This window comes from Paenibacillus taiwanensis DSM 18679, assembly GCF_000425125.1.
Taxonomy (GTDB): domain Bacteria; phylum Bacillota; class Bacilli; order Paenibacillales; family Paenibacillaceae; genus Paenibacillus_B; species Paenibacillus_B taiwanensis.
On sequence record NZ_KE384307.1, the window covers coordinates 404,179 to 461,726 of the forward strand.

A 57,548-nucleotide genomic window follows, 5' to 3' on the forward strand; every position below is an offset into this window, starting at 1 on the left:
ACAGCGATTAGCGGCAAACTGCCTGACAATTGGGATGCTGCATTGCCGGTGTATGCTTCCACAGACAAAGCACTATCAACACGGGTTGCGTCTGGCAACGCGCTGAATGGTCTGGCGAAGAACATTCCGTTTTTGACGGGGGGTTCAGCGGATTTGGAAAGCTCGACGATGACACACTTAAACGATCTTCCATCCTTCCGTCCTGGCCAATACGAAGGACGTAACTTGTACTTTGGTGTGCGTGAATTTGCAATGGCTGCGGCGATGAACGGCATGGCTTTACATGGCGGTGTGAAAGTATTTGGAGGTACGTTCTTTGTATTTACGGATTACTTGCGTCCAGCCGTACGTTTGTCTGCTTTAATGGGATTACCAGTTACTTACGTCTTGACCCATGATAGTATTGCAGTTGGTGAAGACGGACCGACACACGAGCCGATCGAGCAGCTTGCTTCGGTACGAATTATTCCGGGCTTAACGGTTATTCGTCCTGCTGATGGAAATGAAACGTCTGCTGCGTGGGCATATGCAATGGAGAATACAAACAGTCCGGTCGTGCTTGTGCTGACCCGTCAAAACTTGCCGATTCTCGAAGCAACCCCAGAAGGTGCGCGTGCTGGTATTACCCGCGGGGCGTATGTTGTGGCTGACGCGGCTAACGGTAAGCCGCAAGCACAAATTATTGCAACAGGCTCCGAAGTACAACTGGCCGTACGCGCACAGCAGGCTCTTGCTGAGGAAGGTATACAAGTACGTGTTATTAGTATGCCGAGCTGGAATCTGTTCGAGCAGCAATCACAGGCGTATAAGGATTCCGTTCTGTTGCCAGATGTGAAAGCGCGCCTTGCTGTTGAGATGGCGTCTCCATTTGGATGGGAGCGTTATGTCGGTGATCAGGGTGATATTTTGGCTATCTCGACATTTGGTGCTTCGGCCCCGGGTGATCGTGTTATGAGTGAATATGGGTTCACGGTTGAAAATGTAGTCGCACGTGTTAAGGCGCTTTTGTAATTTTAACAAAATCTCAAATTGGATAACGGGGAGTAGGAGAAACGATGTCACAAGCCCAAAATTTTGCAATCGCTCAATTTGAGCAGGTTACGGTCCTAAAGGCGGCAAACATTTATTTTGAGGGTAAAGTTACTAGTCGTACAGTGATATTCCCAGACGGCACCAAAAAGACATTAGGTATTATGATGCCAGGTGAGTACGAATTTGGTACGGACAATGCAGAAATTATGGACATTACAGCGGGCAAACTGGATGTGCTGCTGTCAGGGCACACCGAATGGCTTCACATTGACGGCCAAGGTGAATTTACAGTACCGGCTCGTTCGAGCTTCAAGTTAGTTGTGCATGCCGTAACGGATTATTGCTGTTCCTACATCCCAGAATAAACCTCTTCACATGAAATTTGAAAGTCCCCGCCTGGCTGATAGACAGGACGGGGGCTTTTTGCATGAAGCATAATTAATTGTGCATACCCTAATATAGGAGAGGTGATGACAGGCATGCTTCAGCAGGTGGCGATGACAACGAGTCGCCTCACGATAAGACCGTTTAGAAGGGAAGATTATACAGACTGGCTTGAGCAACATAACAATCGATTGCCATCGCAGCACAAGTACGACGAGGGAAAACTAGATATGAATGCCTGTACGCAAGAGTGGTTCGATTCGTGGATTAAGAGACATGAGCAACTGGCGGCAGAAGATAACGAATATTTGTTTGGTGTGTTTCGGCAAAAAGATCAGGCGCATCTTGGTGATATCGATATTTCGACGTTGTTAAGAGGCGATTTTCAATGGGGGCGTATCGGGTATATGCTGCACAATCAGCACTGGAATCAGGGCTACGGCAAAGAGGCGGTACAGGCAGCTCTCCAGATAGCAATGGGCCCCTTACAATTTCGGCGAATAGAAGCACATATTAATACCGACAATGTTGTCTCTATTAAATTAGCGGAACATGTAGGTATGAAATTTGAATGTATTCGTGAATCGTTTATTTACGAACATGGCAAGTGGACGGATCAAATGATCTATTTCATACATTCCAGTTAGCAAGGAGCTGTCCCATATCCCAATTCTAAAGTGTTCGTCTCGGGTATATGACACAACTCCCGCATAGTGAAATATTTACCATTTATCGAATGCCCGATTAACTGTCCCTCGGTTAGTTACTAGTTTGGGTATTAGCTTGGCTAATAGATTGGCCAATCCATTGCTCGTATACTTTTACTACCGCACATAAATCTTCTTCGCCGTAACCAGAAGTTTGTCCCATTTGGAAAATGCTCTTGGCTAGCTCAAGCAGCGGTGTAGGGGATTGCATCGTATCTGTAAGTACAGAGGCAAGTTTTAAGTCTTTCAGCATGAGCTGCAATGAAAATTGGTTGTCGAAGTTGCTGGTGATTATTTTCTCGCCTTTTAAATCTGCTGCTTTACTGCCCGCGCTGCCATTACGGACAACCTCTAGGAATGCCGTTGGATTAACGCCTGCTTTTGAAACAATCGAGAAGCCTTCTGCTAAAGCAACGTTATTAATACCAACGATCGTATTATGCGCCAACTTCGTAATGGCACCGCTTCCTGTAGGCCCCATGTGCACCATACGGCTGCCCATCGCCTCAAAAACAGGCATGGCGCTTGCGAGTGTATCAGCCGCGCCGCCAATCATAAACAACAGCGTACCAGCTTCAGCCGCAGGCTTGCTTCCAGTGACCGGCGCATCAAGAAACTTGGCGCCGCGCGCTTCGCAATCCATTGCAAGGCGCTTGACAAGCGAAGGCGAGATCGTGCTGCTGTCGATCACGATGGCGCCCGCCTGAACGCCGGCCAAAATGCCTTCCTCGCCGTCATAAATATTCATAATCGATGTGTCATCACTGACCATCGTAAGGACTACTTGTGCTTGCGAGACAGCTTCACGCGGTGTAGCCGCAACGGTAGCGCCTTGCTGCTGCAAAGGAACTGCCTTTTCCGCTGTCCGGTTGTATACAGTCACATCAAATCCTTTGCTAAGCAAATTAAGCGCCATCGGAGCGCCCATTGTGCCTAGGCCAAGGACAGCAACTTTCTTCATATCGGTTCACCTCTACGTATGATATTGTGCATTTCAGAGCATACAAATCATGTCCCTTCATATTGTAGCATATTCCAACGGCTTAGCGGGGTGATAGCGTATTCATATAGGTAGAGGGACGAGGCAATAAATATGTTTTATCATGTAAACCTTTACAATGGAAGGTGTTCCCTTGTGTTTCCTGTCGAAATCCAGTATCCTAAAATTATATCGATTTTCGCGGGTTAAAGTGGCAAAGTCAACCAATTATATAGGAGGGTGAACAATGTCTAAGAAAGTACATTTTGACTACAGTAAAGCATTGTCATTCGTCGGGCAACATGAAGTCGACTATTTTGCGGAGCCTATTCGTCTCGCTCATGAGCAGTTACATAACAAGACGGGTACAGGTTCTGATTACTTAGGCTGGATCGACCTGCCTTTTAATTACGATAAAGAAGAATTTGCTCGTATTAAACAAGCGGCTAAGCGGATTCAGGACAATTCCGAAGTGCTGATTGTTATCGGCATCGGCGGTTCCTACCTTGGTGCCCGCGCTGCTATTGAGATGCTTGGTCATTCGTTCTATAACATGCTGCCGAAGGACAAGCGTAATACACCTGAAATTTACTTTGCTGGTAATAACATCAGCTCCACATATGTAACACACTTGCTTCAATTGATTGAAGGCAAAGATTTCTCCATCAACGTGATCTCCAAGTCGGGAACGACTACAGAGCCCGCTATTGCGTTCCGTATTTTCAAGGATGCATTGGAGAAGAAATACGGTAAGGAAGAGGCGAAGACTCGTATCTTTGCGACTACTGACCGTGAGAAGGGTGCTCTTAAGAAGCTGTCTACAGAAGAAGGATACGAGACGTTTATTATTCCTGACGACGTAGGCGGACGTTATTCCGTATTAACACCGGTAGGTTTGCTGCCGATTGCGGTTGCAGGAATTGATATCGATGACATGATGAAAGGGGCTCAAGAAGCCGCTACGGAGTATAACAATCCGAATGTGGCCGAGAACTTGAGCTACCAGTACGCTGCTGTTCGTAACGCACTCTATCGTAAAGGCAAAGCTATCGAGATATTGGTGAATTACGAGCCTTCGTTGCACTTTGTATCCGAGTGGTGGAAGCAGCTGTATGGAGAAAGTGAAGGCAAGGATTACAAAGGTATTTATCCTGCCGCAGTAGACTTTTCGACAGATTTACATTCCATGGGTCAATTTATCCAAGAAGGCGCACGCAACTTGTTCGAGACGATAATTCAAGTGGATCAAGTGAAAGAACACATTACGATTAATGAAGATCCAGCAGACTTGGATGGCTTGAACTTCCTGGCAGGGAAGACGATGGACTTTGTGAACAAGAAGGCCTTTCAAGGAACGATGCTCGCCCATACAGACGGGCAGGTGCCGAACTTGATCGTGACGATCCCGGACATGACACCTTATTCCTTTGGTTACCTGGTAACCTTCTTCGAGAAAGCTTGTGGTATCAGTGGATACTTGCTTGGCGTTAATCCGTTTGATCAGCCAGGTGTAGAAGCCTATAAGAAGAATATGTTTGCATTGCTTGGCAAACCGGGCTATGAAGCAGAGAAAGCTGAGCTAGAATCACGATTAGCTGAATAAACTTATTCTGAACGTAGCCATACGACGGTTGAACCGGCATAAGCGCGTACAGCCTAGATATACATTCTGCCGATGGAAGCAGTTCACCGAATATGGGGAACTGCTTTCTTGGCAATAAGTGGATGGTGAATGTTGTTGTTGGAACGCTACAAGACGGTGCGACAATTTGGCAGCAAAGAGATTGTAATCAAAAAGTCGCGCTTTATCGGCTATGCCAAGCCGGTAAAAACCGAAGCAGAAGCGCTTGAATTTATAGAAGAGATCAAGAAGAAGCATTGGAATGCCACTCATAACTGTTCGGCTTACATGATCGGAGAGCGTGATGAGATTCAGAAGGCATCCGATGATGGAGAACCGAGCGGGACGGCCGGCAAGCCTATTTTAGAAGTAATGAAGAATCAGGGCTTAAAGGATGTGGCAATCGTCGTTACTCGTTACTTTGGCGGCATTATGCTCGGTGCAGGGGGACTTATTCGCGCTTACACGGATGGTGCCGTGGCTGCAATTGAGGGTGCAGAAGCAATCGTGAATGTGTTGCATCAGCAAGTGTTTGTCGAAGTCGATTATACATGGTTAGGCAAGCTAGAAAATGAACTTAGAAATAGAGATACACGGATGGGAGATACGACATTTACGGATAAAGTGACTTTGGTATGTTTACCGGTCGCGTCGCAAAGCGAGTCCTTTATGGCGTGGATGACTGACTTGACGCAAGGTCAAGCGGCTATCAGGAAGGGAGACCTTGTATATTATATTGAGGGACAATAAGGAGAACCGCCATGCCAAGAAAAGCAGTAGATCAGGAGTTGTCGCGTGAGCGTATATTAGAGGTAGCCAGACATCTTTTCGTAACAAAGGGGTATCGAGCTATTTCGATGCGCAGTATAGGTCAGCAGCTTGGGTACAGTCACGGTTCACTCTACTATCATTTTAAAGATAAAGCAGAGCTCTTTTATGCGTTAGTTCAAGAAGATTTTAGACGTCTTGGTCGTTTGTTTGAGCGTGTTCTCAATCAAGCGCCAAATGATGGCATGTCAAAGCTTGAACAGGTAATGCTTGAGTTTATGAGCTATGGGCTTAATCATCCTCATCATTATGAGATTATGTTTATGACACGGGATGAGGAATTGCTCGCATATGCTCGTACGGAGCAAAGTCGTTGCTTTGAGATGTTCTCTACAATTGTTCGTCAATCCCTAAGTTCGCATAGGTTGTCGGAGCATGACCGACACAACATCCCACGAAGTTTGTTTTTAGCAATGCATGGATTTATTTCTTATTACATTCAAGATCAGGTCACTTTTGAAGATGTTAAGCCAGCCGCAACTGCACACGTTCGTTTCCTCTGTATGAAAGCGGTCGAAGAAGCAGCACAATCTGCATAAGGAACTTCTCCCGTGTTCCTTACAAATAGGCAATGGTAGCGTACACGTTTAGCTATCAGACCACATATGCTGGCATTAGCCCAGTGCAATTAGCGACACTAGAGCTGCACCGAATTGCGGATGATACAGCAGGTCATGTTGTATGCTCGTACTTTACTATGGTCAAAGTTTAGTGTGATACCGCAATGCTATTGTGAAGCGACTGGGTACAGCGTGAGTGGGGAGGACAGCTAATATGATTGAATATGTAGTGCGACCAGGGGATTCCATATATACGATTGCCAGTCGTTATGGTGTTTCTCCAGCCTATTTGGCGCAGGTGAATGGTTTAACTTTAAATGATATTGTGTACCCCGGACAGGTCGTTAGAGTACCTACAGGCAGTGCTATACCGATTCCGGTAAGTCCCGTTCCACCGTTTATTCCTGGCGGGGGGCAGCCTGTTCCACCTCCATTACCAGATGGTTTTTCTTTGGAACGAAGAGTGTCGGTACTGGAGCGACAAGTACATCAGCTTCAACGAGAAGTAGCTCAACTCAAAAGCCAACACGTGTGACCCTTACACATGAAGAGACGTTGGCAGCCAGTCTTCTATATACAATATGAAGCATGTGTTTACGTACAGTTATTGTGCGTAAGCAGATGCTTTTTTGCTGTGCAGGAAGCCAAATCGTGTGACAGCAGTTCAGATCGTCACAGCGGCAAGTCGTTAATCTTGCAATAATGTAAGTTGAATGTACATGCGATGTAGGTCAGAATTAAGGGAACAGCTTGCCCTATTTTAATATAGTAGGAGTGGGTCATAGGAGGAGCAGCCATGCAGTATACACATAACTGGAAAAACATACTGCGTGGCATCCTAGCGGTCAGTTTCATGTTTGTACTGCTTGGCTGTGGGCGGCAGACAGAGGAGAAGCTGCTGGAAGTTAAGAGGCTTATTGCGGACGTTCAAAAGGAACATAGTCTGGATAAAGCTCAGCTTAAACATGTAGTTGTGGAAGGCATGGAACAATATTTACATATTTCTATGGCACAAGACCAGCTACATTTGTCTTATGGTTTAAGTAAGAATTTAAAGCCTTATGGACTGCTCGGTCAAACAGCAGACGATATGGTTACGATTATCGGCCGTGTAACACCTCAAGCAGCAACAGTAGGGCAGGATGTAAACGGTATATTTGCTGAAATTGATTGCAGTACCAACAAAGTGTACGCGTTAGGTGTTATCCGAAAGGATAGTGTTAGGCATTACAGGTGGAAAAGTCCATCCCCCACCTTAGCAGACGCCTTAGCAGAGCAAAAGGCGCGTTTGTTTCTATTTAAGCATTTTAAGGTGAAGGACGAGTCTTTAGTGCGAATTAACCGCCGTGAGTGGATAAGAGGACGCTTTATGTTTTGGGACAAGGCGACTAATACGAGCTATGTAGTTGCCATTGATGAGGCGAACCGCATTACGGGTTTTCATCGTATGGCGGATGATTCACATGCAATCCTGATTGGCCAAGCCCCCTTTCTATAATACATGAACACATGAAATGCACCTGTCTTTGGCAGGTGCATTTATATTTTTAACTGTGTCTAGCTAGTTGATTGCATCAGGGATTAAACGAACGATACATTGTCGTTCACGAGGTCCGTCAAATTCGCAGAAGTAGATGCCTTGCCAAGTTCCGAGCAGCAGCTCGCCCTCGTGGATGATAATAGTTTGGGAGCTGCCTACCGTGATGGCTTTTAAGTGTGCGGCAGAATTACCTTCAGCGTGCCTGTACTTCGCGTGTTTCCAAGGGTAGCATTCGTCAAGTCGCATCAGAACGTCGTGTTTAACGTCAGGATCTGCATTTTCATTAATCGTAATGCCTGCTGTTGTATGTGGGCAGTACACTATAGCTATACCGCTAACCATACCTGCGCTGCGCACAATGGTCGATATTTGCTTTGTTAATTCGATCATATCATCTCGCTGTAAAGTGCGAAGCTTTATCGTATGAAGCATGTTGATTCCCCTCCCTCCTATGTTAGACGTGTCATTAAATGCAAAGTTGCTCTTATAGCCAGCATGACATATACGGGTGAAAGAACCCATAATAAGGATGTCGGATAACGTACAGAACGTTAAATTAAAGTATTGACGGACGTACTAACATTTGGTAAAGTATTTTAAAATAAACACCAAGTAAACAAGTAGGAATTATTAAAATTTATTTGGCAGAGAGTACAAGGATGGGGGAGTTGTCTTGAACGCGGTATTGCATCATAAAGGGGTGCTATGGGGATTTAGAACGACGCTGCTCTTGTATATGTTGTTGCTAATCATTTTACCGATCGCAGGCATATATGTTCAGTCCTTGTCTGGAGGGCTAGGCGTCTTGGTAGAGAGTCTAACGGAGCCGCTTGCATGGCAGTCCGTCTGGTTGACTATCCGTTTGGCTTTCATGGCTGCCGTTATTAACGTTGCAGTTGGAACCGTATCCGCCTGGGTATTGCACCGTTATTCATTTCCTGGTCGAACTTTACTTAACAGTCTCGTGGATTTACCGTTTGCGCTGCCTACAGCGGTAGGCGGATTAATGATATTACTTCTTCTGGGTCCGAACAGTTGGGTGGGGCAACTGGCTGACTCAATGGGCCTGCGAATTGTATTTGCAGAGCCTGCGATTGTTGTTGCCATGGTGTTTGTGACGTTCCCATTTGTCATCCGTGCCGTACAGCCGCTTCTCGAAGAAGCTGATCGATCGCAAGAAGAAGCTGCCCACACGCTAGGGGCCTCGAAATGGAGAACCTTCTTTCAAGTTCTACTTCCTCAGATGAGGCCTGGCATTATCAGTGGCGGCATGCTCGCCTTTTCTCGGGCGCTTGCTGAATTTGGAGCCGTTGTGCTGGTGGCTGGCAACATTCCGGGCAAGACATTAATCGCTTCAGTCTACATTTTTGGAGAAATCGAGAGCGATAATCCACAAGGAGCCGCCGCAGTTTCTGTAATCCTTCTAACTTTGTCTTTCCTTATTTTGTGGCTAATTAATACGCTGCAAGCTCGGGAGGGAAGATCATGACATCACGACCACCCCGCATTTCTCGTACAGGTAAGTCCCTAATTGGATTTACGTATATGCTATTTATTGTCCTTTTACTTGTTCCGTTGTTGCAGATTGTATTTGGTGCCGGTAAGCAGGGGATGGGCTCCTTTACACAATCCTTGCTTCGCCCAGAGGCACTGCATGCCATGTGGATGACCTTCAGTGTTGTTGTTGTGGTGACGTTGCTTAATACCTTCTTTGGAATTTTAACGGCAATCGTTATTGTCCGCGGGGATTGGCTTGGCAGACGTGTGCGTCAATTGATGAATAGCATCATTGATTTACCATTCGCTGTTTCGCCAGTCATAGGCGGTTTTATGATTGTGCTGTTGCTTGGTCCGCATACGGTGTTGGGTGCTTTTCTTGCGAAAGTTGGTATGCCGGTCGTATATGCTTTTCCGGGCATGGTTCTAGCTACGTTATTTGTTACTTTTCCGCTTATGGTGCGTGAAGTAGTACCGGTGTTACAGGAAATTGGAACACAGCAGGAAGAGGCGGCATCCTTGTTGGGTGCTTATAGCTGGACGACGTTTTGGAAAGTGACCTGGCCCTCTATTCGCTGGGGTGTCACTTATGGTGTAGTCTTAACGATTGCGCGCTCTCTAGGTGAATTTGGTGCGGTCCTAGTTGTGTCAGGCAACATTATTAATAAGACGCAGACGATGACTACACTCGTGTATCAAGACGTTGATAATTTTAATATTGCTGCGGCGAACAGTGTGTCACTTGTACTTGCGGTTGGCTCTGTTACACTTTTGCTGCTAATGGAGTGGGCCAAAAAAAGAAAAGGGGTGCAGGCAGATGCACATTGAGGTCAGAGATTTAAACAAATGGTTTGGTCAATATCATGCTGTCCGCAATGTGAATTTTTCGATTGAACCGGGTCAGCTTATTGGCTTGCTTGGTCCGAGCGGTGGCGGCAAAACGTCTGTCCTGCGGATGCTGGCTGGATTGGAACGGCCAGACAGTGGAGAGATTCGTTTCTACGATAAGGTTGTAAACGATGTTCCCCCTCAGGAGCGCGGGATTGGATTTGTGTTTCAACATTATGCCTTGTTTAAGCACATGACTGTGTTTGATAATATCGCATTTGGCTTAACGATTCAGAAGTGGCCAAAAGATCGAATTCGTGCCAGAGTGGCCGAATTGTTGGAGCTTACAGGTTTAAGCGGGATTGAGAAGCGCTACCCACATCAATTGTCAGGCGGTCAGCGTCAGAGGGTAGCTTTTGCGCGGGCGTTAGCGCCTGAACCGCAGCTGCTGCTGTTAGATGAGCCATTTGCAGCCATTGATGCAAAGATTCGTAAAGAGCTGCGGAGCTGGCTGAAATCACTGATTGATCGTGTCGGTATTACGTCCATATTTGTCACGCATGATCAAGATGAGGCAATCGAGGTAGCTGACGAGATTATGATTATTCAGCAAGGCTCCGTTGAACAGAAGGGAACACCTTGGGATATATACAAGACACCACAAACTCCGTTTGTAGCTGAATTTATCGGGGAATCTACGATCTTAACTAATGTGCACACGTTAAAAGGGTTTGATTCCACCTCCGCTTGGCCCAATAGCAAAGCGCTTATACGCCCAGAGTATATTGAAGTGGGCAGAGTTGGCGAGCTGCGGCTAGCATCTGCAAGTGAGCGTGGCATTGTGAAGGCGTTACATTTTCGAGGAAGTGAGTGGTTAGTGGAGGTAGCAGTAGGAGAACTGACGCTCAAGACTTACCGCACGCTGGAAAATCCGGTACTACAGATTGGTGAAGAGGTGCAGGTGCTTGTGCATCGTATATATTTATTTAATGAGGATGACCACTGGGTGATGGAGAATCCATTAAAAGAAGATCCTATGCCTGTTCACATTTAACGGAAGGAGAATGCTTCATGATACGTCCGTATACTCAGAAGCCGAGGTATAAATCGGTAAGTATGCTACTGCTTCTGCTTATGTTTACTACGGTCAGCCTCACTGGCTGTGTACAGCAAGAAGCATCCCCGCGTGCGAGTCTGCCTGCCAAGGAGAGCAAGAAGAAGGATTCCGTTACGTTAGTGATCGGAGCTTATTCCGTTGCAAAGGATGCGTTGCAGCTTATTATTCCAGCCTTTCAGCAAGAGTGGAAGCAGCAGACGGGGCAGAGCGTCGAAGTACAGCAATCGTACGAGGCTTCTGGCACGCAAGCGCGTTCAATTGCAGGGGGCATGGAGGCAGACGTTGCTTTGTTTGCCATGTCAGGGGACGTAGATAAGCTTGTTAAGGCTAAGTTAGTATCCCCACAATGGCAGGAGCAAGATCGTTATGGCGGCATGGTAACGAACTCAATCGTTGTGATTGGAACTCGCGAGCATAATCCGCATCAAATAAAGGACTGGACAGATCTTACACGCGCAGATGTTGATGTGTTATATCCTAATCCGAAGACTTCGGGTGGTGCGCAGTGGGATATTAATGCAATCTATGGCTCAGGTTTGCAATTAGCCAAAAAGCAGGGTGTAGATGCATCAGATGCGCCTGCGTATGCTAAAAAGCTACTGGCTGATATTCACAGCCGTGTCATCTCAATGGATAAAAGCGGCCGTGCCTCTATGGCAGCATTCGAGTACGGGGTAGGAGATGCGATCGTTACCTATGAAAATGAATTGCTCGCTCGCCAGAAACAAGGCATACACTATGAAATCGTCGTGCCGAAGCATACGATTCGCATTGATAATCCAATTGTGGTGGTCGATCACTATGCAGATAAGCATGGGACACGTGAAGTGGCAGAAGCATTTGTTGCTTTTGCCAGAAGCGAGAAGGCACAGCAAATTTGGGTGGAAGCGGGCTTTCGTGCCGTCAACGAGCAGGTAGCCAAAGCCCATGCCGGACAACTCGTTAATCCTGAAGAGTTATTTACGATTGAGGATATGGGCGGCTGGGAACATGTTCGAGAGACGTTGTACAGTAAACGAGGAATATGGTATCAAGTGCTGGCAGGCTTGTAGTTCGGCGTGGCTTGTCCCGTTAGGCTCGACTTATAACATGTAACAGAGCATCTTCGATTAGGAGGATGCTTTTTTGATGCTTGAATATAAAATGAATAACACGTTGGCATCGTTGTAGGCTAGGAGCGTAGAGTGTGGTGGCGAGTGAGGTAAGGAATATTTCAGATTATCTTCGGGAAATAAACGAAACCTCACTCTGGTTGCTGACAGTCAATTTGCTTCTATTTCATCACACGATATCAGATTTGAGCAACGGAATATCAGTCGTTATTCTTCTAATACCAAGAGCATATAACTGCTTGGCAATTTCTAAGGAGCGCACCGTCCATACCGCAAGATCAAGTTCTAATTCAACCGCTTCTTTAACGAGTTTAGGATTGCCAAGCACCAGTTCAAATTGCAGGCAGCAAGCAGCGTGGCCAAGTCCTTTCAATGATTCCAATGCTATCTCGTTGTCTGTCAAAAAGCCAAGCTCAATAGTCGGGTGCAGCTTGCGTATAAGCATCAAATTGTTAGGATGGAATGAGATGATGATCGTCTGCTCGATTAGATTATATATATTTAGCATTTGCAGTAGAGCGCGTCCTTCTTCCTCAGTAATCGATTCCTTGAGCTCAAGTTGAAGTCCGGCCTGACGCTCAGCACAAAGCTCTAAAGCTTCTTCTAGCAGTGGAACTTTACAACCCGCAAATTCAGGCTTGAACTTGATGCCAGCGTCCGCCTCCCAGATTTCAGCGATCGTTAAGTCCCGAATGCGGCCAGTGCCTGTTGTTGTACGATTCAATGTATCATCGTGTATGATGACCGGAATACCTTCCTTTGAATGATGAATATCTAATTCAATGCTGTCAGCGCCCAAATCTAATGATCGGCGGAACGCCTCCATTGTATTTTCTGGAAAGATTGCGGCATAGCCTCGATGTGCCACAATTTCCAGGTTAGTCTTATCCAATTGGCCTTTCATATTCGAGTCCTCCTTAATAAAAGTGGGTTTTAGTCATATTTTACGCTCATATCAGCGGATTCACATAACAAAAACTCACATCTTGCAGCTGAAACCGATTATACTGAAAAAGAAAAACATCGTAAATGAACAAGTATGTAATGTTCTTGTAAAGATTAGCAGGGAGAGAGACCATTTATGCCTCGAAATGTGAAAAGCATCCAATTGAATCGAGACAAGCTGGAATGGCAGTGCGTATTTCTGGGCAACAGCGACTCGCTTGGTGTACCTCGTGTATATTGTAATTGTCCAGTGTGTGAAGAGGCAAGATCAACTGGTCATAATCGACGTTATCGTTCATCCGTCTTGGTATATCAAGCTGACCGCCAGTTGCTTGTTGATTGTGGTCCAGATTGGCCATTGCAAATGGAATTGACAGGCATTCGTTTTATTGCCGATATATTGATTACGCATGCGCATCAGGATCATATCGCTGGCTTACCCGCCTATGCGGATGTGTGTCGATGGCTAGAACGGCGAGGTCGTGTCATTGCACCGCAAGAGGTCATTGATACGATTAAACAGATGTATGGCTGGCTGGATCGTTATATTGATTTTATTCCAATTACACAAGAGTGGATATGGGAGGCGTGGCGAATACGTCCAATTCGAGTGAATCATGGTAAAAATGGCTATTCGTACGCGTATCGTTTTGAGCGGGAGCATTCCGTAGAGTTAACTGCTGGGACTTCGGAGAGTGCTAAGAAGCGTATCGACGCATGGGTGTATGCTTCAGATGCGATCGGACTTGGCGAGGGTGAAAAGTCGCAGCTACAGCAATTGGATTTGCTTGTGATCGGTACTAACTTCTATTACGAATCATTTGCTTACGAGACACGTTCTGTATACGACATGGTGGAAGCGGTAGAACTGGTGCAGGAAATTACGCCTACACATACGATTTTTACACACATGTCGCATGGAGTTGACGTACGTGAGTCTTATCCGCTCCCGAAAACGGTCAAATTAGCGCATACAGGGCAGACGATCACGCTTTAATGTCAATTCATTTCGGAAATGAACGAAAGATGTGAATAGCTGTAAACAGAAAACCGACCACAATCCTTATCAAATAAAGGAGACTGTGGTCGGTTTTATTTAACGAGGTTACACCGTGCTCGTTTGAAGTACAAACTTCTCTATAACATGGCGAACACCTTCATCGTTGTTGGACAACGTTACGTAGTTTGCGACACGTTTTAACGAGTCCACTGCATTTTCCATCGCCACCCCAAGCCCGGCAACCTCGATGAGATCATGATCATTCCAGGAGTCGCCAATACCGATCGTTTCTTCAATCGCGCAGCCAAAATGGTCGGCCAGAAAACGAAGTGCATTGCCTTTAGTGCCTTCATGGTGGGTTACTTCCAAGAAGTGCGGCTTGGATTTAGTGATGTGCACCTCGGAACCGAGCAATTCGCGAAGTTCAGGTGCGACTTCGTCCAAGCGTGCTGGCTCATCAATCATAAGCATTTTAGTTGACGGAGAAGCTAACAGCTTGTCAAAGTCAGGTTCAATCACGTATGGAATGTTGTTTAATTGAGAATAGCCTATCAATTTATCGTTTTCTTCACGGGCGTACAGCAGGTCGTTTACATACAACTGCAGGTGAAGATGATGCTCGGTGCAGTATTGGAGCAATTTTTGGGCAGCAGTATTAGGCACAGCGCGTTCATAAAGGACTTCGCCGTCCATAATATTTTTGATCAAGGAGCCCTGATACGTAATAAGCGGTACGTTTAAACCGGTTTGCATTGCAATCTTACGTGCAGATGCATACATACGTCCAGTTGCAAGTGTGACGTGCACGCCTTGTGCGACTGCTTGTTCTAATGCTCGTTTTGTGCCTTCTGTTACGAGCTTTTCGTCCGTAATCAGTGTATCATCAACGTCTATTGCGATTAATTTGTACATGGTTTCTCTCCTTGGATTTGTATATTTATATATTTGGATAAACGGTTGCTTATTCTATTGTACCTGATGCGAGCAAGTCGCAGTGAGTATTATATGAGACGGTTACGATCGGCTATTTAAAATGGGTTCAGTTATTGTTGGAGCAACAACAGCTGCACAAAATCTTCCTTCTCGATATTGCCGAAATAATGTACCATATCCAGATCAGCTAATGCAGCTCGTACAGCTTGTTCCTCGAACTTGACGTCAGCGAGCAAAGCTTCTACATCATTTACTTCGCCGATGCCAAAGAAGTCTCCAAATATTTTCACGGCTTGAATATGGCCGTCCTTGACATCAAGTCGAACATCGATAATACCTGCTGGATATTTTTTAGCGTTCTGTACGTTAAATTTAGGTGAGTAGCCATAGTTCCAGTCCCAGTTCTGGTAACGTTCTTCTGAAATAGCGTATATTTTCTTCCAGTCTTCTTCAGTAAGTTTGTACTGTGGCACTTGATCTGGCTCCATGCCAAAAATATGGCGCAAAATAGCAGCACGGAATTCCTCGACTGACATGGACTTGTCCAAAAATTCAGTAATGTTGGCGACGCGGGAGCGCACTGACTTCGTGCTCTTCGATTCAATTTTCATCTGTTTCACTTTAAGAGCAGAAGCGACATGCTCCATTTGGGAGTCAAACAGCAGTGTGCCGTGACTGAACATGCGGCCACGAGTAGCGAATTGTGCGTTGCCGGATATTTTGCGCTCACCTACTTGAATATCGTTACGTCCTGTCAAATCCGCATCTACGCCAAGCGAGCGAAGCATATCGATAACAGGCTGCGTAAACTTGCGGAAATTGCTGAACGATTCGCCATCATCCTTGGTCAGAAAGCTAAAGTTCAGGTTGCCAAGATCATGATAGACAGCACCGCCGCCAGACAAACGGCGTACGACATGAAGATTTTGTGCTTTAACGTAATCAGCATTGATCTCTTCGATCGTATTTTGATTACGGCCGATAATGATAGATGGCTCATTTATGTAAAATAACAAATAGCTATCCTCGTCCATCGGAAGATGCTTAAGTACGAATTCCTCAATCGCCAAGTTAATACGTGGGTCTGTAATGCCTTGGTTGTCTATAAATTTCATCTACTTGTCCTCCTCTTATCTTAGGTGCAACTGTACACCTACATTGTAATCGATTCCCTGGCAAATATAAAATGATGTTTGAAATTGATAATCGTTATCAAATATAATAAAGTAGGTAACTTGATCATACAATTTTTATATAAATGGGGAGGCATTCATATGTCTATATCTGAAACGATTCGTAATCGCCGTACGACAAACCAATTTAAAGAACAAAAATTACCGCAAGAGACGGTACTTCGTCTGCTTAACGATGCAGTTTGGGCACCTAATCATGGCTTGCGCGAACCTTGGAGATTTATTTTTGCAGCCGAAGAGGGCAAGAGCCAACTTGTCAATAGCCTCTACAACATTTTGTTAAAAGGAAAGTTCAAAGGTGCAGACGAAGAGCAGAAAGCCAAATGGCTTAAATATGCCAACTCTGTCCCGGCTTACTTGGTTGTTGTGATGCCAGAGGCTGCACATCCACACATTCGGGACGAGGATATGATGGCCGCAGCTAGTCTAGTCCAGAATTTCCAGTTAGCTGCATGGGATGAAGGCATTGGTATGCTTTGGCATACGGGCGAGTATATTTACAACAAAGATTTCCGTAATACCCTCGGTGTTCAACCTGGTGAGAAGATCATCGCGGTATTACACATGGGCTTCGTCGAGAAGGCTGGCGCGGCACGGCCACGCACACCTGCTGAAGAGCGCTTCACGGTGTTGTAGATTATTAGCATCAGCCTGCTAACAGCGTATTAACAGCAGAATAGAAATGACAAAAGACTGCCCTACACGTGAACTGATACACGAGAGGGCAGTCTTTGTTAGCATACACAGGCCAGGCGAGTTCGTGAGTAATATGACAAGAAATCGTTTACATTTAGCGTCAGGAAAGCTCGCTGTCTAGCGGATCCGCTCGGAACGTACGCCGATAGAAAATAAGCTCCGATAAATATTTGACGATCCAGGCAGCCAACAGTACGCTTACGAGCAAATGGGCACATACGAGTGGTGACAACAGCAATGTCCGCGTATCGGATACGTATATCAAATAGGCAGCGCAGCATGCTACCGCAAGGACCATAAAAAATAAAGCACCTTGATTCGCTCTGAGCGATATATGTCGCGCCACTTCTTTGTCTTCTGCTTCGTCTTTGGACATAAAGTTAACAAAATACATAAGTACTTGGAACACCACGGCGATTCCGAACACATTGCGGGCAAGTGCCATCATTTCAGTGCTGTACAGCGCAATATTTCCTTTGAGCGTCAGCAGCACAATCGTATAATAGACGGTAACGACAATGGCGGCGCCAAGCGATGCCCATGATGTTTTGTGATGCACCGACATAAGGGTTCCTCCTTGAATATAAGGGTGGTTCTATTGTATTATCGCAAATTTAAAACCGAATTGCACCTACTTGAGATATAGATTTGGCTAAGGAGATGCAAGAACAGGTAAGTAATGTAAGCGTTATCTTAAAAGGTTGTGGAACGATCTGCCCCGAAATGATCAAGGTACACTATATTTCTGAATTAAGCAATAGAGTTACCTTTAGTATATAACAATTAAGAGCATGGCAATAGTGGCTGTGTGGACATGTTGATGTAGGTCATTGTAAGTTGGCGCTTACGAGCTTAAAATGAACGATGATACATAAGAGCAGTAGCGCGGTAAAGCATGGGTAGCAAAATGCTAATATCAAACAAACGGGAACGTTAGCAGTATCTGTGTCAGACAAGTAACATGTAATTGATGTAAGAGCATGACAAAGTAATCGGATTGTGGAGGATGTCAGTATGACTAAAATAGAACGTTATGGTCACGGGGGTGACGTTTGGACAGCGGCAGCCACGTTTGGTGGTCGAACAGATGATTTTCTGGATTACAGTGCCAATATTAATCCTTTGGGACCTCCTTTATTCGTAAGTGAGTCATTAAAGCACGCGTGGGACCGCATGCTTCAATATCCAGACCCTGCTCACCGCATCTTAAAGGCATCACTTGCGGACAGGCTTCAAGTGGCAGAGTCGCAATTGATGCTAGGCAACGGGGCAGCTGAGTGCATGGCCCTCGTATTATTGGCATACAGTCCAAGGTTAGTTGGTGTAGTATCCCCTTGCTTCTCCGAGTATGAATCACTCGCCAAGCAATATGGTGCCAATGTATTACGTGTTACGGGCAAAGATCCGGATTACCGTGCTACTGAGGAGCAGATCGTTTCATTAATTCGAGAAGTCGAGGTGTGCTTTATCGGGCATCCTAACAACCCGACTGGCGCCTTGTATGACAAAAGCATACTTCGTAAGGCGGCGATAGCTGCGGAGCATTCGGGCTGCATACTGGTCATAGATGAAGCGTTTATTGACTTTCTGGATGATGAAGCCGCTTATACTGCTTTGCCGCTGTTATCTGAATTTAACCACATCGTCATCCTACGCTCGTTAACGAAATTTTATGCCATTCCTGGTCTTAGACTTGGTTATGCGCTCGCTGCGCCTGCGCGAATTGCTGAGCTGACAAGAAAACAGGTGACATGGAGTGTGAATGGTTTGGCATTGGCAGCAGGAGAGGCGTTATTTGATAAAAATAACCGACAGTTGCTAATGGAATATGAACATCAGACGAGAAGCGTGGTGAAATCAGAGCGGGCGTGGATGGAAGCGCAATTAACAACGCTTGGTGTTCGTTCATGGCAAAGTGCTGCGAACTTTATATTGTGTTATCTCCCTGCGCCTTGGTCTGCGGAGAAGCTACAGCAGCAGTTGGGCATGCGAGGTATTCTGATTCGCAGCTGCGCAATGTACGACGGACTACAGGAAGGACATTTCCGACTTGCTGTCAAAGACCGTGCAGCTAATGAAAGATTGATGCGTGAAATAGAGGACGTATTGAGATTGTAGTTCATAAAAGGAGGACAAGCAAGTGCAGCCTTACCGAAAAGGAAGTCAATATTATGAATCTCAACATGTTAAAGGGGTTAAAGTGACTTGGCGTAATGAACATGCCGTCATAGAGTGGGAAGAAGCGGCAGAGGTGTGGAGCAGCGCCGTCTATCGCGGTGGACATGCAAAGGCTACTAAAATTGTAAATCATATGGTGGACAAAGCATTCGATTGCAGCGATCCTGTAGGATATATGGAGTTGAAGTGTACGGAGTGGGGGTACGAAGCCGAGCAAACGGTTGGTTTGTTAACGGCAGCAAGAATGACCCACTTGTCTGTAGAGGAAATGGAGGGAGATCAATTTTCGGTATTTTGTACTACAACAGCCGGCACTTCTAATGCAGCACGAGCGGGTATGAAGCGAGAAACTTATTCTTCCTACTTGACTTTGGATGAGAATCTGGAGCGGAAGGATTCGTTTGCGGCAGCATCGGATCATAAAGGTGATACCAGATCAAGGATGAGACCAGGCACAATTAACACCATCATTGTTTTGGAGGCGCGCATTCAGGAGGCGGCTATTTTGAACCTGCTGCACAGTGCAGTGGAAGCTAAGGCGGCCGCACTAGCTGATTTAAACATACGTGATCGCGAAACCGGATTAATCGCAACGGGTACGACGACAGATACGATAGCGATTGCGATATTGGATCGTGGACGCTATAAGGCCAAACATCAGTACGGTGGCACCGCAACAACGATTGGCAATGAAATTGGCATGTTAGTTTATAATACGGTGTCTGAATCGGTACGCACCCAGTTTGAAGATGATAATGAGACGGTTTAGCTGGCTTTGAAATGAAGTGTGAGTGAAATAAAGTATAGAGGCGGCAAGGGGGACGTTTAACATGTATGCAGCGGCAATATGGGCTGTAGCTTACATATGGGATCGAATAGTTGGCGATCCGCGTTGGCTGCCGCATCCGGTTGTCATGATTGGTAAAGGAATATGTGCAATGGAGCGATTTGTCCGGCGTATATCAAGGTCAGAGCGAATGCTGAAGCCATTAGGTATCTTACTGCCTCTTGTCATCGTTGGTGGGGCTTTTGGGTTGACGTGGCTGCTGCTCTTTGCTCTACATCATGTGCATCCGTGGTTGGCGTGGGCTGTGGAAGCGGTGCTGATTGGAACTACAATTGCGGTTAAGGGACTTCAGGACGCTGGGATGGCCGTGTATCGCAAACTTGCTGGAGGAGACCTAGCGGGTGCTAGAGAAGAGGTCGGCATGATTGTCGGACGGGATACAAATACGCTGGATGAACCAGAAATAGTACGAGCTACGGTAGAGACTGTAGCTGAAAATATTGTAGATGCGGTTATTTCCCCGTTATTTTTTGCATTGTTTGGTGGGGCACCGCTTGCAATGGCTTATAGAGCCGTTAATACGTTAGATTCGATGGTAGGCTATAAAAATGAAAAATACATAAATCTCGGCTGGGCTTCAGCTCGTTTGGACGACTTGGCGAACTGGATTCCTGCACGTGTTACTGCACTGCTGCTCACTGTTCATACTTGGTTGTTCCGAACAGGTGACGCGAAGCGTGCTTGGCAGACAGCACTGCGCGACGCGGAGGAACACCCGAGTCCGAACAGCGGGTGGCCGGAAGCAGCTGTTGCGGGTGCGCTCCACATCCGCTTAGGGGGCTACAACGTGTACAAAGGTGCCCGCTCTTTCCGCGCCTATATGGGAGAAGCGTTAGAGGAACTGGCGGCGAAGCATATTCCGGCTACTTGCCGACTGCTGCGTGGTACTTCGTTATTGTTTGCGGTTCTGGGCTTGTTCGCGCTTATGCTGCGCGGAGGGTGGTTGCTGTGACATCACTCAAAGGAGCAGTAGGGCAGCATCGAGCAGCTAGAAAGGGCGGCGGAACCACGGGCCAGCCCATTGCACGTAAGCGCAGTGAGGCTTCGTATAGAGGCTTTGCCGGCAATAGGGGCATGGCCGGCAATCGTCGCACCCCTGTGCTGGTGCGACTTTATGTGGCGCGCCACGGTGTGACGCGCGCCAATGTAGAGCGGCGGTATGTCAGCCGCTCAGACGTGCCGCTCCTGCCTGAGGCCGGAGCGGCTTTACGCCCGCTGCGCCGCAAGCTGGCAGCGCGGCGCCCGCTCGCATTTGCGAGCGACATGCGCCGGTGCGTAAGCACGTTGGCGCATGTATGTCCGCACGGCGCAAAGCAAGCCGTGCTTGATGAGCGCTTGCGTGAACTGGATTTTGGCCAGTGGGAAGGCCTGACATACAATGATCTGCAAGCGGACGACCACTATCGCGCCTGGCTGGACAACATGGAGGCGGTCGTCCCGCCAGACGGAGAACCGTGGGCATGCTTCGAAGCACGCACTGCGGCCGCCTGGCAAACGATGCTAACAAACTCGTCATCTCGCTTTCCGTTCAAAGCGCGTACATCGCGGCTGTCCAGACAGCCCAAAGTATGCCGAACAAGTCGTTCAAGGAAGGGGGCCACAAGCAAGGACATTGTGATCGTGACGCACGGTGGAGTTGTGCGCAGACTATACACCCTTGCATGGCCCACGGCATCATTTTGGGACGTGACGGTTCCGACTGGTGGTGGCTATATCATTATCGCCCAGCAGTGGGGGAAAGTGTGGCGATTTTTAAGAACAGAGCCGCTTGTGTAGCGTTTCTTGGACATGCAACATGTCCCAGAATACGACTGGACAATGGTGTTCAATTAGCCCGTAAGCTGCGCAAAAAGAGAGGATTGCGAAATATGTAACTTGCTATCCCTCTGTTGTTCACCTATAATCAATCATTAAGTTCACAAATGGAACGGACAAGTGTATATGACGACTTCAGGTCCTGTCCCTAACGCAAGGAGACAGGTAACAGGGAAGCCGGTGCAAATCCGGCACGGTCCCGCCACTGTATAACGGAATTACCCGTGATAAGCTGATATCCGACCTAGCAGGGAGGAAGCGCAATCACGAATGCCGTAAGTCAGGAAACCTGCCTGAAGACGTGACGAGCAACAATCCTTCGCGGAAAGGACTAACGTCAACTCCTATCGGTCGCTTGTCAGTGTCGATATATTGCGCGGATATGAATCCGAGCCATATGTCGGTAGCTGATGGCGATAAGCTTCTGCTGTACGATGTCAGTCGATCAAATCCCTATTCCTGCTTTATGATGGAATGGGGATTTTGTTATGTGGTAGGGAATAGTTAACAATTGCCGAAGAGCGAAAGAGCGATGCTGGAATGCGCTGACCGTTTCTGGTATGGGAACAAGTCATTTGTCACAATAAGGGGAGATTTATTCATGAAACTATGGTGGAATCGTACATTAGCAGCTTTGATGGTATGTGTGCTTGCTGTCAGCCTCGCGGCATGCGGTGGAGCTAAGGAAGAAGGCACACCAGCACCAGACAAGAAGCAGGAACAGACGGGGACAGAGACATCTACGGATGCCCTAAAGACTACATACCCGTTAACAGTGAAAGATGTAACAGGAGAAGAGTTTAAGTTTGACAAAGCACCGGAGCGTATTGTGTCTGTATCACCTGCTGAGACAGAGTCCCTGTTTGCGTTAGGTTTGGACAGCCAGATTGCAGGGGTATCGGATTTTGATGACTACCCAGAAGCAGCAAAGTCTAAAGCTAAAATGGGCGGCATTATGAAGCCAAACGAAGAGGCTATTATTGCAGCAAAGCCTGATATCGTATTTACGGGCATTTCCATGAAAGAAGATGTAGTGAAGAAGTTCCGTGATTTAGGAATTACGATTTTTAAAGTAGAACCTAAATCTTTTGACGATGTACTTAAAAATATTGAATTGTACGGCCTGATTACAGATCGTCAGCAGCAGGCTAAAGATATTGTAGATGGCATGAAAAAGACACGCGACGATATTCAAGCCGCTGTTAAAGGTGCAACGGATAAGAAAAAAGTATATATTGAGTTCTCACCAGGCTGGACAGTTGGCAGCGGCGAATTTATGAATGAATTAATCGAGCTGGCAGGTGGCGTTAACGTGGCAGCGGACGCGCAAGGCTGGGTTCAAATTAATGAAGAGAACATTATTAAGAGCAACCCAGATGTGATCATGTTCTCACAAGCAATCGTAGATTCGGCTACAAACAAAACACTCGAAGAAATTATTCGTGGGCGCAAGGGCTGGGAGAACATTAACGCCATTAAGAACAATCAAGTTATTGGCTTTGATTCCAACTTGATTAGCCGTCCGGGACCTCGTGTAGCGGAAGGACTTAAAGTGATTGCAAAAGCAATTTATCCAGAATTAATCAAGTAACATTACAATTGCTAAGATATTACACCAAGATGAGCAACTTAAGATGGGATGAGGCATGATGAATAACATCAACCGAACATCGCGTTTAACGTGGCGACACCTTACAATCGCAGGAGGAGCAGGCATATTGCTGCTCCTTTTGTCCGTTGTAGGATGTCTTGCAATCGGTTCCGTACGTATGCCATTTGGCGAGATTACACGTATTTTGCTGCACCACCTTCCTTGGATCGGAGATCAGATTCCGGTAACTTGGGATGATGCTTCTGCCCAAATTATGATGAAGGTTCGTTTTCCACGTGTGCTGTTAGCTGTTCTGGTAGGCGCATCACTTGGCATTGCCGGAACTGCATTTCAAGGGGTGCTGCGTAATCCATTAGCAGATCCCTATACATTGGGTGTATCGTCTGGCGCTTCAGTAGGCGCAGCGCTGCTTATTTATTTTGGACTGCAATATGCTTTTTTCGGACAATGGACGATACCTGTTGTTGCTTTTGTAACGGGTGTGCTTACGCTTATTGTTGTCTTGAAAATGGCAAGGGAGAATGGCAAAATTCCAGTTGAAACCCTCATATTGTCGGGGGTGGTGACGAACGCATTTCTTGGGGCTATCGTGTCCTTTATGGTTGCTATGTCCAAGCAGACCATCAATGAAATTTTGTTTTGGGTAATGGGGAGCTTAGCTTTAAGAGGCTGGCCTTATATTTATGTAATTGCGCCTTATTTTGCAGTAACGTTTGTCGTACTGTGTGCTTATACACGACAACTCAATTTGCTTGCCCTTGGCGAGCGGCAGGCAGCTCATTTGGGACTTGATGTTGAACGAACCAAATGGATCGTACTGTTAACCGCAACGTTAGTAACGGCAGGGGCCGTCTCCGTATCTGGAGTTATCGGGTTCGTAGGGCTTGTCGTTCCTCATATGCTTCGACTAATCATTGGGCCTGATTACAGATTACTTATGCCTTTGTCAGCTTTGGGCGGTGGTATTTATGTGATGTGGGCGGATACGATTGCCCGTTCAGCGTTGGCACCTACAGAAATTCCGCTCGGTGTTGTTACCGCCTTTATTGGTGCGCCATTTTTTGCTTATTTATTGATAAGGAACAAAAAAATGAGACGAGGGGAGTGAGACACGAATGGCCTACAAACATGAAAGCTCAGGGAATGTGACGTTAGAAAAGGCGGCTATGCTGGAATCTACAGCAATGATTTCACCTAATACCCACTCTGGCGGCGCTAATACTAGTGATTCCATGAGAGGGAAATCACACGCTGTGACCGAAGTCCCTGTCATTGCGGCTGATGGATTGTATCATAGCTATGGCGGCCGTCAAGTGCTGCATGATGTCTCGCTCTCTGTTCAAGCAGGTGAATGGCTAGGCATAATTGGCCCTAATGGCAGCGGCAAATCAACGCTGTTATCCCTGTTGTCTCATGCAGAGAAAGCGTCAAAAGGCGCAGTATCCATTCATGGAAAAGCCATTCATGCTTATAAGCGGAAAGAATTATCGCGTCTGATGGCTGTGTTGCAGCAGGAAGCTTTGCCGCCTGTGCACTTCACGGTGCGGGACATTGTGGAGATGGGCAGATTTCCGTATCAATCCTGGTTTGGGAGTGAACGTAAAGACAGCAGGCTGATCGTGGATCATATCATGTCTAAGCTCCAATTAGACCCAATTGCAGATCGGCCGTTGGATCGTTTGAGCGGGGGACAGCGGCAACGGGCAGCACTAGGCAAATTGATGGCGCAATCACCTAGTATTGTGTTGTTGGACGAGCCAACAACTTATCTTGATATTCGTTATCAGGTTCAGTTTATGGATGTTATTAGGGATTGGCAGCAGGATTGTGGCTTGACGGTTGTGTCCGTCCTGCACGATTTGAACTTGGCCGCGCTGTACTGTGATCGGATCATCGTTATGCAGGAAGGCGTAATCGCGGCGGAAGGCACACCGCAGCAGCTAATGACGACAGAACTGCTTCAGCATGTATTTGATACAAAGACGGTTATTGTGCCACATCCAGACTGTAGCAGGCCGCAGGTGCTCGTTTGTCCTGGATCAGTAGGAGATTAAATAATAGAGAATTGCTCAGGCTTATGAGGACTGCACAATTATAAGAAGTAGTTATGAAGACAACTCACATCGATGCAGCTAAGAATGAACCGACAAAAATGGAGATGATGAATAATGACACAGCAATGGAGTAACGTAATCCCGAATTTAAATGAAGAGGCTCGTGAGGCAGCGCTTTTGCACCAGAATCAGTTAACAAAGCCGCCAGGGAGTCTTGGTGTGCTCGAACAACTTTCGCTGCAGCTTGCAGCTATAACGGGAGAAGTCGTTCCTCAGTTGGATAAAAAGGCAGTAATCGTTATGGCGGGTGATCATGGTGTGTGTGAGGAAGGCGTTAGTGCGTTTCCAGCAGAAGTGACCCCGCAGATGGTCCTGAATTTCATACACGGCGGCGCGGCAGTTAATGTGTTGGCACGCGAGGCGGGAGCACAGGTTGTGTGCGTGGATGTAGGTGTGAATGCTGAATTAAACCACCCTAATCTGGTGACTCGTAAAGTGCGATATGGTACGTCAAATATGGCAAAAGGGGCTGCGATGTCACGCGAGGAAGCGCTAGCAGCCATCCAGGCTGGCGTAGATACGGTTGAAGAATTGGTGCGGCAAGGTGTCCGCCTATTTGCAACTGGTGAAATGGGAATTGGCAATACGACGGCAAGTGCCGCCATATTGTGTGCCTTTACGGGTATGGCGCCAGAGGATGCCGTCGGACGCGGAACGGGGATAGGTGATGAACAGTGGCAGCACAAGTGTGATGTGGTACGCCAAGCGCTTGCGTGTAATCAACCGCAGGCGGAAGATGCGCTTGATGTGCTGGCGAAAGTAGGCGGCTTGGAAATTGCCGGACTTGTCGGGGTCATTTTAGGGGCTGCTCGTCATCGGGCACCTGTCGTAATTGACGGATTTATTTCCAGTGCAGCAGCTTTGACAGCAGTAAGAATAGCGCCAGAGGTGCATGGATATTTGATTGGATCACATCTATCCGATGAAAGAGGCCATCGTGCGCTTTTGGAAGAGCTGCGCCTGCAAGCTCCGCTGCACCTGAACATGCGTTTGGGTGAGGGGACGGGGGCTGTAATTTTGTTTCAGCTTATTGATGCAGCTTGCCGCATTATGCGAGAGATGGCAACGTTTGCACAGGCGGGTGTGTCTGGACAGGAGGATGTAAAATGAGTGGCCGCATTGTGCTGGTTACGGGTGGGGCCCGCAGTGGCAAGAGCTCGTTTGCAGAACGATATGTAATGAAGCATTCGCCGCAGGGCAGCACATATGTGGCAACTGCCGAGGCGTACGACGATGAGATGCGAGAGCGTATTGCCCTCCATCAGCAGCAGCGTGAGGAGTCCAATTATAGATGGCGTATAGCCGAGAGTCCTCAAGGGCTGCCAGCATGGATAAATGCAGCCGCAGAGCCAGCTGTACTCGTTGATTGCTTAACTATCTGGCTGTCGAATGAACTGCTTGCTGTAGAGCAGCACCCGAACTTGGATCAGCTTGTGGACGATTGCATCACACAATTGGTAGCGGCGGCGGCTGGATTCAACGGCATGCTGGTGTGTGTGACAAATGAGGTTGGGAGTGGTGTTGTGCCAGCCTACAAGTTGGGTCGAACCTTTCGCGATGCAGCGGGCCGCTTGAACCAACGAATGGCTGCACTTGCAGATGAAGTGTATTTGGTGACAGCGGGCATTCCTATTGAAATAAAAAGACTGAGGGTAGAGCTATGAAGCTTTGGCTACAGGCCTTTGTGGCGGCTGTACAATTTCTTACACGTATTCCATTCCCCGTTGAAGTACCCTTTACCAATCAAGTGTTAAAACGCAGCGTTGTATTTTTTCCGCTTGCGGGCGGCTTGGTAGGTTTGCTGGTTTGGTTGGCAGGGGCAGGATTAACAGCTGTACTTCCGTCATGGCCAGCTGCAGCGCTCGTGCTGCTGCTAGCATTGGGCTTAACAGGTGGATTACATTTAGATGGGCTTATGGATACCGCAGACGGCCTGCTAAGTCACCGTCCGCGGGAACGGATGCTGGAAATTATGAAGGATAGCCGCGTCGGAGCGATGGGAGTTATTGTTTGTTTTATCGTATTGCTCCTTCAGTGGTCGTTGTTTGCTGTGATGATGGAGCATGGACAATGGGGATTGTTTATTGCGCTCCCGTTTATCGGCAGTCGATATGCGATGGTGTGGGCAATTGCATCAGAGCCTTGTGCACGCAAGGATTCAGGAATTGGTGTGATGTTCCAAGGTGTTCACATGTTTTATGTGCTAGGTACGATGCTAACTACGATTGCACTTTCAGCGTTATTTTTGTTCGGAGGATTGAATCTCCCCGTACCATTTGCCGCTCAGCATGTGGATCAAGCTTGGCGGTGGAGTCCTAGCCTGTTGTTGGGCGGTTATATTTTGATAGTTCAACTATTTAGTTGGGTTTGTTCTCGCAGCATTTCACGTAAATTAGGTGGCTTAACTGGTGATACGTATGGAGCCATCTGTGAGCTGATGTTGACGCTGCTACTGCTAGGGCTTGTTATTAACATGGGGATAGATGGAGGTGGAGGCCGATGAGCGAGCAACGCCAAATTCATCATACTTGTGCTGCGCAGAAGGCTGTTGGTGGCAGAGCGATTATGCTTCAAGGCACAGCATCTGATGTCGGGAAAAGTGTTGTGACGACAGCACTTTGCCGTATTTTCAAACAGGATGGGTATCGGGTTGCGCCCTTTAAATCACAAAATATGGCGTTAAACTCTTACGTAACTCCTGACGGCAAAGAAATCGGCCGCGCGCAGGGCGTTCAGGCTGAAGCGTGTGGAATAGCTGCTACTACGGATATGAACCCCGTCTTGATCAAGCCGATGCAGGACATGCATTCGCAAATTATTGTGCACGGCAAACCGTATCGTAATATGAGTGCGCTCCGTTATCGCTCGGACTTTCTCCCTGTAGCGCGGCAGCTTGTAACGGAAGCAGTTGAAAGATTAAAGGCCGCATATGATATCGTTGTGATGGAAGGTGCGGGGAGTCCTGCGGAAATTAATTTGAAGCATAATGATATCGTAAATATGAATATGGCTAAATGGGCGGATGCACCAGTCATTTTAATCGCAGACATTGATCGTGGCGGTGTATTTGCTTCGATTGTGGGAACGTTGGAGCTGTTAGAGCCGGATGAACGCGAGCGTGTCGTTGGATTTATTATTAACAAGTTTCGCGGCGATCTGGAGCTGTTACGCCCTGGGTTAACATGGTTGGAGGAACGGACGGGGAAGCCTGTACTGGGTGTTCTGCCCTATGCGGAAGACTTGGACATTGAAGCTGAGGATTCAGTAGCATTGGAAAAATGGAAGGTTCGAGTGGACCCCGAACGAGATATTGATATTGCGGTGCTTGCGATTCCGCGAATTTCTAATTTTACAGATATAGACCCGCTAACATCAGAAGGTGACGTTCGTATCCGTTACGTCAAGCACCCGCAGCAGCTAGGGGAACCAGACGTTGTTATTATTCCAGGTTCGAAAAGTACAATTGCTGATCTGCTGTGGTTGCAGTCAACAGGTTTGGCGGAAGCGCTAACTACGCTTCGTGAACGAAAAAGCCGGCAAGGGAGCGGCTTGCGGATCGTTGGCATCTGTGGGGGCTATCAAATGCTAGGTAAGTCTCTAATCGATCAGGAAGGTGTAGAAGCAGAGCCTGGAACTATAGTGGTGGGCTTAGGCTTGCTGCCTGTAGAGACGGAATTTGCCGCTATCAAACGAACGGAGCAAGTGAAAGGTACGTTGATTACGAATTTGCCCTCATGGAGACCGCTGCAAGGGTTAACTATGGAAGGCTATGAAATCCATATGGGACGCTCTGTCAAGTTATCAGATGATGCTACGGCACTGGTCAGGTTAGCAGAAGTAACAGCGGATGGTGCTCAACACAACGAAGGATCGGATATGTCCTTATCGAGTGCCACAGATGACGGTTGTGTGAGTGAGGATGGGTTAGTGTTTGGAACGTATTTGCATGGATTGTTCCACAACGATGATTTTCGTCGTGGCTGGTTGAACCTCATTCGTATTTCTAAGGGATATGACCCACTGCCTGTACAGCTTCGGTTTAAAGAGAAGAAAGAGCACGCGTATGATCGGCTTGCAGAGCTCACACGTAAGCACCTGAACATGGAAGCTATTTACAAGGCGATAGGAAGCGATTAAGGAACGAGCATGCCCGCCGCCGTGTGAAGCCTTTATAATTTGTGAAATCAGTTCCCCTCATGTAAGTGTGAGCTTCACACGTATATGAGGGGTAACTGATGACTTTACCAATACGCTTTAAGAAGGCTCCCTGTCCTCCTCCAGCTCCTGGAGCATCTTCAGCACAACTCGCTTTCTATACATCATTTGCGCTGTTTCTGCGACATCGTGTATAAGCGACCGATTCATAAAGGAGCCAAACACCATACCCGCTACCGGAATCGACTGGAACAATTTTTTCCACCCGAAATTATCAGTAAAGGCGATCATCGTTTCACGCCAGCCCTGCATCTCGGACAGTGCTTCGCGATCGCGGTCCTCACGATGGTATTCAGTGAGCTCTTTAAGAATAGCCTGCTTGCCCACAATATCTGACGATGAAAATTGCATACATTTTACAACAAATACTCGCTCCTCACGTGCACTTGGATCAAAGCCATAGCTGATGGCTGTCTCCTGAATGACCTTAAGTGATATCCCCAAAATTGCAGGAATATCAATTGCCAGCGTAAATATGCCGCCAAAGCCTGTCGTAGCACCTTGGGCAAAGGCAGCGGACTTATGGGATTCCCGCAGTTGAGACGCAACTTCATCGCGTACAGCAAGAGGGACACGCTGGACATCGTTGATACATGCCACGGCTAACGCTTGCTCAGGCGTGGTCTTCTTCCATTGCTGCTCCATTTTGTGTAATACGTGCTTCTCTTGAATTAAATAACGTCCTCCTGTGTGCAGATAGCTGCCGACTTCATCTAATACCTGGCCCACTTTTCGTTGTAATATTTTGGGGCTAAGCTTGTCCAATATCATAAACGGGATACGACCGATCTTCTCCCAAAACCAGAGCTCGCGCTGTTCCTTTTCCCACGTTTCAATTTCCATTTTGGCCTGTAGCAGTGCGGCACGTTGCTCATCTGTACGCATATGATCCTCCTTATAGAACTCGCAAATGGATGCATGCGTTGTTTGCTTTACAACGTTTGCAGCATACGAAGCATTCTACTAGTAATAAGAAGTTGTACGTGCAGACTGGTGCATTGTTTCAACGAAATGTATGAAATATCCTGTTTGTATTCCGTTTGGAATGCGGGCCAGCAGGGTAATGATGAAGATATAAACTAAGGGAAGACCCGCAAGGAGAGAAGATTTATGGAAGTAGGGTTATTGGTTTCCATTTTTATGATCCAAATCGTTTACGTCTCCTTTTTCACCCTACGGATGATCCTAACCCTGAAAGGACAAAAGTATTATGCCGCTGCGCTGAGCTGCGTCGAAATTACGATATACGTGCTTGGTTTAAACATGGTGCTCAAATATTTGGATCAGCCGATAAGCTTGATTGTATATGCGCTAGGGTATGGATTGGGTGTGCTCGTTGGCTCTTGGATCGAAGAAAAGATAGCGCTTGGTTATGTTACGCTACGGGTAATTGTTAACAATCCGGAGAGTAGTGTTCCTAATCATCTTCGTGATCTGGGTTATGGTGTGACGACTTGGATTGGGAGCGGGCGAGATGGGGAGAGGTTAATGTTAGAGGTGCTCGCACGTCGCAAAAATCAAAAAAAGCTTTATCAGTCCATCATGGATGTGGAGCCGCGCGCCTTTATTGTTACATCTGAGCCGACGCGCCTTCATGGGGGATTTTGGGCGAAGGCGACTAGACGTTAGCGATATCCTAACAAGGGAATACGCTTATCAATTTGACCAAAGTTGACTATAAGCATAAACCTATATATAATATTACATATGCTTAATTCCCGACCAAGGGAAGCGGGGGAACCGTTTCATTGGGGCGAATCGCCATTATGGCGTAGGAATCCATCTTTTCCGAGCCCGTCAGCTAACCTCGTCAGTAGGAGATGGGTCTATTTATGATTTATTAGCTTAGGACCCGAACGTGATTTTGGGTTCTTTTTTGCATTTACAGACCCTGATGAATCGGATGTCGTGATGACGATCCGTTTGTTCGGGGTTTTCTTATTTGGATTCCCGCGCAAGTAGCACTCTTCATTACCCGTGTTATTTCTCTCCCGGCCCATCTCTTTTATTAACTGGCACAGCGCTGCACAAACGTCGAATTAGAAAGGAGGTTTATGAACAAACTGGCTATAATCGCATTTTTTTGAACGAAAAGCACAACGACAGCTTTTATTTTGATTCGCCGTAACCGGATATGTTTAAGGATAAAAGGTGTCCGCACGTGGCTTAGAACTGAACAGAATAGATAGAAGAGGTGACTGTAAATGATTGAACTACAACAGGTAAACAAAGTATATGATGATGGATTCCACGCCTTAAAAGATATTAACCTCACGATCAAAAAAGGTGAGCTTACTGTCTTTATCGGTCCGAGCGGGTGTGGCAAGTCCACTACCATGAAAATGATCAATCGCTTGATTACCCCTTCTAGCGGTAAAGTGCTTATTAATGGCAAGGACATATCTGAACAGAACCCAGTTGAGCTCAGACGGAATATAGGTTATGTGATCCAGAACGTTGGTTTGTTTCCGCATATGACCATTGCGAGAAATGTAGCAGTGGTGCCTCACCTGAAAAAATGGGAGCAGGATCGCATTCAACCACGAGTGGAGGAATTGATGCGGATGGTTAATTTGGACCCAGAGGTTTACCGTGATCGATATCCATCTGAGCTGAGCGGGGGACAGCAGCAGCGTATCGGCGTAATTCGTGCATTAGCGGCAGATCCGGACATTATTCTGATGGATGAGCCGTTTAGTGCATTGGATCCAATAAGTCGCGAACAGCTGCAAGAGGAATTGAGCCGTCTGCAAGAGGAACTGCATAAGACGATTATATTTGTTACCCACGACATGGATGAAGCGATCAAAATCGCGGATACAATCGTGATGATGAAGGATGGAGAGGTTGTTCAGACGGGGTCGCCCGAATCGATTTTACGTTATCCAGCTAATGATTTTGTACGCACCTTTATCGGGCAAAAACGGATGGAAGAAGGACCACAGGGTGAGCCGCTTCGTCTGTCTACGGTAGATGATGTCATGGTTACACAGCCAGCAACAACGTACCCGAGCCGTGGCTTGGCAGAAGCCGTCAAAATTATGGAAGGGCGCAGGGTTGACTCCTTGTTTGTTGTAGATCGCTTCCGCAAGCTGCTTGGCATCGTGTCCATTTATCGAGTGCTTAATATGTTTAACGAGGAAAATAAAACGGTCGGTGACGTCATGCGGCCTATTGGTTATCAGGTCGCTCCAGGTACACCACTGCCAGTCGCAATTGAGATGATGAGCAATCACAGGTTGACCAATTTGGCCGTGGTGGATGACGACGGTCGTCTGCTCGGACTGATAACGCGGGGCAGCATCGTTAAGCATCTGAATGAAGTGTATCCGACGATTGTGGAACAATTTGCGTCAAGCCTCGGAGAGGAGGCGTAGACCTATGAATAACTTGGTATCCTTTTTTCAAGAACGAGGTGCTGATATTGCAATCGCACTTCAGGAGCATTTAGTTATCACTTTTGCAGCGGTATTATTAGGCTCCCTGTTGTCTATCCCATTAGGTATATTACTTGTATATAACCGTTTCAAATGGATAAACAGCATCGTATTTTTCTTTGCAAATATTCTTCAGACCGTACCTAGCCTGGCATTGCTAGCTATTCTTATTCCGTTTCTTGGCATTGGAATGAAGCCTGCTATCGTCGCTCTATTCCTGTATTCCATCATGCCGATCCTGCGAAATACGTATGATGGCTTTGCTTCCGTTGATTCCAGTGTGCTGGAATCGGCACGGGGGATGGGGTATGGAACGATGCAGCGTATTTTACGCATTCAATTTCCGTTATCCTTGCCTTACGTCATGTCGGGAATACGTATTACAACGGTGTACATTATTAGCTGGGCTACGCTTGCGACACTGATTGGTGCGGGTGGTCTTGGGCAGCTTATCGTATCTGGGCTTGGCGTGAACAAGCTGGAGTTAATTGTGACAGGAGCCGCAGGGGCGATTTTGTTGGCGCTGCTTGCTGATGCGCTCCTTGGCTGGCTGGAACGTTTGCTAACAAGACGATTCGGACGGACAAGTTCGATTGCTGCATAAATGCGTAAGAGAGCAAGTGGAGGAGGAAACGGCATGCTACGCAATAAAATAACTGCCGGACTTACGGCAATGTTGCTTCTGATATCGGTGCTTCTAGCCGGCTGCGGTACGGAGCATCAATTAATTATCGGAACACAGACGTTTACGGAAACGAAGATCTTAGCTGAAATGTATAAAGCACTAATCGAGGATCAAACGGACATTAAGGTCAAAGTGATTCCTGACCTCGCGTCCAGCACCGTTGTTTTAAATGCTATTAAAAATGACGATGTGCAGCTAGGCACTTTGTACAGCGGAGAAATTTTTAACAACCATTTCCCGATCAAAGAGACGAAAGACCGCGCGCTTGTGATGCAGCAGGCTAAGGAGGGTTTTCATAAGTATTGGGGTCTCAAATGGTTTGATTCGTTAGGGTTTGAAAATACGTATGCCTTCACTGTTCGTAAAGATTTAGCGGACGAAAAAGGGTATAAGCAAATATCAGATATTAGTAAAGATGCAGCAGATTTGCGACTTGGGATAGACACAACTTGGCTGGAACGAACGGACGTTGGCTATCCGGCGTTCCAGAACACGTACCAATATAAATTCGGGAAGTCGTATCCGATGGAGCAAAGCTTAGTTTACCAGGCCGTCGGGAACAATCAAGTGGACATCGTGGTGGCCTATTCAACAGACTCGCGCTTAAAGGCATACAATCTCGTTACATTAGCAGATGATAAGCAGTTTTTCCCACCCTACGATGCGTCGCCAGTCATGCGCGAAGATGCTTTGCAGCAGCATCCGGAAGCAGCAAAGGCTATTGAGGTGCTGATTGGGAGCATGGATGTCAATACGATGATCAACTTGAATTATCAGGTTGATATGGAGAAGAAGAGTGAGCGCGAGGTGGCGCTTCAATATTTGCAAGACAAAGGACTATTGCGTACGAAATAGTGTATAGACAAGAAAGGAGGATACTATGGGAAATTATGAATGGTCGATCGCAGATTTGTTAGCTTATATGAGTCGTAACTCGGGCATGCTTTGGGAATACTTTGTGTCCCATGTTGTGATGGTGCTGAGTGGTCTCGGGTTAGCGATTGTTATTGGTTTGCCGTTAGGCATATGGTGTTCAAAAAATGAAAGGCTGGCCAAATTCATTCTAGGTATTACAGGTGTGTTGCAGGTCGTGCCGAGCTTAGCTTTGCTTGTGCTGCTAATGCTTGTATTGGGTCTTGGCAGCACGACCGTCATTATTGGGTTGCTGTTCTACTCGTTAAATCCAATCGTCAGAAATACGTACGTGGGGCTTAAGCAGGTGAACCCAAGCTATATTGAAGCAGGACGCGGCATTGGCATGAGTCCGCTGCAATTGCTAATGAAAGTTCGCTTTCCGCTTGCGCTGACGTACATTATGACAGGACTGCGCATCGCAGCTGTCATTGCAATTGGAGTTGTCACGATTGCGCCAATGGTTGGCGGAGAAGGGCTTGGCCGCGAAATTTACGCGGGCATTAACAACCAGAACCCGCTGCGCATTTATGCGGGTGCGATTCCTGCTGCACTGCTTGCAATCGTGGCAGATATTGTGCTTGGCTACTTCCAACGCAAGCTTAAGTTTGATGAGCGTAAGCATAAGCGTCAAGGAAATAAAAAAATAAGCACCACGTAAACAACGTACACCTTTTGAATAGCTCGCTGCTGAGGCGCTTGCAAGCTATTCAAAAGGTGTATTTTTGTAGCCTGTATTACGGAACGAGACACTGCATAAAATGTTATTTGTTTTAAATTACATATGTAAAATTTGACGTATTAAATCAAAGCTATTACACTGGAATAAGAAATGGAGGTCGGTAAGGAACGATACCGAACGAACCAAAGTGAATGGTGGAGTGTTAGTTATGAACGAGGAGCGATTATCCAAGAACACGTTTTGGAGTATAATGTTTGCTATTTTTTTTGGCAATTTTCTTGCTGTTTTAAGTACAAATACCGTTAACGTTGCACTGCCTGTCCTTATGAAGCATTTTGGCGTGGAACTGCCATCTATTCAATGGGTGCTGACAGGATTTATGCTGGCAACGGGTACTGTTGCACCTGCTGTCGGGTATTTTGCTAACCGGATGAGTACGAAACGACTATATTTATTTGCGTTAAGTGGCTTTGTGCTCACCTCTGTTTTATGTGCAATATCTTGGGATGAACATAGCTTAATTGTATTTCGGGTGCTGCAGGGGTTGTTTAGCGGTATCATTATGCCAACAACGATGACTATCGTATATCAAATTATACCGCGAGAGCAGCAAGCCTTTGCTATTAGCATTTGGAGCTTGTCCGCCATGCTTGCACCTGCGATCGGCCCAACTCTGGCGGGGTGGATCATCCATGTTGCTGATTGGCACTGGCTGTTCTGGATAAACGTGCCGATCGGATTGGTGGCACTGCTCGCCGTTGTCAAGTTTATTCCAATGTATCGGATGCGTGAGCAGCAGCGATTCGATAAGCTTGGCTTCGTGATGGTTATAACAGGCAGCTTGCTGCTGTTGCTCGCTTTTGGTAATGGGCAGGCCTGGGGCTGGGCTTCTGTGAAGACGTTGGCCTTTATTATAGGAGGGCTGCTTATTATCGGGGTGTTTGTTCGCCGTTCACTGCGACAGGAGCATCCTTTGCTCGAATTCCGTGTATTCCGTTATTTGCGCTTTTCTTACTCGATGTTACTGGTTAGTATAATCACGATCAGTTTGTATGCAGGCGGCTTGTTAACCCCTTTATTTCTACAAAATGTACAGGGGGCATCTGCGTTAACGACTGGGCTTATTTTGCTTCCGGCTTCCTTGTTGATGGCGTTGGTTATTCCTTTTACGGGGAGATGGTACACCAAATACGGCCCAGTTCCTTTGATCATAGTTGGCCTTCTGTTTATGGGCTGTGGCACTTACATGCTTAGTCGGCTAGAAGTAAATACACCCCATGTGGAAATTACACTATGGATGGCACTACGTAATGTAGGAATAGCCCTTGCCAATACGCCAGCGATGAATGCCGGGATGAGCGCTGTAAAAAGGGAATGGTCAGGGTACGCTTCGTCCATCAATAGCTGGATTCGTCAAGGACTCGCTTCACTGTCCATTGGCTTGTTCTCGTCGTTGTTAGCGGCTCGTACCCTTGCTTATGCTGCACAGCTTAGCGCTGCGGGGGGCGACACGGCGATAGTGAAGCCGATTGCGTATACACACGGTATTAATGATATTAATCTGATTAGTTTTGTCATGACATTGGTAGGAATTCCGGTAGCTTTCCTCCTAAAAGATAGAAAGAAAAAGTCTGTGCAGCAGGCTGGGGAATAAAGAACGGGAGGGTAAAGCGTGCTAAACGCACTTAGCCCGTGCAAGCGTGGTGTTAAGGGCGCACTTCGTTATTAGGCGGCTAAGGCAATGTATTCAGCGGTACATTAAATGACTACATGTGCCCTTGCAGCGATCAACTCGTCTAGCTTTGTGTGCCTTGAATACGTTCTGATGTATCTTGCAGGATCCCTTGCAGCCGCTTCGTCAAAGTTGCACGCCAACTGGCGGACAGTGAGGGATTGGCAAGCATACGTGCGACCCCTTCTTCCCCGTGCTTGTGATGATGCATCACTTCATTCGCATATTGAATGGATACGGCGGCTTCATCTGCTTGAATTAAAGTCAGCTTATCTTCTGGACGTACAACCCCCTCCTCAATCACTCGCAAATAATAGCCTGTAAATCCGGTGTCCTGCATCCATACCGGGATTTCTTTCTTATCGTAACGCGCAGCAAGCTTAAAGCAAGGTTGACGAGGCTGCGTCACCTGTACGACAGCTTCTCCAATACGAAACATATCTCCAATATGAACATTTGTTTCAATTAGTCCGCTAGTCGTTAAGTTCTCGCCAAACGCCGCATGCGGCAATTCGTGGCCCCATTCTCGCTGCCAGAAGTCATAATGCTCGCTCGGGTACACGCAAATTGCTTTGTCGGGGCCGCCGTGGTGCTTCGTATCTGCGACACCATCACCCTCAAAGCCAAGCTGTTGCAATTGGATCGGCAGCTGAACAGGCTGCTTAACGATGCCGGAGCGAACGGGTTTGCCATTATACGTGAGCGAATCAGTTGGTAATGCGACATTTAATGAAATAATTGCAGCTTGCATAAAAGGCCTCCTTCAGAATACGGTAACCAATTTACATGTATGAGTTCGTAGGTTAAGCTTGTTATATGTCCGAACTAGGAAGCGTTTAGTCGGTACGAGCGAATCTAGTTAATAATATAGTGCATTTGCCATTAAATGAACAGTATAGTCAGGGTGATAAAGTTGTCGAATGAGGAGCCTAACCTAGTACCGTTGCAGCCCCAAAAAGAAGATGTCATTTTTTATCGGGCGGAGAGTGAAATTGGAACATTACTTCCATTTAAAGTATACCGTTGGAATAGAGCCGGTGGAAGCATCCGCGACCATACCCATGATTATTTTCAAATTTGGTATGTCGTTAAAGGAGAGTTCATTCATACGATTAATCAGCACACCTACTCGATGGTCAAAGGGAATATCTTTGTCATTCCACCTTATGCTGTTCACCGGGTTAATTTGGTGCCAGGTCAAGATATCGATATCATTGGGTGTGAGTTTTTGCCACATTTTATTGATGAACAATATCAACCACATAGCGGAGGCAAAGATAGTTTTGATTACTCCTATTTGGAACAATTTATGTTGGACGAGGAACATGTTACTCCTAAAGTTGCACTCAGTGGAGAAACAGATTTGGAAGTATCCCGTCTGCTTCATGAAATGCTAGATGAGTTCCAGTCGGGCAAACGTTATTATGAATTAGTGCTAAAAGCAAATTTGTTGAAGCTGATGTCCGTTATTATGCGGGAGATGGCACGTCAATCAGGCCAATCCAATGAGGAAGACGAGCGGGTAGAGAAGTTTAGAGAACTGATGACAGCGGCTATTCACTATATTCATGAGCACTACAATGAAGAATTGCGGCTAGAGAAGTTGTGCCGCAAGTTCAGTATTTCCAAGTCGTATTTTTGTGCCTTGTTCAAGCGCTTTACCGGAAAAACTTATAACGACTATTTGATCGATTACCGCGTTCATCAAGCTGCTGCGATGCTCATTGATACGGACATGACGGTAACAGACATTTGCTTCCAAGTTGGCTTTAACGATGTTCCTTACTTTTCACGTGTGTTCAAGCGCCAGACGGGTGTGACACCGACCCACTTTAAAAAAAATGCTTCATCTATATAAAGGGGAGTATAGAGGGCGAAACATAAATCCACTTTGAATTTATGTTCTTATCGTCGGCGGAACAGGGGACACGAAACGGGCATCGCAAAATGGAAATCGGCACTCAAGCCTTTATAATCCACAGCAGGTGCATGTGAAACCTTCTAACTGAGGTCAAATAAAAAACAAAAAGCTTAAAGATGTCGACAACAGATGCAAAGTGTAAGTTACACTTCTAAATAATCTGGAAAGCGAATAACCCTTATACAGTATAGGGTTGTTCGCTTTTTTTATGGTGTGTAAACGCACGGTGCTGCGCAAGAATAGCCCATGAATTAATCGAGAGGAAAATTTTACGAAAAGATGGGTTTACATTTATTAACTATGGGTCTATAATGAGACTCATTAAATTCCTAGTTAGCATATTGGAATTATAAATAATAAATAAATGTTTTCATGGAGGGTCACGATGAAGAAATTATTGATTACCTTATTGTCGATCACAATGGCGAGCAGCATCTTATTGGCGGCTTGCTCCAATGATAGTTCAACACCAGCTTCAAACAGCACGCAGACATCGGCAGCAGACACTAAAGGAACGGAGAACAGCAGTACAACAACTGCGACAACGGAGCTCACGGCGCCAATTGCAGCGAGTGACCTCTCCAAGCTTCCAGCCCAAGCGCAAAAACGGACGGATACGATTATTGTTGGGCTTACAGATCCGAGTGGTGCCTTCACACCTTATTTCCAACAGAGCGGTTATGACGGCAACGTTTCCTCTGTACTGTATGCGTCACTGGTAACGGTGGATGATAAAGGGCTTCCGATTCCAGACCTTGCTGAAAAATGGGATATATCCTCAGATGGTTTAACTTATACGTTCCATCTCCGCAAAGAATTAAAGTTCAGTGATGGTACACCACTCACTGCGGAGGATGTTGCCTTCACGTGGACGCTAATCCACGATAAGTCTTATGACGGCCAAAGCGAGCTGCTGACGACGATTGCGATTAAAGGTGGCAAGGCATACAAAGAAGGCAAGGCGAAGTCGATCGAGGGCATTAAAATTATTGATCCACAAACCATTGCTGTCACAATTGAGAAGCCTAATGCTAAGGGGCTTACTATATTAGGCAGTGAAATTTTGTCCAAAGCGTATTACGGCAAAGACTATACGTTTGGCAGTCTCGACTATATTAAAAAGCTCCACGCAACACCTGTAGGGACTGGTCCGTACAAGCTGGAGAAGTTTATTCCAGGTCAAGAGGTACGATTTGTAGCAAATGAGTTTTATTACAAAGGCAAACCGAAAACGGAGCATTTTATTTATAAAACAACAGAAGGGGATACTTGGCAATTTATAGAGACGGGTGAACAGGACTATGGCAGCTTCCAGGCTACACAAGAAAATATAGATAAATTAAAGGGACTGGGCTTCCTTAACATCATTCCTTACACAGCAAACAACTATGGTTATTTGCAATTTAACCTGGAGCATCCAACACTTAAAGACAAAAAAGTGCGCCAAGCGCTGACCTACGGCTTGGACCGCAAAACGATTTACGTTGACGCGAACCAAGGAGCAGGACAGATTGCTAATATTCCGGCGTCACCCATCGCCTGGTCCTATACAGAAGAGGGCATTAATCCGTATAACTACGATCCGGAAAAAGCAAAGCAACTGCTTGATGAGGCTGGATGGAAAGAAGGCGCTGACGGTATTCGGGAAAAGGATGGCCAGAAGCTGAAAATCCATTTCATAGGTTCAAAAAGTAAAGCGACAGATATTTTTATTGCTGTGGCAAAAGAAAACTATACGGCGATTGGTGTTCAACTGGAAGCAGAGCAATTTGCGGACTTTAACGCGCAAATTGCCAAATTTGAGAGCGGAGACTTTGATCTGGTATCGTTCTCCACGCCGATTTTAGGTGATCCTTCAGATGGTGTGATTTCCTTCGTGAATGGAGAAGTGAAAGGATACGATAATCCAAAAGTGAAGGAATTGTACGAAAAAGGGCTGGCCACAAGTGATATCGAAGCGCGAAAAGCGGTATACAAAGAGCTGTATCAAATTATTAATGACGATGCGCCATACATTTTTACGAGTTATCGAAAATTAGTAGTCGCTTACAATGGTCGGATCGAGGGCTTATCCATTAGCCCGCTGCGAGGTTTGTCTGCCAGCCTGCCTGACTGGAAATTAAAATAACAACTCCTTGCCCCCGGGCTGCAACATACCTCCCCGGGGGTGAATGACTTGCAAAGGAGAAGGTCATGAGTACCTATTTAATGCGTAGATTGATGTACATGATACTCATATTGTTAGGCGCTTCGCTGCTTATCTTTTTACTGTATGCGATGATGCCAGGCGACTTCGTCACCAATAACTTTAAGCTGCCAGCAGAACGCAAGGCCGAGCTGCGAGAAATATACGGCTTAAACAAGCCTGTGCTTGAACGGTATATGAATTGGATGAACAATGCGTTCCACGGCAACTTCGGATTTTCGTTATCGCAGCAGAAGCCTGTCCTGACGTTGTTTAACGATTATATTTGGAATTCATTTCTGCTGGCTATTACGTCAACGTTTTTTACTTGGCTGCTGGCCGTTGTCATCGGTGTGGTGGCGGCCTACAAACAATATTCTTGGTTTGATACGATGGTGATGATTTTTATATTTGCGGCGATGTCGATTCCTTCTTTCTTTATCGGGCTGTTTCTCATCAAGATAATGGCCGTTGATCTGAAGTGGCTGCCGCCAGGTGGCATGCTGGTTACGGGAAGCAACGCTACCGGTATGGAATATATAAAGGAAGTGGTCCACCATATGTTTCTCCCCGTCGTCGTAATGACGCTGCTTGGTGTTGGGTCGCTCACCCGTTATTTCCGCAGCAATATGCTGGACGTCATTCGTCAGGACTTTATACGTACAGCACGCGCGAAAGGGATGAAGGAACGAGTTGTGCTTTACCGACATGCGCTTCGTAATGCGATGCTGCCAGCGATTACGCTGATTGGTTTTGAACTGCCAGGCTTGTTTGGAGGCTCGCTAATCATTGAGAAAATATTTAACTGGCCTGGAATCGGTCAACTGTATATGCAGTCCTTTACCGTCAGGGATTATCCGCTGCTTATGGGCTTTACGATGTTTATCGCCATTTTAACGGTAATAGGCACCTTAATATCGGACATTTTGTACCATGTAGCCGATCCACGCGTCAAGCTGTGAAGATAAAGCAGCGAACAGGGCATAAGCATAGGCAGCAATTATTAGTTTAACGCGTATTGCAGGGAGGTTTCACCATGTCATCCATTACTGGCGGATTAGCGGACACGAAGCAAACAGCGGCAAGTCCGATTCGCTCTTCGTTATGGCGCCAAGCTTTCCGTCGTCTCCGTAAAAATAAGCTGGCTATGGCCGGATTGGCTTTTATTGTGTTTATGTTTCTTGTGTGCTTTTTCGGGCCTTTATTTTCACCTTATGCCAACAACAAGATTAATCCAGCCATTATGAATCAGGCACCTTCGTTTAAACATTGGCTAGGCACCGACTTGCTTGGACGGGATGTGCTGACACGATTGCTGCAAGCGGGTCGGATCTCTTTAACGGTCGGGATTGCCTCAATGATCATCTCGGTTATTATCGGGTCCATATTAGGCGCTGTTGCCGCATATTACAGAGGTATTGTTGACCAGATCATTATGCGGATTGCCGACTTGTTATTAACGATTCCAAGCTTGCCGATCTTATTTATACTTGGTGCGTTATTGTCCGAATGGAAAGTACCCGTTGAATATCGCATGTACATCGTTATGTTAATGCTGAGCTTTGTGGGCTGGCCGGGTCTTGCGCGGCTTGTTCGCAGCCAGATGCTTACAATCCGCGAACGTGAATATATGCAAGCCGCTATTGTGCTGGGGTTAAATGACCGCAGGAAGCTATTTAACCATATGATTCCGAACATCGTCCCGCTGCTTATCGTGATTTCGACACTAAGTATTGGCGGTGCCATTTTAAGCGAGTCTGTACTGAGCTTCTTTGGCTTAGGTGTTATGCCTCCGACACCAACGTGGGGGAACATGATTGATGCGGCAAACAATCTAATAGACTTTGAACAGCACCCTTGGCTGTGGATACCGCCTGGTGTGGCCATTTTTACAACGGTTATTGCGATTAACATTTTTGGGGATGGGCTGCGGGATGTGTTGGACCCTAAACAGAAGAAGTAAGGAATGACAGCTGATGAAAAATAATGTAATCGAGATTGATCATCTCAGTACGTATTTCTATACAGAGGAAGGTGCCGTTAAAGCGGTTAATGACGTCAGTCTACGTATTCGTGAAGGAGAGACAGTCTGTATCGTAGGCGAATCGGGATGCGGCAAAAGTGTGACCGCGATGTCGATTATGGGGCTGGTCGAGGAGCCAAGCGGCAAGGTGGTAGACGGGCGGATTCATTTTGAAGGAAGAGATTTGCTCCGTATCGACAAACATGAACTACGTCAAATTCGCGGCAACGACATCGCGATGATCTTTCAGGAGCCGATGTCATCGCTGAATCCGGTGCTGACGATTGGCATGCAGGTGATGGAGCCGCTGATGGAGCATCAGAAGCTAAGTAAAAAGGAAGCACGTAAGCGAGCAATTGAGCTAGTCGAATTGGTGGGCATCTCTCGACCAGAGCAAATTGTAGACAGTTACCCGCATGAATTAAGCGGTGGTATGCTGCAGCGGATTATGATTGCTATCGCGATTTCCTGTAATCCAAAGCTGCTGATTGCTGATGAGCCGACGACGGCACTAGATGTAACGATCCAAGCGCAAATTTTGGATATGCTGCGTCAGATCAAGGAGGAATCCAACACTTCCATTTTGTTAATTACGCATGATCTGGGCGTAGTAGCCGAGATTGCGGATTATGTTATCGTCATGTACTCTGGCAAAATTGTGGAGGAAGGTGATGTAGTGGAGCTGTTTGAGCATCCGTTGCATCCCTATACACAAGGACTGTTACGTTCCAAGCCCATCATCGGCCAGCGTCAGGATGAGCTGTATTCCATTCCTGGTCAAGTGCCTAATCCTCTTGAATTAAAGGAATCGTGTTATTTTTATGACAGATGTGAGCATTGCATGTCCATATGTCGAACGCAGCAGCCTGTGCTTCACTCCAGGGCAGGGAGACAAAAAGTGGCCTGCTGGCTGTACGAGGAGGGTGTAAGTCATGGCTGAACTGACGATTGCAGCCTCTGAGGGGATTACGCCGCAGCAAAATGCCCCTCTGCTTGAAGTTAAGGATTTGAAAACATACTTTCCGATTAAGTCGGGCTTGTTTAATCGGACGGTTGGTTACGTCAAAGCGGTAGATGGCATCAGTCTCACGCTGCAGGCAGGAGAGACATTTGGCTTGGTAGGGGAATCAGGCAGCGGTAAGAGCACAGTTGGCAGATCGATTATCCGATTAACCGAGAAAACATCTGGCGAAGTGTTGTATAAAGGGAACGATCTTTATAACATGCCGGAGAAAGAACTGCGGCATCTGCGTCCGAAAATGCAGCTTATTTTCCAAGATCCGTACAGCTCGCTTAATCCGAGGGTTCGGGTTGGCGATGCCATTGGAGAGGCGCTGCTTAACCACGGACTTGCACCAAAAGAAGAAACTCGTGATCGGGTGTTGGATGTGCTGCAAGCATGCGGTCTTTCTTCCTATCATATCGATCGTTTTCCGCATGAATTTTCAGGAGGCCAGCGTCAGCGCATCGGTATTGCACGTGCGCTTATACTGAATCCTGACTTAATTATTGCTGACGAGCCTGTATCTGCGCTTGATGTATCTATTCAAGCACAGATTATAAATTTGTTCCGCAAGTTGCAGATGACACGCGGGTTAACCTATTTGTTTATCTCACATGATTTAAGTGTAGTTGAACATTTATGTTCTCGTATCGGCGTGATGTACCTCGGAACGATGATGGAGACAGCACCGCGTGACGAATTGTTTACACATCCGCTGCATCCCTATACGAAGGCACTCCTATCCGCAGTGCCTGTGCCGATCCCGCGTCTAAAACGCGAGCGTATCGTATTAAAAGGCGACATCCCGAATCCGGCGAATCCGCCGGCAGGATGTAAGTTCCATACGCGCTGCCCATATGCGACGGACATCTGCCGTCAGCTCGTGCCGGAGTTCCGGCACATGGGCAGCGAGCATTATGTAGCTTGCCACCTGGTCTAACTATAAACTGGTGTCCCGACTTCAGTCGAAGCAACACACCCCCCTGGCCTGCAAGCCAGGGGGGTGTGTTGCTTGAAGAGAGGGCGATAGCTGTTCATTAGATTGGCGTCCTGCCGCTAATCGCGTGGATTCCAAGCGTCAGTTCGCATTTATTCTCGGACTGGCCGCGGCTTAAAGAACAAGCTCATCGACACACGTGCGCATGCGACGGTAGCCAGTACAAAGAGCAAGGACCAGAACAAAGCCGGAACGGCGGTCATCCGCGCCAAGTTAGCTGCATCGCCTGCTTGCGCAGGACTTTGTATGGACAACATCACCAGGATCAAAGGGCTTAACACGGATTCCACGAGACAAATAAACGCAACTAGCAAATAGTAAAACTCCTGCAACCAGCGCCAAGGAGCAAAACATACTGCTCCGCTTAATAAAATAAATCCGATGCCCCACGTTACGCCAAACGAATTACGCAAGAAGAAGATTAGACAAAGAGCGGCCAGCGCGGTTAGTACGATCAGTCCTGCTTGCGTCCTGCTGCGAGAATACAGGAAAAATAACAGCATGGCAAATAGTGCCGATGTAAGATAACCGGCTAGTGCGATCGGTATAAACTGCCATGCATGAGTGGCTGAGGAGTAGGTGACTCCACTATGATCCGCAAACAAATGGATGTACCACACTTTTCCTGACACAAGCAGTGTCATTAAGGCATGGCCAAATTCATGGATTAACGTATCCACACTTCTGAAAAAAGAAGAGAACGGAATGAACCGTGTCAGCACTGCCGCACCTATTATAAATAAAATCGTTTTCCACCAGCGATTCATCTTTTAACCTCCTGTTAGTGCCACAATACGCTCTTCTATTGTAACGAAACGGGAGCGGGACATCACGTCATTTTTTATATGAATGGAAGTGGATGATGTTGAAAAAGATGGCATTGTACATGTAACTATAGCGGTTAACGTAACAGGGTACAGGAGCAGAAGGATGTAAAAGGAAAGGCCGACGCCCCTTTACAGGGGCATCAGCTTCGTTATTAGTTTTGTATGAGACTTAGTTTGTAGTTCGTGAAATGCAAATAGGTATTACCATAAATCCACATATCTGCGTCACCAATAGGGGAATCAGAAGGATAAGTTCTATCTGGCTCACCCCAAGCCAACCAAACTTGAAACATCTCCATTCCGACGGTTACCGTTTCATTTTCGATACTCTTCCATATACTTTGTTTCCAATTATACAAATTTTTTATATTCTTGCTGAAAAACGGAAACCTTTCACTCATTGATCCTGTTCCAAAAACAGCATGGGATACAGTCGCTTGAGTTCCATTTTGCTTACGCAGCGTGTAGTGTAAGCTGCTGTCCTTATACTTGATCGAAGTTATTGTAACTTTTTCAAGGTGTTTCAGATTAGAGCTGAAAGTCGTAGCTGCTTTACTTTTGTTTGTCCACATGGTTTTGTTAAGCAGTATGTTCTTTACTACACGTAAATCTGTCTCGGATACATATTTAGAGGGAATCGTTTCCGTTGTCCCATCAGGCTTCATGACCTCGATGTTGTAATAATCAGGGTCAACGGCAGATTTTGTGACGTCGATGATCCATCTGGAACTGAATTCAGAGGTGGGAAATATTTTTTTGCCAAAGTCTTCACGCAGTCTACCAGGCACAGTTGAGATATGATAGATCAACTCGTCAGTCTTGGCTGACCCAACCGCGGTATCCCATAGAAACAGCGATGTTGCACTTGATATGTATTTTCCTGTAATCGTGCTCATCTGCTGCAGCTTCTTAAAGGTGATATATGTCGTATTCTGGTGCAGAATCGTATTTTGCTTATCGATCGAAAACGTTCCTTTATCGGTAACAACGCGGATGGAAGGCCCCTCATATTGAACGTTAATATGATCAAACGATTCGATAAGCCGGAGCGGGACATAAGTTGTATTGTCGTTTACAATAATCGCTTTGTAAGGTGATAGTTGCAGCTTGCCGTTATAAAAGGTACTAATTTCTTTATTCGTACTAACCTGCGGAGCTGCTCCTATAGATGGAGTAAAGCAAATAAACATAACCAGAACAAGTAAAAGCCAGTATGATCTTTTCATGGTTGATAGTTCCCCCTATTTCTATTTTGCAAACTCTTCTATTATAAAATGACAAACCTATCATATCCAGTTATAAAATGGGAAAAGATCCTGTTCGTCATGAAGCTGTATTATTTGAATAAAGTGAATACAGTACGTAGTGGAATCAAATCTGTGTAAGAAAGTACAACATTTGTGGAACATAGTGCAATGGATGTAAACGTTTTCGACCTATAATGTAGGAAGAGAACACTACAACTTGCGAGCGCTTGCATGAATGCTGAGCAGCGATTGCCCAACTAGAGAAATGGAGTGATTCACATGAAACTTGGAGTTAGTACTTATAGCTTGTACAATGCAATCCAGAGCGGTCAATTGGATGTGCTGGGTGCCCTGGAATGGTTAAAAGAACAGGGTGCAGAGCACGCAGAAATCGTTCCGCTTGGATTTGATCTGCTGGATGATTCCCAATTGGCAGAAGATATTCGTACTAAAGCGGAAGAAATCGGCTTGGAATTGTCCAATTATTGTATCGGTGCAAATTTTGCGGGGCTGGATGAAGCTGCTTTTGAGGCTGAGGTGAAGCGGGTTCAAGCACATGTAGATGTTGCACACCGTTTAGGCGTAAAGCTGATGAGACATGACGTGGCCTCCAGACCACATGCAATGACAGGGACGGAGTACTTTGAGCAGGACTTTCCGCAGCTTGTTGCAGCCTGCCAACGTGTAGCAGACTATGCTTTAAAATACGGCATCACAACCAGTGTTGAGAATCATGGCTTCTACTTGCAGGCAAGTGAGCGTGTACGCCGGCTCGTATTAGCGGTGAATCGGCCGAACTTCAAAACTACGCTTGACGTTGGCAACTTTATTTGTGTTGATGAACCGTCTTTGTATGCGGTGCAGCAAAATTTGCCGTATGCATCCATGGTACATTTGAAGGATTTTTATATTCGACCTGCCGACTACAATCCCGGGGAAGGCTGGTTTAACTCCTTGCACGGCCAGTATTTGCGCGGCGCGATTGTAGGACAAGGAGATTTGCCGATTAGCGACATTATACAAGTTATCAAAAACAATGGGTATGACGGTTACTTCTCCATCGAATTTGAAGGGATGGAAGATTGTTTGCAGGCCACTCGTATTGCAATTGCCAACGCGCGTCGGCTCTGGGAGCAAGCCTGACCAACAAGCGTAGATTAGGAATAAGAGCATTACATTTATGGAGGGGGATTGAGATGAGCAAAATTAAAGTCGGTGTTATCGGTGCAGGCTCCATTTCCGAATGTCATCTGGACGGATACCAAAAAAATGATCATGTCGAAATTTACGCAATCTGTGATTTAAATGAGGAGCGAGCGAAGGCAAAAGCGGAAAAATACGGTGCCACTCACGTGTACACAGATTATAACGAGCTGCTTGCGAATGCTGATATTGATGCTGTTAGCATTTGTACATGGAACAACACTCATGCTCCGATCAGTATTGCGGCAGTCAAGGCGGGTAAGCATGTGCTGGTCGAGAAGCCGATGTGTAAGACAGTAGAGGAAGCTCTGGCTGTAGAAGAGGCTGTGCGTACATCTGACCGCACGCTTCAAGTAGGTTACGTTCGTCGTTATGGTACCAACACTCAAGTGCTGAAGAAATTTATTGATGCGGGGGATTTGGGAGATATTTATTACGCAAAAGCATCTTGTATCCGTCGTCTCGGCAATCCTGGCGGGTGGTTCAGTGATGTTGAGCGTTCAGGCGGCGGTCCATTGATTGATCTCGGTGTCCATGTCATCGATTTGTGCTGGTACATGATGGGCAAGCCCAAGGTCAAATCGGTCACTGGTAATACTTACAAGAAGCTTGGCAATCGTAATCATATCGAAAATTATGATTTTTACAAAGCTGCGGACTATGATGCACAACATAATACGGTGGAGGACATGGCGAATGCTTTGATTCGGTTTGAAAATGGCGCATCGCTTGTCGTTGATGTCAGCTTCTCCTTGATGGCAAAAGAAGATGAGCTCAGCATGAAGCTATTTGGTGAAAAAGGTGGCGCGGAGATCGAGCCAAAGTTGGCGATCATCGGTGAAAAGCATAATACGATGATTAATATGACACCGCAGATCGATCATTTGAGCTTTGATTTTGATAAAGGATTCCAGAATGAAATTGATCATTTTGTAAACTGCTGTCTGGGTAAGGAAGAAACGATCTGTCCAGTTGAGGACGGCGTCGAGATGCTCAAAATATTGTGTGGAATTTATGAGTCCAGTGCGACAGGACGCGAAGTTGTCTACTCCTCATAACGTTAACCATACATTTGGGATCTATTCGTTGAAGTAGAAGAGAAGTTGTCAGTTCAGAAAAGTTCTAATAGAGGAGTGTACACGGGTATGGTTAAGCTGAATAACCCTATAGGGGTCATTACAGATAGTTTTCGTTTGCCTGTAAGGGAAGCACTAGTCAAGGCCAAGGAAGTCGGCGCAGACGGCGTGCAAATATATGCCGTGTCAGGTGAAATGGACCCCGCTAATCTAAGTGCTGCGGCCCGTAAGGAACTAAAAGATTATATCGACAGTCTGGGACTGCAAGTATCCGCACTAGTTGGTGACCTTGGAGGTCACGGCTTTCAGGACAAGGAAGCTAATCCGGCCAAAATTGAGAAGTCGAAGCGGATTATGGATCTGGCATTTGATCTGGGTACCCATATCGTGACGACCCATATCGGGCTGGTGCCTCACGAGCAAAACTATATTTTCGATGAGATGCAAAAGTCGTGTGAAGAGTTGAGCTTATATGCAAACAGTTTAGGCGGGCATTTTGCGATTGAGACGGGTCCAGAAACAGCAGCACATTTGAAATCGTTCTTGGACACGCTCACAGGAAAAGGTGTGGCAGTTAACTTTGACCCAGCTAACATGGTCATGGTAACGGGAGATGATCCGGTACAAGGGATCATTACACTGAAAGATTATGTGGTGCACACACATGTTAAGGACGGTGTGAAGCTGCGGGAAGTAGATCCGCGTGATGTATACGGGATGCTTGGCTACGAGCCGATGACGCATGAGAAAATTGCCGAGATGGCCACATCTGGCCCGTTTGCCGAGCTGCCATTAGGCGAGGGAAAAGTAGATTTTGATGCTTATTTCCGTGCCATTGCTGATATCGGGTACACCGGATATTTGACGATCGAACGAGAAGTGGGCGACTCGCCAGAAGTCGATATTCATAAGGCGGTACAATTTATTAAGCGTTACAAGTAAGCGTTATATGTAATAGATGATTAATTGTAATACGAAAACCGAAATTGACCGTGTCATGGCAGTTGACGCTAACGGCTAATTAAATAGTAAGAGATAATGTTGTCAAGCCGCCGTCGTATATCGGGCGGCTTGATTTATGTTACCATCTGATTGCCTGCTTCACTTCCTCAATAATCGCCTTCACACCATCATCGATGGATGCTGACTTTGCTCTTGAGATGCTTATTCTTATAAACTTTTCTCGTTCCGCATATTCGTTCAAATAAAATCCCCGTCCAGACACGACGTGAACGTTCCGGTTAGCGAGACGTTTTATAAATTGCTCCAAATTAACTTTGTGCGGCAGCTTGAATTGAATATAAATTCCCGAATGAATGTCTGGAATCTCGATGAGTTCTGCCTCATTATGGCGTGCTACTGCTTCGTTCAGTAGTTGGATCCGCTCTTTGTATTGTTTTATTATTTTATGCTTGTGCCGCTCGTACATGCCGTTATTGATATATACCTCCAGCGCCGCCTGAGACAATAATGAGGTATCTCCGTATCTACTGGCATCTTTAAACTTGCTAATGAGGCAATCGGGCAGTACGGCTACCCCCAATCTTAAGCCTGGAAAAATAATTTTAGAAAAGCTCTTCACATAAATAACGTGCGAGGATCTGTTATAAGCAAATATAGGCTCATAATTGCGCAATGCACCCAAATCTGCCATATAATCGTCCTCGATAATAAAAATATCGTATTTGGTAGCAAGCTCTGCGATTGCTTTTCTTTCCGCTGCGCTTAACGTGGTGCCAAGCGGATTTTGGTATCTGGGCATCGTGTAAAAAAACTTGATGTTCCCGCTTTTGAAGTGTGCCTCAAGTACCTCCAAGTCAATCCCCGCTGCTGTACGGGCGATCCCGACGACAGGGATATTTTTGTTTTCCAAGTAACGCAAATAAATATCGTACCCTGGCTGCTCAACAAGAATTGTTGTCCCGCTGCCTGGGAAATCCATATTTGACAGCATCTCCAGCACTGGCTGAATGCCAGACGTAATAAAGATACGCGCTGCCGGTGCAAATACTTGATCACTAGCTAAATGCGAAACGAGTGTATGCCGCAGTTTATCAAGACCGTGGGTATCGCCGTATGTAAATAGGTTGTATTTATAAATATCAATCGCTTTATTCAAACAATGTTGAAAGTCCAAATAAGGAAAAACGTTGATATCCGGTGAAGCGGAGGCAAAATCAATCCGGTCATCATCTATGTCGTGACAACTATTTCCGAGTATGTCGACCACGTAGAAGCCACTCTGTGGAATCGAATAGATGGCATGACGTTTTTCTAGTTCGGTGTAAGCACGTGTAATTGTGCTAATGCTGCAATTGTATATTGCTGCGGCCCTTCGTACAGAAGGCAGCTTGTGGCCGGGTTTGTACTGCTGATTTTTAATTTTCTCTTCCATATCAGATAAGATGGCATCATATTTTCTCATCCCGCTGCCTCCTTTTATAAAGTCATATTTATTATACAGGAAGTAAACTGTACCGCTACAGTTTGGCAAAAAAGTCGTTTTTATGTTCGCTTTTTTGCCTTATTTTTAAGGTGACGGAGGAGACGTCCTCGGTTCAAATTCCCTAAAGAGGAAGAGAGGATTCTATCACGATGCAATCTAAAGGCTTAAAGCTTGCTAATTTGTTAGCTGTACTGAACGCCGCGATTATCGGCTTCTCGTTTTTGTTTACGAAAGTGGCGCTCGAATACGCCCACCCGATGGATACGCTGACCTATCGGTTCGCTGCCTCATTTTTGATCATGTCGATCCCCGTGGCATTCGGTTGGGTTAAGCTAAATTATTACGGCAAGCCTGTGTTTAAAGTGCTGCTGCTTGCTACGATGTACCCGCTCGGATTTTTTACGCTGCAAGCCTTTGGTTTACAGCATGCAACATCTTCTTTTCTACTCGTGTCCATTATTCAGCATGCAGCTGCTGGTACGTTTGACCGCTTTGTTGCGCCGCTTGCCAATAGCACATTTATTTTGTCGATCCTGTATCTAGGGGGGATTGCTTCGTTGCTAACTGCGCTGACAGCCAATTATATATTGTCAAAGATGGAAGCGTCGAAAATGAGTGTATTTACAAATCTGTCAACGATTGTGTCGCTTACAGCGGGAGCAATGTTTCTCGGTGAAGAAGTGAGGATATATCATCTGCTTGGTTCCGTCATGATTATTGGAGGTATAATTGGCACACATCGGTTTGGGCGCAAGAGGGCGTCTCAGCATAACGTCCAAGCGAGTGAAAACGTGGAAAACGTGTTGGGGTGTAAGCTATCACGGTGGAATTTTAAGCGGATGAACATGCAGGCGATGCTATACAACTTCACCGGAGGTTGCGGCCCCCGGTGAATAGTTGTCAGGCAGAATGCTCTAGCCTCATAAGGCTAGAGGGGAGGCTTAGAATGAGTAAGCAACACTTCCAAGTCAGCCTTTGCTTTAGGACTAATTTGCGTACTTACCGTATTCAGGAGGCCGCTGACAGAGGTCATTTTACCAGAATAAGTTTTATAGAAAGATTGTATCCAACTATTAAATGCCTCTATGTTATATTGATTTATCCACTCCATAAGCGCAGCGGTTCCTTTTGCCTGATAATGCAGCTCGGCGTCAGCACCTAGTCTTACTGCGGGTGCTGCGGGAGGATACATATTTGTATTAATGAGCGCAGGTTGAGGCCATCGTTTATTATTGTCATTATACTCAAAATAGGCTGCCAAAAATGCGGATAGTCCGTCGCTAATAAAGCCGTCTGTACTCGCATTGGAGCCAATTGCATTTTGAGTCCATTGCTTCGCTATAGCACGGATTAACTCATCCCGCTGAACGAAACCATCTGGTTGGCGACTGAATACGACGATTCCATCAGGGCTGTAAGACATACCAGCGTAGGGCGCTTCTACTAGCTTCAGCTCAGCATAAGGCAAAGGTCCGACTGTAGCAGAAAGCCAATCAGCTACTGAAGCTGCGGTGTCAAGGACGGAAGTGTAATCTACAGACTGCTGATCGTTTAATGAATGAATCCGATGGACAGTTACACGCAAATGATTTGCTAACGTACGTTCACCTTCCTGCTTGTAGCGGCCCCCATAGAAAGCAAATTGTCTGCTTGTTTCGGACTTCGTTTCGAGCAGCAGTCGTCCATCTATATGTTGGCGATGAATTTCTTGTCCAGTAGTAATTATTTCCCAAGCCTCAGGTACATCAAGTATGACATGATATTGCCCCATTGGGTAGAAATCGCTGCGGTATGAAGAGTTATACGGCACACGATTCCACCCGCGATCGGCTTGCTTATATACAGCAAGCTGTGGCGTCCACATGAAGCCGCCTACCGTGTGATCGCTGTAGCTTAGCGCGTGAGCGCCAAAAGGAACTTTGACCTCGTATCTGATCGTGAGCTGAGTTGTTGCCCCCGGGAGCAGCTTTTTTGGGAGCTTTATCGTTAACGCCTGATTTTGATGGATATAAGTTAGCGACTTGCCATTTGCTGTTGTAACCGAGTAAGTAGTCACGCCACCCTGAAAATTGTCTGCTGCATTTCGATTGCCCACTTGCTTTGTTTCCAGTAACGCTTGATTAAGCTGCCTCTCACGTATAGGTTGTGTGGAAAGGTTGCGATACATATCTGCGAACCAATGAAATACGAGTTCGGACAAAGGATCACCGTATTCATTTCTAAACGTAATATTGGCCGTTGCTTGCAGCGTATGGCTATTATCCAGCCATCGTGCATGAATATCATATAGAAGTGGCGGGTCGGTACGGGCCGCTTCACCAATAGCCGACCGCTGGTTGATCTTAATACCCGCCAGTACGATGAAAATAATAATAAACAGCATAGCGATAATCATTAATGTGCGCTGGGGTTTAAATCGGTACATACCAATAGGACTCCTTCCTGCTTCGTCAATCTTAATTGAAGATATTAGATACCTAAGATTAACTGTATCGCAAACAGGAACGATGAAGTATTGATATGACTTACAACAAGCTTACAGCATTGTAATCAACTTCCATGTCTTTACTAGGCGGTGGTCCACCTGCGCCTGAACATCCTATTGTGCTAGAATTATGAGGCCCAAAAGGCAGAGTTACTGGTGTTAGGTAGAGGTTCGAGGCGCCCACAGAATGATGGCAACACCAATGATGCAGATGGCTGCACCGATCACATCGTAGCGATCAGGGAGCTTTTTGTCTACTAGCCATCCCCACAAGACGGCTAGTACTATAAACACACCGCCATAAGCGGCGTACACTCGCCCGAAGGAGGGAAAATGTTGGAGTGTAGGTACGATGCCATATCCAATCAAGATTAAGCTGCCTACAATACCGTACCAGAATGGCTTGGCTTCGCGAAGCCATAACCACACGAGATATCCGCCCCCAATTTCAGCCAGACCAGCAGCGATAAAAAGTAAAATAGCTATAAACACTTCGTACCTGCTCCTCTCCTATTTGAAAAATGATAAGTTTCTCCATTATTATAGCGCAGCATGTTTGAAAAGGAAGGCGAGGTTCTTGTTCAGGGCAGCTGTTTAAACTAAAAAAGAGCATGGGCAGTGCTTCCCATGCTCGCTTATTTAGGATAAAGGATAACCAACCAAGACGGACAAGCTAGCCTAGCACATTAACATAAACGGATAATTGCCTTCTTGAATGACCTGCTCAAGTATAATTGGTACGGGCAGTCCCTCTTGAGACAGCATGTAGAACGACTTACCCCAGTCGTAATGATACTTCTTCAGCAGCTCAGTAAATGCTTCCCAGCGATGCTGCATCATAGCTTTATTGACTTCAAAGACGGTTACGTTAACTTTATGTCGTATCAGCTGTTCCATACCTAAGAAAGCTTCGTATTCGCCTCCTTCTATATCAATCTTAAGCCAATCGATACGGGACAAATGCTCCAGCTCTTGATCAAGAACAGCTGCTTTTACGGATACAGTTTCGAACTCATCGATGTAATGCTGGTTATAGGTTTCGTCATGCATACGAATCGAACTGTTTCCCATAAACCGCTTTGCGACATGGAACGTTACATCTCCTGGCTCGTTAAACACTGCTTTTTGCTGCACCTGTGTACGGTCGTGCAAATAATTTAATGACAAGTTGTCATTCAGGAAATGGAGCAAATGCGGATTTGCTTCATAGGCATACAATTGTCCTGTATGACCGATCAGATGGCCAAGCAGAACGGAAAAATAACCGATATTTGCACCTACATCCACCACAACTTGACCTGGCTTAACCATACGTGAAAAGTAATTTGTTAAGGGAGACTCAAATACCCCCGTAAGCGCTAAAAAGGGCATCAAGCTTAAATCGTCTGACGGACAGACAAGCAGGCCGCCGTATCCCGTTTTTAACAGCATGCGCTGGTTGCCAATGTAGCACGCATCCATAGTACCACCTCATCTTGTATGCATTTGCCTCTCGTAGAAGGCTGTTAATAAGCAGTTTATGGGTGGTTAAGGCGTTGCATGCCTTGGTGGCTCGGATTGGTCCGTTGCACAATGACACTATTTTATGTATAGATGATGCGCGGCGAGATATAACGGCCCTTTAGTGCTGTTCACGTTATGATCATATGTTAACTTGATAGGCTAACGCTAATTCATCCCCAGTACGGCCGCGTATTCCCCAATTATGCTTGGGGGACTCCATAATTGTGATTTCAATATCATCTGCTCCGATATCCAGCTGCTCTGTAATGTGCTGGTATAGCAAGTGGATCAGACGTTTTTTGGTTTCGATGGAACGGCCTTCAAACATCACAATTTCGATTATCGTATATTTGGTGCTTCTGTCAGAAGGATAACTGAAGTCCTCTGGCTCCAGGTGGATAAAACGATGAAACTTTTTGCCTGGTGGATATTGTAACGCTTCCACAATGCAGGCGTGAATAATCATCGACAATTGTGCTTGTCGCGGCTTTAATTCGGATCGAATGCCGTATACCTTGACTTGTCCCATCAGGTAATGAGCCCCCTGTATATGAAGTGGTGATAGACCTTAAAATACATTATAATAACTCTTAGATAAAGTTTCCATATTTTACTCATAAAAAGGGGAGTCATCATGATTTTGTTGGACGCCAAGCCGCTTCACCGGCTCTTGCAGCCTCTAATTGAACAGATGACGTATGTTCCTTCGCTTGTACATGCCGTACTGCATGACAACATTGAAGGTTCGGTCTGGGTAAACGATAACCTCCATCCAACCACCGCGGTTATTGGCACAAGCAACGGCTTATTTGCTGTATTGGGGAATGCGGCAGATCACCATGTGCATATATGGCTGAACAGCCTATACACGTACCGATATCGTGAGTCAAACAAGCGCTTTTCAGTGTTTGTGACTTCATCGGAATGGGAGCAGGTGCTGACCGAGATGATGGGGGAGGACGGCGAGCGGCATCGCAGAGCCTCTTACGTACTGCGTCATAAGCTGGATTCATTTCCTCCTGCCTATGTGGAGGCAGGATTTGGACTTAAGCGTATAACGCCGGAGACGATACGAGAAAGCTTAATGTTTAATGTTGCTTATTACGAAGAGTATTGGGGTTCTGTCTCGCGTTTTTTACGAAAAGGGTTCGGATATGCCATTACTTACGAGGAACGAATTGTATGTGAATGTACAGCGATCTTTCTTGGACATCCCTATGTAGAAGTGGACATCGCGACTCATCCAGAATTTCGCGGGTTAGGGCTAGGTCGTATTGCCGCTGCTGCATTTATTCAGCATAGTTGGCGTCTTGGCCTAATGCCGCGGTGGGAATGTAATATTGATAACAAGTCGTCGATGCGCCTGGCGGAGAAGCTAAGCTTCTCTCATGCCAATGCCTATACGGTCATAGCGAAGGCTAAGGTTTCTAG

General features: G+C 46.3%; 58 protein-coding genes and 2 riboswitches (2 of these 60 only partly in view). Of the genes, 43 read left to right on the forward strand and 15 right to left on the reverse strand.

Going from position 1 to position 57,548, the window contains the following annotated elements; translation table 11 throughout:
• The 3 genes from tkt to H509_RS0115800 form a co-directional block, all read left to right on the forward strand.
• A protein-coding gene (gene tkt / locus H509_RS0115790) for a transketolase (RefSeq protein WP_028545927.1) crosses the window boundary here: on the forward strand, positions 1-1,011 show its 3' portion. It extends 1,008 nt beyond the left edge of the window; 1,011 of the gene's 2,019 nt are visible here — the last part of the coding sequence; the start codon falls outside the window, past its left edge; its stop codon occupies positions 1,009-1,011.
• Positions 1,012-1,079: 68 nt separating this feature from the next.
• Positions 1,080-1,397, forward strand: a complete 318-nt coding sequence (gene ppnP, locus H509_RS0115795; protein ID WP_028545928.1) for a pyrimidine/purine nucleoside phosphorylase — start codon at positions 1,080-1,082, stop codon at positions 1,395-1,397.
• Between the two features lie 105 nt (positions 1,398-1,502).
• Complete coding sequence (locus H509_RS0115800; RefSeq protein ID WP_051287245.1) at positions 1,503-2,063, forward strand: GNAT family N-acetyltransferase; 561 nt, start codon at positions 1,503-1,505, stop codon at positions 2,061-2,063.
• 112 nt (positions 2,064-2,175) lie between these two features.
• On the opposite strand, the gene H509_RS0115805 is transcribed toward H509_RS0115800, so the two are convergent.
• Positions 2,176-3,084 (reverse strand): NAD(P)-dependent oxidoreductase, encoded by a 909-nt coding sequence (locus H509_RS0115805; RefSeq protein WP_028545930.1) that lies wholly within the window; start codon positions 3,082-3,084, stop codon positions 2,176-2,178.
• A 265-nt stretch (positions 3,085-3,349) separates the two neighbouring features.
• Here H509_RS0115805 and H509_RS0115810 point away from each other — a divergent pair, with 265 nt between their 5' ends.
• From H509_RS0115810 to H509_RS0115830, 5 genes are all read left to right on the forward strand, one after another.
• Positions 3,350-4,705 carry a glucose-6-phosphate isomerase gene (locus H509_RS0115810; RefSeq protein ID WP_028545931.1) on the forward strand — a complete coding sequence of 452 codons (1,356 nt, stop codon included), beginning with the start codon at positions 3,350-3,352 and terminating at the stop codon, positions 4,703-4,705.
• Positions 4,706-4,840: 135 nt separating this feature from the next.
• Positions 4,841-5,473 carry a YigZ family protein gene (locus H509_RS0115815; protein ID WP_028545932.1) on the forward strand — a complete coding sequence of 211 codons (633 nt, stop codon included), beginning with the start codon at positions 4,841-4,843 and terminating at the stop codon, positions 5,471-5,473.
• A gap of 11 nt (positions 5,474-5,484) precedes the next feature.
• A complete protein-coding gene (locus H509_RS0115820; protein WP_028545933.1) occupies positions 5,485-6,090 on the forward strand; it encodes a TetR/AcrR family transcriptional regulator in 606 nt (201 codons plus the stop codon).
• A gap of 235 nt (positions 6,091-6,325) precedes the next feature.
• Complete coding sequence (locus H509_RS25600) at positions 6,326-6,646, forward strand: LysM peptidoglycan-binding domain-containing protein (protein WP_036697914.1); 321 nt, start codon at positions 6,326-6,328, stop codon at positions 6,644-6,646.
• A 261-nt stretch (positions 6,647-6,907) separates the two neighbouring features.
• Positions 6,908-7,609, forward strand: coding sequence for a hypothetical protein (locus H509_RS0115830; RefSeq protein ID WP_028545934.1), 702 nt, complete (start codon positions 6,908-6,910; stop codon positions 7,607-7,609).
• A gap of 63 nt (positions 7,610-7,672) precedes the next feature.
• Here the strand turns inward: H509_RS0115830 and H509_RS0115835 are convergent, their stop codons facing one another.
• Complete coding sequence (locus H509_RS0115835; RefSeq protein WP_028545935.1) at positions 7,673-8,083, reverse strand: secondary thiamine-phosphate synthase enzyme YjbQ; 411 nt, start codon at positions 8,081-8,083, stop codon at positions 7,673-7,675.
• Between the two features lie 241 nt (positions 8,084-8,324).
• Here H509_RS0115835 and cysT point away from each other — a divergent pair, with 241 nt between their 5' ends.
• The 4 genes from cysT to H509_RS0115855 are packed head-to-tail and all read left to right on the forward strand — an operon-like array spanning position 8,325 to position 12,145.
• Entirely contained in the window at positions 8,325-9,140 is an 816-nt protein-coding gene (gene cysT, locus H509_RS0115840; protein WP_028545936.1) for a sulfate ABC transporter permease subunit CysT, read from the forward strand.
• The gene (locus tag H509_RS0115845; RefSeq protein WP_051287247.1) at positions 9,137-9,976 is read left to right on the forward strand and encodes a sulfate ABC transporter permease; all 840 of its coding nucleotides are present in this window, start codon (positions 9,137-9,139) and stop codon (positions 9,974-9,976) included. Before cysT ends, H509_RS0115845 begins: the two co-directional genes overlap by 4 nt.
• Positions 9,966-11,030: a sulfate/molybdate ABC transporter ATP-binding protein gene (locus H509_RS0115850; protein ID WP_028545938.1), complete on the forward strand. Its 1,065-nt coding sequence runs from the start codon at positions 9,966-9,968 to the stop codon at positions 11,028-11,030. The genes H509_RS0115845 and H509_RS0115850 overlap by 11 nt, the downstream gene beginning before the upstream one ends.
• Before the next feature lie 17 nt (positions 11,031-11,047).
• Positions 11,048-12,145, forward strand: coding sequence for a sulfate ABC transporter substrate-binding protein (locus H509_RS0115855; protein WP_051287249.1), 1,098 nt, complete (start codon positions 11,048-11,050; stop codon positions 12,143-12,145).
• 229 nt (positions 12,146-12,374) lie between these two features.
• On the opposite strand, the gene H509_RS0115860 is transcribed toward H509_RS0115855, so the two are convergent.
• Positions 12,375-13,109 (reverse strand): glycerophosphodiester phosphodiesterase, encoded by a 735-nt coding sequence (locus H509_RS0115860; RefSeq protein ID WP_028545940.1) that lies wholly within the window; start codon positions 13,107-13,109, stop codon positions 12,375-12,377.
• Between the two features lie 177 nt (positions 13,110-13,286).
• Here H509_RS0115860 and H509_RS0115865 point away from each other — a divergent pair, with 177 nt between their 5' ends.
• A complete protein-coding gene (locus tag H509_RS0115865; RefSeq protein WP_051287251.1) occupies positions 13,287-14,147 on the forward strand; it encodes an MBL fold metallo-hydrolase in 861 nt (286 codons plus the stop codon).
• Positions 14,148-14,255: 108 nt separating this feature from the next.
• Here the strand turns inward: H509_RS0115865 and H509_RS0115870 are convergent, their stop codons facing one another.
• Both H509_RS0115870 and lplA read right to left on the reverse strand, forming a co-directional pair.
• Positions 14,256-15,062 (reverse strand): Cof-type HAD-IIB family hydrolase, encoded by an 807-nt coding sequence (locus H509_RS0115870; RefSeq protein WP_028545942.1) that lies wholly within the window; start codon positions 15,060-15,062, stop codon positions 14,256-14,258.
• A 131-nt stretch (positions 15,063-15,193) separates the two neighbouring features.
• A complete protein-coding gene (gene lplA, locus H509_RS0115875) occupies positions 15,194-16,198 on the reverse strand; it encodes a lipoate--protein ligase (RefSeq protein WP_028545943.1) in 1,005 nt (334 codons plus the stop codon).
• Positions 16,199-16,357: 159 nt separating this feature from the next.
• On the opposite strand from lplA, the gene H509_RS0115880 reads away from it, so the two are divergent.
• Positions 16,358-16,912, forward strand: a complete 555-nt coding sequence (locus tag H509_RS0115880; protein WP_028545944.1) for a nitroreductase family protein — start codon at positions 16,358-16,360, stop codon at positions 16,910-16,912.
• 160 nt (positions 16,913-17,072) lie between these two features.
• Here H509_RS0115880 and H509_RS0115885 read toward each other — a convergent pair whose 3' ends face one another.
• Positions 17,073-17,537, reverse strand: a complete 465-nt coding sequence (locus tag H509_RS0115885) for a hypothetical protein (protein ID WP_028545945.1) — start codon at positions 17,535-17,537, stop codon at positions 17,073-17,075.
• Positions 17,538-17,986: 449 nt separating this feature from the next.
• Between H509_RS0115885 and cobD the strand changes: the two genes are divergently transcribed.
• The 12 genes from cobD (at position 17,987) to H509_RS0115940 (ending at position 29,675) form a co-directional block, all read left to right on the forward strand.
• Positions 17,987-19,090 (forward strand): threonine-phosphate decarboxylase CobD, encoded by a 1,104-nt coding sequence (cobD, locus tag H509_RS0115890; protein WP_028545946.1) that lies wholly within the window; start codon positions 17,987-17,989, stop codon positions 19,088-19,090.
• A gap of 22 nt (positions 19,091-19,112) precedes the next feature.
• Complete coding sequence (locus H509_RS0115895; RefSeq protein WP_028545947.1) at positions 19,113-19,919, forward strand: adenosylcobinamide amidohydrolase; 807 nt, start codon at positions 19,113-19,115, stop codon at positions 19,917-19,919.
• Between the two features lie 61 nt (positions 19,920-19,980).
• On the forward strand, positions 19,981-20,949 hold the full coding sequence (cbiB, locus tag H509_RS0115900) for an adenosylcobinamide-phosphate synthase CbiB (RefSeq protein WP_028545948.1): 969 nt from the start codon (positions 19,981-19,983) through the stop codon (positions 20,947-20,949).
• On the forward strand, positions 20,946-21,773 hold the full coding sequence (locus tag H509_RS25605) for a histidine phosphatase family protein (RefSeq protein WP_051287254.1): 828 nt from the start codon (positions 20,946-20,948) through the stop codon (positions 21,771-21,773). Before cbiB ends, H509_RS25605 begins: the two co-directional genes overlap by 4 nt.
• 159 nt (positions 21,774-21,932) lie before the next feature.
• A riboswitch (cobalamin riboswitch) is annotated at positions 21,933-22,123 on the forward strand.
• 50 nt (positions 22,124-22,173) lie between these two features.
• A complete protein-coding gene (locus tag H509_RS28205) occupies positions 22,174-22,320 on the forward strand; it encodes a hypothetical protein (RefSeq protein WP_211234341.1) in 147 nt (48 codons plus the stop codon).
• Between the two features lie 93 nt (positions 22,321-22,413).
• On the forward strand, positions 22,414-23,403 hold the full coding sequence (locus H509_RS0115910; protein ID WP_028545949.1) for an ABC transporter substrate-binding protein: 990 nt from the start codon (positions 22,414-22,416) through the stop codon (positions 23,401-23,403).
• 58 nt (positions 23,404-23,461) lie between these two features.
• The gene (locus H509_RS0115915) at positions 23,462-24,532 is read left to right on the forward strand and encodes a FecCD family ABC transporter permease (protein WP_051287257.1); all 1,071 of its coding nucleotides are present in this window, start codon (positions 23,462-23,464) and stop codon (positions 24,530-24,532) included.
• Between the two features lie 124 nt (positions 24,533-24,656).
• Positions 24,657-25,478 carry an ABC transporter ATP-binding protein gene (locus H509_RS0115920; protein ID WP_028545951.1) on the forward strand — a complete coding sequence of 274 codons (822 nt, stop codon included), beginning with the start codon at positions 24,657-24,659 and terminating at the stop codon, positions 25,476-25,478.
• A 114-nt stretch (positions 25,479-25,592) separates the two neighbouring features.
• Entirely contained in the window at positions 25,593-26,648 is a 1,056-nt protein-coding gene (gene cobT / locus H509_RS0115925) for a nicotinate-nucleotide--dimethylbenzimidazole phosphoribosyltransferase (RefSeq protein ID WP_028545952.1), read from the forward strand.
• Positions 26,645-27,202 carry a bifunctional adenosylcobinamide kinase/adenosylcobinamide-phosphate guanylyltransferase gene (gene cobU, locus H509_RS0115930; RefSeq protein WP_028545953.1) on the forward strand — a complete coding sequence of 186 codons (558 nt, stop codon included), beginning with the start codon at positions 26,645-26,647 and terminating at the stop codon, positions 27,200-27,202. The genes cobT and cobU overlap by 4 nt, the downstream gene beginning before the upstream one ends.
• Positions 27,199-28,041 (forward strand): adenosylcobinamide-GDP ribazoletransferase, encoded by an 843-nt coding sequence (gene cobS / locus H509_RS0115935; RefSeq protein WP_028545954.1) that lies wholly within the window; start codon positions 27,199-27,201, stop codon positions 28,039-28,041. The genes cobU and cobS overlap by 4 nt, the downstream gene beginning before the upstream one ends.
• Positions 28,038-29,675, forward strand: coding sequence for a cobyric acid synthase (locus H509_RS0115940; RefSeq protein ID WP_084159229.1), 1,638 nt, complete (start codon positions 28,038-28,040; stop codon positions 29,673-29,675). The genes cobS and H509_RS0115940 overlap by 4 nt, the downstream gene beginning before the upstream one ends.
• Positions 29,676-29,792: 117 nt before the next feature.
• Here the strand turns inward: H509_RS0115940 and H509_RS0115945 are convergent, their stop codons facing one another.
• Positions 29,793-30,638, reverse strand: a complete 846-nt coding sequence (locus H509_RS0115945) for an EcsC family protein (RefSeq protein ID WP_028545956.1) — start codon at positions 30,636-30,638, stop codon at positions 29,793-29,795.
• A 225-nt stretch (positions 30,639-30,863) separates the two neighbouring features.
• Here H509_RS0115945 and H509_RS0115950 point away from each other — a divergent pair, with 225 nt between their 5' ends.
• From H509_RS0115950 to H509_RS0115975, 6 genes are all read left to right on the forward strand, one after another.
• Complete coding sequence (locus H509_RS0115950; RefSeq protein WP_028545957.1) at positions 30,864-31,382, forward strand: DUF2179 domain-containing protein; 519 nt, start codon at positions 30,864-30,866, stop codon at positions 31,380-31,382.
• Between the two features lie 69 nt (positions 31,383-31,451).
• Positions 31,452-31,585, forward strand: a riboswitch (cyclic di-AMP (ydaO/yuaA leader).
• A 372-nt stretch (positions 31,586-31,957) separates the two neighbouring features.
• Positions 31,958-33,130: an ABC transporter ATP-binding protein gene (locus H509_RS0115955; RefSeq protein ID WP_028545958.1), complete on the forward strand. Its 1,173-nt coding sequence runs from the start codon at positions 31,958-31,960 to the stop codon at positions 33,128-33,130.
• A gap of 4 nt (positions 33,131-33,134) precedes the next feature.
• Complete coding sequence (locus H509_RS0115960; RefSeq protein WP_028545959.1) at positions 33,135-33,794, forward strand: ABC transporter permease; 660 nt, start codon at positions 33,135-33,137, stop codon at positions 33,792-33,794.
• 33 nt (positions 33,795-33,827) lie between these two features.
• Positions 33,828-34,730 (forward strand): glycine betaine ABC transporter substrate-binding protein, encoded by a 903-nt coding sequence (locus H509_RS0115965; protein ID WP_028545960.1) that lies wholly within the window; start codon positions 33,828-33,830, stop codon positions 34,728-34,730.
• 25 nt (positions 34,731-34,755) lie between these two features.
• Positions 34,756-35,448, forward strand: coding sequence for an ABC transporter permease (locus H509_RS0115970; protein WP_028545961.1), 693 nt, complete (start codon positions 34,756-34,758; stop codon positions 35,446-35,448).
• A gap of 229 nt (positions 35,449-35,677) precedes the next feature.
• On the forward strand, positions 35,678-37,123 hold the full coding sequence (locus H509_RS0115975; RefSeq protein ID WP_028545962.1) for an MDR family MFS transporter: 1,446 nt from the start codon (positions 35,678-35,680) through the stop codon (positions 37,121-37,123).
• Between the two features lie 142 nt (positions 37,124-37,265).
• Here H509_RS0115975 and H509_RS0115980 read toward each other — a convergent pair whose 3' ends face one another.
• Positions 37,266-37,952 carry an MOSC domain-containing protein gene (locus H509_RS0115980; RefSeq protein WP_028545963.1) on the reverse strand — a complete coding sequence of 229 codons (687 nt, stop codon included), beginning with the start codon at positions 37,950-37,952 and terminating at the stop codon, positions 37,266-37,268.
• 153 nt (positions 37,953-38,105) lie between these two features.
• Here H509_RS0115980 and H509_RS0115985 point away from each other — a divergent pair, with 153 nt between their 5' ends.
• From H509_RS0115985 to H509_RS0116010, 6 genes are all read left to right on the forward strand, one after another.
• A complete protein-coding gene (locus H509_RS0115985) occupies positions 38,106-39,059 on the forward strand; it encodes a helix-turn-helix domain-containing protein (RefSeq protein WP_245596111.1) in 954 nt (317 codons plus the stop codon).
• A 448-nt stretch (positions 39,060-39,507) separates the two neighbouring features.
• On the forward strand, positions 39,508-41,250 hold the full coding sequence (locus H509_RS0115990) for an ABC transporter substrate-binding protein (RefSeq protein WP_028545965.1): 1,743 nt from the start codon (positions 39,508-39,510) through the stop codon (positions 41,248-41,250).
• 65 nt (positions 41,251-41,315) lie between these two features.
• Positions 41,316-42,269, forward strand: coding sequence for an ABC transporter permease (locus H509_RS0115995; protein ID WP_028545966.1), 954 nt, complete (start codon positions 41,316-41,318; stop codon positions 42,267-42,269).
• 74 nt (positions 42,270-42,343) lie between these two features.
• Positions 42,344-43,270 (forward strand): oligopeptide ABC transporter permease, encoded by a 927-nt coding sequence (gene opp4C, locus H509_RS0116000; RefSeq protein WP_028545967.1) that lies wholly within the window; start codon positions 42,344-42,346, stop codon positions 43,268-43,270.
• Between the two features lie 13 nt (positions 43,271-43,283).
• On the forward strand, positions 43,284-44,270 hold the full coding sequence (locus H509_RS0116005; protein WP_036697623.1) for an ABC transporter ATP-binding protein: 987 nt from the start codon (positions 43,284-43,286) through the stop codon (positions 44,268-44,270).
• Positions 44,263-45,273 carry an ABC transporter ATP-binding protein gene (locus H509_RS0116010; RefSeq protein WP_051287261.1) on the forward strand — a complete coding sequence of 337 codons (1,011 nt, stop codon included), beginning with the start codon at positions 44,263-44,265 and terminating at the stop codon, positions 45,271-45,273. The genes H509_RS0116005 and H509_RS0116010 overlap by 8 nt, the downstream gene beginning before the upstream one ends.
• Positions 45,274-45,422: 149 nt before the next feature.
• Here the strand turns inward: H509_RS0116010 and H509_RS0116015 are convergent, their stop codons facing one another.
• Together H509_RS0116015 and H509_RS0116020 are read right to left on the reverse strand one after the other, a co-directional pair.
• On the reverse strand, positions 45,423-46,097 hold the full coding sequence (locus tag H509_RS0116015; protein ID WP_028545970.1) for a M50 family metallopeptidase: 675 nt from the start codon (positions 46,095-46,097) through the stop codon (positions 45,423-45,425).
• A gap of 212 nt (positions 46,098-46,309) precedes the next feature.
• Positions 46,310-47,383 (reverse strand): hypothetical protein, encoded by a 1,074-nt coding sequence (locus H509_RS0116020; RefSeq protein WP_028545971.1) that lies wholly within the window; start codon positions 47,381-47,383, stop codon positions 46,310-46,312.
• A gap of 300 nt (positions 47,384-47,683) precedes the next feature.
• Here H509_RS0116020 and H509_RS0116025 point away from each other — a divergent pair, with 300 nt between their 5' ends.
• From H509_RS0116025 to H509_RS0116035, 3 genes are all read left to right on the forward strand, one after another.
• Positions 47,684-48,547, forward strand: a complete 864-nt coding sequence (locus tag H509_RS0116025; protein WP_028545972.1) for a sugar phosphate isomerase/epimerase family protein — start codon at positions 47,684-47,686, stop codon at positions 48,545-48,547.
• A 53-nt stretch (positions 48,548-48,600) separates the two neighbouring features.
• Positions 48,601-49,665 (forward strand): Gfo/Idh/MocA family protein, encoded by a 1,065-nt coding sequence (locus H509_RS0116030; protein WP_028545973.1) that lies wholly within the window; start codon positions 48,601-48,603, stop codon positions 49,663-49,665.
• An 87-nt stretch (positions 49,666-49,752) separates the two neighbouring features.
• A complete protein-coding gene (locus H509_RS0116035; protein ID WP_028545974.1) occupies positions 49,753-50,625 on the forward strand; it encodes a sugar phosphate isomerase/epimerase family protein in 873 nt (290 codons plus the stop codon).
• Between the two features lie 139 nt (positions 50,626-50,764).
• On the opposite strand, the gene H509_RS0116040 is transcribed toward H509_RS0116035, so the two are convergent.
• Positions 50,765-52,108: an aminotransferase-like domain-containing protein gene (locus H509_RS0116040; RefSeq protein ID WP_028545975.1), complete on the reverse strand. Its 1,344-nt coding sequence runs from the start codon at positions 52,106-52,108 to the stop codon at positions 50,765-50,767.
• Positions 52,109-52,278: 170 nt separating this feature from the next.
• Between H509_RS0116040 and H509_RS25610 the strand changes: the two genes are divergently transcribed.
• Positions 52,279-53,022, forward strand: a complete 744-nt coding sequence (locus H509_RS25610) for a solute carrier family 35 transporter (RefSeq protein WP_051287263.1) — start codon at positions 52,279-52,281, stop codon at positions 53,020-53,022.
• Between the two features lie 35 nt (positions 53,023-53,057).
• On the opposite strand, the gene H509_RS0116050 is transcribed toward H509_RS25610, so the two are convergent.
• The 4 genes from H509_RS0116050 to H509_RS0116065 form a co-directional block, all read right to left on the reverse strand.
• Positions 53,058-54,554 carry a gluzincin family metallopeptidase gene (locus tag H509_RS0116050; RefSeq protein WP_028545976.1) on the reverse strand — a complete coding sequence of 499 codons (1,497 nt, stop codon included), beginning with the start codon at positions 54,552-54,554 and terminating at the stop codon, positions 53,058-53,060.
• A 219-nt stretch (positions 54,555-54,773) separates the two neighbouring features.
• On the reverse strand, positions 54,774-55,106 hold the full coding sequence (locus H509_RS0116055) for a YnfA family protein (protein WP_028545977.1): 333 nt from the start codon (positions 55,104-55,106) through the stop codon (positions 54,774-54,776).
• A gap of 186 nt (positions 55,107-55,292) precedes the next feature.
• A complete protein-coding gene (locus H509_RS0116060; protein ID WP_028545978.1) occupies positions 55,293-56,075 on the reverse strand; it encodes an FkbM family methyltransferase in 783 nt (260 codons plus the stop codon).
• A 181-nt stretch (positions 56,076-56,256) separates the two neighbouring features.
• Positions 56,257-56,646 carry a tautomerase family protein gene (locus H509_RS0116065; protein ID WP_028545979.1) on the reverse strand — a complete coding sequence of 130 codons (390 nt, stop codon included), beginning with the start codon at positions 56,644-56,646 and terminating at the stop codon, positions 56,257-56,259.
• A 105-nt stretch (positions 56,647-56,751) separates the two neighbouring features.
• On the opposite strand from H509_RS0116065, the gene H509_RS25615 reads away from it, so the two are divergent.
• A protein-coding gene (locus tag H509_RS25615; protein WP_051287265.1) for a GNAT family N-acetyltransferase crosses the window boundary here: on the forward strand, positions 56,752-57,548 show its 5' portion. Its footprint extends 4 nt past the window's final position; 797 of the gene's 801 nt are visible here — the first part of the coding sequence; its start codon is at positions 56,752-56,754; its stop codon lies off the right edge, out of view.

Excerpts from the sequence above, each read along its gene's own strand:
- opp4C (WP_028545967.1), top strand. The coding sequence starts at position 42,344 with ATGTCATCCATTACTGGCGGATTAGCGGACACGAAGCAAACAGCGGCA.
- H509_RS0115945 (WP_028545956.1), bottom strand. The coding sequence starts at position 30,638 with ATGCGTACAGATGAGCAACGTGCCGCACTGCTACAGGCCAAAATGGAA.
- H509_RS0116035 (WP_028545974.1), top strand. The coding sequence starts at position 49,753 with ATGGTTAAGCTGAATAACCCTATAGGGGTCATTACAGATAGTTTTCGT.
- cbiB (WP_028545948.1), top strand. The coding sequence starts at position 19,981 with ATGTATGCAGCGGCAATATGGGCTGTAGCTTACATATGGGATCGAATA.
- cobT (WP_028545952.1), top strand. The coding sequence starts at position 25,593 with ATGACACAGCAATGGAGTAACGTAATCCCGAATTTAAATGAAGAGGCT.
- H509_RS0115865 (WP_051287251.1), top strand. The coding sequence starts at position 13,287 with ATGCCTCGAAATGTGAAAAGCATCCAATTGAATCGAGACAAGCTGGAA.
- H509_RS0115965 (WP_028545960.1), top strand. The coding sequence starts at position 33,828 with ATGCTACGCAATAAAATAACTGCCGGACTTACGGCAATGTTGCTTCTG.
- H509_RS0115850 (WP_028545938.1), top strand. The coding sequence starts at position 9,966 with ATGCACATTGAGGTCAGAGATTTAAACAAATGGTTTGGTCAATATCAT.
- H509_RS0115870 (WP_028545942.1), bottom strand. The coding sequence starts at position 15,062 with ATGTACAAATTAATCGCAATAGACGTTGATGATACACTGATTACGGAC.
- H509_RS0115810 (WP_028545931.1), top strand. The coding sequence starts at position 3,350 with ATGTCTAAGAAAGTACATTTTGACTACAGTAAAGCATTGTCATTCGTC.
- H509_RS25600 (WP_036697914.1), top strand. The coding sequence starts at position 6,326 with ATGATTGAATATGTAGTGCGACCAGGGGATTCCATATATACGATTGCC.
- H509_RS0116010 (WP_051287261.1), top strand. The coding sequence starts at position 44,263 with ATGGCTGAACTGACGATTGCAGCCTCTGAGGGGATTACGCCGCAGCAA.
- H509_RS0115910 (WP_028545949.1), top strand. The coding sequence starts at position 22,414 with ATGAAACTATGGTGGAATCGTACATTAGCAGCTTTGATGGTATGTGTG.
- H509_RS0116040 (WP_028545975.1), bottom strand. The coding sequence starts at position 52,108 with ATGAGAAAATATGATGCCATCTTATCTGATATGGAAGAGAAAATTAAA.
- H509_RS0116015 (WP_028545970.1), bottom strand. The coding sequence starts at position 46,097 with ATGAATCGCTGGTGGAAAACGATTTTATTTATAATAGGTGCGGCAGTG.
- H509_RS0115855 (WP_051287249.1), top strand. The coding sequence starts at position 11,048 with ATGATACGTCCGTATACTCAGAAGCCGAGGTATAAATCGGTAAGTATG.
- H509_RS0115845 (WP_051287247.1), top strand. The coding sequence starts at position 9,137 with ATGACATCACGACCACCCCGCATTTCTCGTACAGGTAAGTCCCTAATT.
- H509_RS0116005 (WP_036697623.1), top strand. The coding sequence starts at position 43,284 with ATGAAAAATAATGTAATCGAGATTGATCATCTCAGTACGTATTTCTAT.
- H509_RS0115970 (WP_028545961.1), top strand. The coding sequence starts at position 34,756 with ATGGGAAATTATGAATGGTCGATCGCAGATTTGTTAGCTTATATGAGT.
- H509_RS0116030 (WP_028545973.1), top strand. The coding sequence starts at position 48,601 with ATGAGCAAAATTAAAGTCGGTGTTATCGGTGCAGGCTCCATTTCCGAA.
- H509_RS0116050 (WP_028545976.1), bottom strand. The coding sequence starts at position 54,554 with ATGTACCGATTTAAACCCCAGCGCACATTAATGATTATCGCTATGCTG.
- H509_RS0115835 (WP_028545935.1), bottom strand. The coding sequence starts at position 8,083 with ATGCTTCATACGATAAAGCTTCGCACTTTACAGCGAGATGATATGATC.
- H509_RS0115995 (WP_028545966.1), top strand. The coding sequence starts at position 41,316 with ATGAGTACCTATTTAATGCGTAGATTGATGTACATGATACTCATATTG.
- H509_RS0116020 (WP_028545971.1), bottom strand. The coding sequence starts at position 47,383 with ATGAAAAGATCATACTGGCTTTTACTTGTTCTGGTTATGTTTATTTGC.
- H509_RS0116025 (WP_028545972.1), top strand. The coding sequence starts at position 47,684 with ATGAAACTTGGAGTTAGTACTTATAGCTTGTACAATGCAATCCAGAGC.
- H509_RS0116065 (WP_028545979.1), bottom strand. The coding sequence starts at position 56,646 with ATGGGACAAGTCAAGGTATACGGCATTCGATCCGAATTAAAGCCGCGA.
- H509_RS0115820 (WP_028545933.1), top strand. The coding sequence starts at position 5,485 with ATGCCAAGAAAAGCAGTAGATCAGGAGTTGTCGCGTGAGCGTATATTA.
- H509_RS0116060 (WP_028545978.1), bottom strand. The coding sequence starts at position 56,075 with ATGGATGCGTGCTACATTGGCAACCAGCGCATGCTGTTAAAAACGGGA.
- cobS (WP_028545954.1), top strand. The coding sequence starts at position 27,199 with ATGAAGCTTTGGCTACAGGCCTTTGTGGCGGCTGTACAATTTCTTACA.
- lplA (WP_028545943.1), bottom strand. The coding sequence starts at position 16,198 with ATGAAATTTATAGACAACCAAGGCATTACAGACCCACGTATTAACTTG.
- H509_RS0115830 (WP_028545934.1), top strand. The coding sequence starts at position 6,908 with ATGCAGTATACACATAACTGGAAAAACATACTGCGTGGCATCCTAGCG.
- H509_RS0115860 (WP_028545940.1), bottom strand. The coding sequence starts at position 13,109 with ATGAAAGGCCAATTGGATAAGACTAACCTGGAAATTGTGGCACATCGA.
- H509_RS25610 (WP_051287263.1), top strand. The coding sequence starts at position 52,279 with ATGCAATCTAAAGGCTTAAAGCTTGCTAATTTGTTAGCTGTACTGAAC.
- H509_RS0115915 (WP_051287257.1), top strand. The coding sequence starts at position 23,462 with ATGAATAACATCAACCGAACATCGCGTTTAACGTGGCGACACCTTACA.
- H509_RS0115955 (WP_028545958.1), top strand. The coding sequence starts at position 31,958 with ATGATTGAACTACAACAGGTAAACAAAGTATATGATGATGGATTCCAC.
- H509_RS0115960 (WP_028545959.1), top strand. The coding sequence starts at position 33,135 with ATGAATAACTTGGTATCCTTTTTTCAAGAACGAGGTGCTGATATTGCA.
- H509_RS0115980 (WP_028545963.1), bottom strand. The coding sequence starts at position 37,952 with ATGCAAGCTGCAATTATTTCATTAAATGTCGCATTACCAACTGATTCG.
- H509_RS0115885 (WP_028545945.1), bottom strand. The coding sequence starts at position 17,537 with ATGTCGGTGCATCACAAAACATCATGGGCATCGCTTGGCGCCGCCATT.
- H509_RS0115940 (WP_084159229.1), top strand. The coding sequence starts at position 28,038 with ATGAGCGAGCAACGCCAAATTCATCATACTTGTGCTGCGCAGAAGGCT.
- H509_RS0115805 (WP_028545930.1), bottom strand. The coding sequence starts at position 3,084 with ATGAAGAAAGTTGCTGTCCTTGGCCTAGGCACAATGGGCGCTCCGATG.
- cobU (WP_028545953.1), top strand. The coding sequence starts at position 26,645 with ATGAGTGGCCGCATTGTGCTGGTTACGGGTGGGGCCCGCAGTGGCAAG.
- cobD (WP_028545946.1), top strand. The coding sequence starts at position 17,987 with ATGACTAAAATAGAACGTTATGGTCACGGGGGTGACGTTTGGACAGCG.
- H509_RS0115880 (WP_028545944.1), top strand. The coding sequence starts at position 16,358 with ATGTCTATATCTGAAACGATTCGTAATCGCCGTACGACAAACCAATTT.
- H509_RS0115920 (WP_028545951.1), top strand. The coding sequence starts at position 24,657 with ATGAGAGGGAAATCACACGCTGTGACCGAAGTCCCTGTCATTGCGGCT.
- H509_RS0115975 (WP_028545962.1), top strand. The coding sequence starts at position 35,678 with ATGAACGAGGAGCGATTATCCAAGAACACGTTTTGGAGTATAATGTTT.
- H509_RS0115800 (WP_051287245.1), top strand. The coding sequence starts at position 1,503 with ATGACAGGCATGCTTCAGCAGGTGGCGATGACAACGAGTCGCCTCACG.
- H509_RS0115950 (WP_028545957.1), top strand. The coding sequence starts at position 30,864 with ATGGAAGTAGGGTTATTGGTTTCCATTTTTATGATCCAAATCGTTTAC.
- H509_RS0115990 (WP_028545965.1), top strand. The coding sequence starts at position 39,508 with ATGAAGAAATTATTGATTACCTTATTGTCGATCACAATGGCGAGCAGC.